Origin of the sequence: Dysgonomonas massiliensis (genome assembly GCF_900240225.1) — a bacterium.
In the GTDB taxonomy this organism is placed as follows: Bacteria; Bacteroidota; Bacteroidia; order Bacteroidales; family Dysgonomonadaceae; genus Dysgonomonas; species Dysgonomonas massiliensis.
On the sequence record NZ_OEPV01000007.1, the window covers coordinates 57,672 to 115,342 of the forward strand.

At 38.7% G+C, this 57,671-nt stretch carries 47 protein-coding genes (2 of these 47 cut by a window edge); 28 read left to right on the top strand and 19 right to left on the bottom strand.

What is annotated here, in order from left to right; genetic code table 11:
• The 7 genes from C1A06_RS08335 to C1A06_RS08365 form a co-directional block, all read right to left on the bottom strand.
• Nucleotides 1-552 carry the 5' portion of a phage tail-like protein gene (locus C1A06_RS08335; protein WP_145996368.1) on the bottom strand. 1,770 nt of this gene lie to the left of the window's left edge, so the window shows 552 of its 2,322 coding nt (coding positions 1-552); the start codon lies at nt 550-552; its stop codon lies beyond the left edge, outside the window.
• A 108-nt stretch (nt 553-660) separates the two neighbouring features.
• Nucleotides 661-1,119: a putative signal transducing protein gene (locus C1A06_RS08340; RefSeq protein ID WP_101689801.1), complete on the bottom strand. Its 459-nt coding sequence runs from the start codon at nt 1,117-1,119 to the stop codon at nt 661-663.
• 17 nt (nt 1,120-1,136) lie between these two features.
• A complete protein-coding gene (locus C1A06_RS08345) occupies nt 1,137-2,249 on the bottom strand; it encodes a glycosyltransferase (protein ID WP_101689802.1) in 1,113 nt (370 codons plus the stop codon).
• A gap of 5 nt (nt 2,250-2,254) precedes the next feature.
• Nucleotides 2,255-3,289 (bottom strand): glycosyltransferase family 9 protein, encoded by a 1,035-nt coding sequence (locus C1A06_RS08350; protein WP_101689803.1) that lies wholly within the window; start codon nt 3,287-3,289, stop codon nt 2,255-2,257.
• 6 nt (nt 3,290-3,295) lie between these two features.
• The gene (locus C1A06_RS08355) at nt 3,296-3,901 is read right to left on the bottom strand and encodes a DUF4254 domain-containing protein (protein ID WP_101689804.1); all 606 of its coding nucleotides are present in this window, start codon (nt 3,899-3,901) and stop codon (nt 3,296-3,298) included.
• Between the two features lie 33 nt (nt 3,902-3,934).
• Nucleotides 3,935-5,476, bottom strand: a complete 1,542-nt coding sequence (locus C1A06_RS08360) for a YifB family Mg chelatase-like AAA ATPase (RefSeq protein ID WP_101689805.1) — start codon at nt 5,474-5,476, stop codon at nt 3,935-3,937.
• Nucleotides 5,477-5,514: 38 nt separating this feature from the next.
• Nucleotides 5,515-6,657 (bottom strand): thioredoxin-like domain-containing protein, encoded by a 1,143-nt coding sequence (locus tag C1A06_RS08365; RefSeq protein ID WP_101689806.1) that lies wholly within the window; start codon nt 6,655-6,657, stop codon nt 5,515-5,517.
• A gap of 256 nt (nt 6,658-6,913) precedes the next feature.
• On the opposite strand from C1A06_RS08365, the gene C1A06_RS08370 reads away from it, so the two are divergent.
• From C1A06_RS08370 to C1A06_RS08410, 9 genes are all read left to right on the top strand, one after another.
• Nucleotides 6,914-9,076 (top strand): S9 family peptidase, encoded by a 2,163-nt coding sequence (locus C1A06_RS08370; RefSeq protein ID WP_101689807.1) that lies wholly within the window; start codon nt 6,914-6,916, stop codon nt 9,074-9,076.
• Nucleotides 9,077-9,106: 30 nt separating this feature from the next.
• Nucleotides 9,107-9,487 carry a tautomerase family protein gene (locus C1A06_RS08375; protein WP_101689808.1) on the top strand — a complete coding sequence of 127 codons (381 nt, stop codon included), beginning with the start codon at nt 9,107-9,109 and terminating at the stop codon, nt 9,485-9,487.
• A gap of 13 nt (nt 9,488-9,500) precedes the next feature.
• Nucleotides 9,501-9,860 (top strand): 6-carboxytetrahydropterin synthase QueD, encoded by a 360-nt coding sequence (gene queD, locus C1A06_RS08380; protein ID WP_101689809.1) that lies wholly within the window; start codon nt 9,501-9,503, stop codon nt 9,858-9,860.
• The gene (locus C1A06_RS08385) at nt 9,844-10,425 is read left to right on the top strand and encodes a 7-carboxy-7-deazaguanine synthase QueE (RefSeq protein ID WP_101689810.1); all 582 of its coding nucleotides are present in this window, start codon (nt 9,844-9,846) and stop codon (nt 10,423-10,425) included. The genes queD and C1A06_RS08385 overlap by 17 nt, the downstream gene beginning before the upstream one ends.
• The gene (locus C1A06_RS08390; RefSeq protein WP_101689811.1) at nt 10,425-11,339 is read left to right on the top strand and encodes a ribonuclease Z; all 915 of its coding nucleotides are present in this window, start codon (nt 10,425-10,427) and stop codon (nt 11,337-11,339) included. The genes C1A06_RS08385 and C1A06_RS08390 overlap by 1 nt, the downstream gene beginning before the upstream one ends.
• 80 nt (nt 11,340-11,419) lie before the next feature.
• Nucleotides 11,420-11,770: a T9SS type A sorting domain-containing protein gene (locus tag C1A06_RS08395; RefSeq protein ID WP_101689812.1), complete on the top strand. Its 351-nt coding sequence runs from the start codon at nt 11,420-11,422 to the stop codon at nt 11,768-11,770.
• 76 nt (nt 11,771-11,846) lie between these two features.
• On the top strand, nt 11,847-12,644 hold the full coding sequence (locus tag C1A06_RS08400; RefSeq protein WP_101689813.1) for a patatin-like phospholipase family protein: 798 nt from the start codon (nt 11,847-11,849) through the stop codon (nt 12,642-12,644).
• Between the two features lie 15 nt (nt 12,645-12,659).
• On the top strand, nt 12,660-14,351 hold the full coding sequence (locus C1A06_RS08405) for an alpha-amylase family protein (RefSeq protein ID WP_101689814.1): 1,692 nt from the start codon (nt 12,660-12,662) through the stop codon (nt 14,349-14,351).
• 79 nt (nt 14,352-14,430) lie between these two features.
• Entirely contained in the window at nt 14,431-15,366 is a 936-nt protein-coding gene (locus tag C1A06_RS08410) for a ribose-phosphate pyrophosphokinase (RefSeq protein ID WP_101689815.1), read from the top strand.
• Between the two features lie 56 nt (nt 15,367-15,422).
• Here the strand turns inward: C1A06_RS08410 and C1A06_RS08415 are convergent, their stop codons facing one another.
• A complete protein-coding gene (locus tag C1A06_RS08415; protein ID WP_101689816.1) occupies nt 15,423-16,004 on the bottom strand; it encodes a phosphatase PAP2 family protein in 582 nt (193 codons plus the stop codon).
• Between the two features lie 100 nt (nt 16,005-16,104).
• Between C1A06_RS08415 and C1A06_RS08420 the strand changes: the two genes are divergently transcribed.
• From C1A06_RS08420 to C1A06_RS08455, 8 genes are all read left to right on the top strand, one after another.
• A complete protein-coding gene (locus C1A06_RS08420) occupies nt 16,105-16,650 on the top strand; it encodes a YcxB family protein (protein ID WP_101689817.1) in 546 nt (181 codons plus the stop codon).
• 69 nt (nt 16,651-16,719) lie between these two features.
• The gene (gene tamL, locus C1A06_RS08425; RefSeq protein ID WP_101689818.1) at nt 16,720-19,029 is read left to right on the top strand and encodes a translocation and assembly module lipoprotein TamL; all 2,310 of its coding nucleotides are present in this window, start codon (nt 16,720-16,722) and stop codon (nt 19,027-19,029) included.
• A gap of 136 nt (nt 19,030-19,165) precedes the next feature.
• Nucleotides 19,166-20,971 carry a translational GTPase TypA gene (gene typA / locus C1A06_RS08430; RefSeq protein ID WP_101689819.1) on the top strand — a complete coding sequence of 602 codons (1,806 nt, stop codon included), beginning with the start codon at nt 19,166-19,168 and terminating at the stop codon, nt 20,969-20,971.
• Between the two features lie 144 nt (nt 20,972-21,115).
• Complete coding sequence (locus C1A06_RS08435) at nt 21,116-21,685, top strand: DUF5063 domain-containing protein (RefSeq protein ID WP_101689820.1); 570 nt, start codon at nt 21,116-21,118, stop codon at nt 21,683-21,685.
• Nucleotides 21,682-22,263 carry a 3'-5' exonuclease gene (locus C1A06_RS08440; protein WP_101689821.1) on the top strand — a complete coding sequence of 194 codons (582 nt, stop codon included), beginning with the start codon at nt 21,682-21,684 and terminating at the stop codon, nt 22,261-22,263. Before C1A06_RS08435 ends, C1A06_RS08440 begins: the two co-directional genes overlap by 4 nt.
• Before the next feature lie 136 nt (nt 22,264-22,399).
• Nucleotides 22,400-23,320, top strand: a complete 921-nt coding sequence (locus C1A06_RS08445; protein ID WP_101689822.1) for a DnaJ C-terminal domain-containing protein — start codon at nt 22,400-22,402, stop codon at nt 23,318-23,320.
• 17 nt (nt 23,321-23,337) lie between these two features.
• Nucleotides 23,338-23,628: a chaperone modulator CbpM gene (locus tag C1A06_RS08450; protein WP_101689823.1), complete on the top strand. Its 291-nt coding sequence runs from the start codon at nt 23,338-23,340 to the stop codon at nt 23,626-23,628.
• A 50-nt stretch (nt 23,629-23,678) separates the two neighbouring features.
• Nucleotides 23,679-25,271, top strand: coding sequence for a glycoside hydrolase family 31 protein (locus C1A06_RS08455; RefSeq protein WP_101689824.1), 1,593 nt, complete (start codon nt 23,679-23,681; stop codon nt 25,269-25,271).
• 65 nt (nt 25,272-25,336) lie between these two features.
• Here the strand turns inward: C1A06_RS08455 and C1A06_RS08460 are convergent, their stop codons facing one another.
• The 3 genes from C1A06_RS08460 to C1A06_RS08470 all read right to left on the bottom strand — a co-directional run bounded on the left by C1A06_RS08460 (nt 25,337) and on the right by C1A06_RS08470 (nt 30,066).
• On the bottom strand, nt 25,337-27,421 hold the full coding sequence (locus C1A06_RS08460; RefSeq protein WP_101689825.1) for an insulinase family protein: 2,085 nt from the start codon (nt 27,419-27,421) through the stop codon (nt 25,337-25,339).
• A gap of 29 nt (nt 27,422-27,450) precedes the next feature.
• Nucleotides 27,451-28,782: a M16 family metallopeptidase gene (locus tag C1A06_RS08465; protein ID WP_101689826.1), complete on the bottom strand. Its 1,332-nt coding sequence runs from the start codon at nt 28,780-28,782 to the stop codon at nt 27,451-27,453.
• Between the two features lie 150 nt (nt 28,783-28,932).
• On the bottom strand, nt 28,933-30,066 hold the full coding sequence (locus C1A06_RS08470; protein ID WP_101689827.1) for a YARHG domain-containing protein: 1,134 nt from the start codon (nt 30,064-30,066) through the stop codon (nt 28,933-28,935).
• A 291-nt stretch (nt 30,067-30,357) separates the two neighbouring features.
• Between C1A06_RS08470 and C1A06_RS08475 the strand changes: the two genes are divergently transcribed.
• The 3 genes from C1A06_RS08475 to C1A06_RS08485 all read left to right on the top strand — a co-directional run bounded on the left by C1A06_RS08475 (nt 30,358) and on the right by C1A06_RS08485 (nt 34,208).
• Nucleotides 30,358-32,982, top strand: a complete 2,625-nt coding sequence (locus tag C1A06_RS08475; protein ID WP_101689828.1) for a valine--tRNA ligase — start codon at nt 30,358-30,360, stop codon at nt 32,980-32,982.
• Nucleotides 32,983-33,080: 98 nt separating this feature from the next.
• Nucleotides 33,081-33,791 (top strand): dipeptidase PepE, encoded by a 711-nt coding sequence (pepE, locus tag C1A06_RS08480; protein ID WP_101689829.1) that lies wholly within the window; start codon nt 33,081-33,083, stop codon nt 33,789-33,791.
• A gap of 90 nt (nt 33,792-33,881) precedes the next feature.
• Entirely contained in the window at nt 33,882-34,208 is a 327-nt protein-coding gene (locus C1A06_RS08485; RefSeq protein WP_101689830.1) for a YegP family protein, read from the top strand.
• Nucleotides 34,209-34,288: 80 nt separating this feature from the next.
• Here C1A06_RS08485 and C1A06_RS08490 read toward each other — a convergent pair whose 3' ends face one another.
• From C1A06_RS08490 to C1A06_RS08505, 4 genes are all read right to left on the bottom strand, one after another.
• Nucleotides 34,289-36,268: an alpha-L-arabinofuranosidase family protein gene (locus C1A06_RS08490; RefSeq protein ID WP_101689831.1), complete on the bottom strand. Its 1,980-nt coding sequence runs from the start codon at nt 36,266-36,268 to the stop codon at nt 34,289-34,291.
• 23 nt (nt 36,269-36,291) lie between these two features.
• On the bottom strand, nt 36,292-38,241 hold the full coding sequence (locus tag C1A06_RS08495; RefSeq protein WP_101689832.1) for a glycoside hydrolase family 97 protein: 1,950 nt from the start codon (nt 38,239-38,241) through the stop codon (nt 36,292-36,294).
• Nucleotides 38,242-38,562: 321 nt separating this feature from the next.
• The gene (locus C1A06_RS08500; RefSeq protein WP_101689833.1) at nt 38,563-41,055 is read right to left on the bottom strand and encodes a glycoside hydrolase family 2 TIM barrel-domain containing protein; all 2,493 of its coding nucleotides are present in this window, start codon (nt 41,053-41,055) and stop codon (nt 38,563-38,565) included.
• A 103-nt stretch (nt 41,056-41,158) separates the two neighbouring features.
• Complete coding sequence (locus C1A06_RS08505) at nt 41,159-45,214, bottom strand: hybrid sensor histidine kinase/response regulator transcription factor (protein ID WP_101689834.1); 4,056 nt, start codon at nt 45,212-45,214, stop codon at nt 41,159-41,161.
• A 198-nt stretch (nt 45,215-45,412) separates the two neighbouring features.
• On the opposite strand from C1A06_RS08505, the gene C1A06_RS08510 reads away from it, so the two are divergent.
• The 4 genes from C1A06_RS08510 (at nt 45,413) to C1A06_RS08525 (ending at nt 50,917) form a co-directional block, all read left to right on the top strand.
• Entirely contained in the window at nt 45,413-47,329 is a 1,917-nt protein-coding gene (locus tag C1A06_RS08510) for a glycoside hydrolase family 43 protein (RefSeq protein ID WP_101689835.1), read from the top strand.
• 241 nt (nt 47,330-47,570) lie between these two features.
• A complete protein-coding gene (gene rsfS / locus C1A06_RS08515) occupies nt 47,571-47,930 on the top strand; it encodes a ribosome silencing factor (RefSeq protein ID WP_101689836.1) in 360 nt (119 codons plus the stop codon).
• Between the two features lie 55 nt (nt 47,931-47,985).
• Entirely contained in the window at nt 47,986-50,046 is a 2,061-nt protein-coding gene (gene ftsH / locus C1A06_RS08520) for an ATP-dependent zinc metalloprotease FtsH (protein ID WP_101689837.1), read from the top strand.
• Between the two features lie 25 nt (nt 50,047-50,071).
• Nucleotides 50,072-50,917 carry a phosphatidate cytidylyltransferase gene (locus C1A06_RS08525; RefSeq protein ID WP_101689949.1) on the top strand — a complete coding sequence of 282 codons (846 nt, stop codon included), beginning with the start codon at nt 50,072-50,074 and terminating at the stop codon, nt 50,915-50,917.
• Here C1A06_RS08525 and C1A06_RS08530 read toward each other — a convergent pair.
• Nucleotides 50,890-51,891 carry a PhoH family protein gene (locus C1A06_RS08530; protein ID WP_101689838.1) on the bottom strand — a complete coding sequence of 334 codons (1,002 nt, stop codon included), beginning with the start codon at nt 51,889-51,891 and terminating at the stop codon, nt 50,890-50,892. The two genes, C1A06_RS08525 and C1A06_RS08530, sit on opposite strands and share 28 nt — an antisense overlap.
• Nucleotides 51,892-52,256: 365 nt before the next feature.
• Between C1A06_RS08530 and C1A06_RS08535 the strand changes: the two genes are divergently transcribed.
• Genes C1A06_RS08535 through ubiE form a run of 4 tightly spaced genes read left to right on the top strand, consistent with a single transcriptional unit; the run spans nt 52,257 to nt 54,707 of the window.
• Nucleotides 52,257-53,207, top strand: coding sequence for a phosphoribosylaminoimidazolesuccinocarboxamide synthase (locus tag C1A06_RS08535; RefSeq protein WP_101689839.1), 951 nt, complete (start codon nt 52,257-52,259; stop codon nt 53,205-53,207).
• 5 nt (nt 53,208-53,212) lie between these two features.
• Complete coding sequence (locus tag C1A06_RS08540) at nt 53,213-53,779, top strand: ATPase (RefSeq protein ID WP_101689840.1); 567 nt, start codon at nt 53,213-53,215, stop codon at nt 53,777-53,779.
• Nucleotides 53,776-53,967, top strand: a complete 192-nt coding sequence (locus C1A06_RS08545) for a hypothetical protein (RefSeq protein WP_101689841.1) — start codon at nt 53,776-53,778, stop codon at nt 53,965-53,967. The genes C1A06_RS08540 and C1A06_RS08545 overlap by 4 nt, the downstream gene beginning before the upstream one ends.
• Nucleotides 53,967-54,707, top strand: coding sequence for a bifunctional demethylmenaquinone methyltransferase/2-methoxy-6-polyprenyl-1,4-benzoquinol methylase UbiE (gene ubiE / locus C1A06_RS08550; RefSeq protein ID WP_101689842.1), 741 nt, complete (start codon nt 53,967-53,969; stop codon nt 54,705-54,707). Before C1A06_RS08545 ends, ubiE begins: the two co-directional genes overlap by 1 nt.
• A 131-nt stretch (nt 54,708-54,838) precedes the next feature.
• Here the strand turns inward: ubiE and C1A06_RS08555 are convergent, their stop codons facing one another.
• The 3 genes from C1A06_RS08555 to C1A06_RS08565 all read right to left on the bottom strand — a co-directional run.
• Nucleotides 54,839-56,665 carry a YgiQ family radical SAM protein gene (locus C1A06_RS08555; RefSeq protein WP_101689843.1) on the bottom strand — a complete coding sequence of 609 codons (1,827 nt, stop codon included), beginning with the start codon at nt 56,663-56,665 and terminating at the stop codon, nt 54,839-54,841.
• A 103-nt stretch (nt 56,666-56,768) separates the two neighbouring features.
• Nucleotides 56,769-57,266, bottom strand: coding sequence for a hypothetical protein (locus tag C1A06_RS08560; protein ID WP_101689844.1), 498 nt, complete (start codon nt 57,264-57,266; stop codon nt 56,769-56,771).
• 99 nt (nt 57,267-57,365) lie between these two features.
• On the bottom strand, nt 57,366-57,671 hold the 3' portion of the coding sequence (locus C1A06_RS08565; RefSeq protein ID WP_101689845.1) for a bacteriophage terminase small subunit. Its footprint extends 216 nt past the window's final position; the window shows 306 of its 522 coding nt (coding positions 217-522); its start codon lies off the right edge, out of view; its stop codon occupies nt 57,366-57,368.

The window sequence follows — 57,671 nt, forward strand, 5'->3', positions numbered from 1 at the left end:
CACAGTATCTAGGTCAAATGTGATACCACTATTACTTTCTGTATATATGGAGAGCTTCTCACCTTTTGTAGATTCATCAATATCAGTCAAATGGATCGTCAAATAGTTTTCTTCACCAACAGGCTCAAATTCTTTATAATTACCTGAAACTTCTACTTCATCACAATTAAATCTAAAGAAAAAAGGACATGGCTCTCCTAGTTTTATCCATGATGAAGAATTAAACACATACACACCCCGACATAGCTTTTTTGAAAGGTCTTCATGCATATTATAAACAGTCAATCCTTCATGTACCTTCCAAGCTCCTTCAGAATCATCACTGATTATATTATCCCCCATAGTCAGCTCATTAAGACCCTTCAATAAAACCCTAGGCAACATTAATCCTTTAGTAGACGTTTTACCACCGAGATCGGATTCTGAACTGTCGAACTCTTTCAAATCGAGAAGAGCCCCTGACTTAGGTTTTAGTCCACTCCCTATCGTTACTTGACCACAGAGATTAGTACAAGTAATAAACAACAATAAATACAGATATAAAAATCTCATCACAGATGTGTTAATCAAAAGAGCACCAGCCATACTAACATATGTCTACGCACTACAGACTTTGGGTTACATCACAAATGTAATGTTATTCATTTATTTGCCAAAAATTTAGATACTTTTTTTAGAACTATAGTGAGGGCTTATTTTCCATTCACGAGAACAATCGTAGCAATAATGTACTACTCTTAAGATAGGTAATGGAAAACTCAGTATCATTATACTCAACATATAAATATACCCCGCCGTTCTCTTCTTTACAACATTCTGACTGCCACAATAAGGACATTTATCTTCAAATTGGACATTGAAATACTCAATTTGACACTTCTGCTTAGGCCATTCTTTTACTATATACCCTGCATCCTCAAGCAGTAGTAAAGTTTCTTCTGCATTTCTCGATTCAACATACAGCTTAACCCCACCAATAGCATTCGACCAAAAATTGTGAACCTGAATTGTAAACTCATCAAACAAAATAACCCTTACACCCATAGCCTCAAGATAAGCTTTAGCTAAATGAGCTTCGTGCGGATAAGTAAACGAGATAATTCTTACCCAATTATCCATCTTATTTTTGTTTTTAATTATCGTTGAAGAAAAGCACTAACAGCCTCTTCAAAACGGGCCCAAGATAAACGCTGTTTTTCTTTTCTAGTATTAGCTATGTAGTTATTAAATTTACATTGATCGTGAAAGATAGCCTTTATTGCTTCTGCAAATTTTTCCGCTTTAACATCCGAAGATACAACTCCCGTATCTGCAACACGTAATGTATCGCCTAAAGCACCAACATCGGTAGCTACCATCGGTGTTTCCATCTGATAAGAAATAGCTATTACACCACTTTGTGTGGCTGTTCGATAAGGCAATGCCAAAATATCGGCAGCCGAAAAAAAGACAGCTACATCATCATCTGCGATATATCGTTCGTGAACAAATATATTATCGCTTAGCTTAGATTCATCTATCAATTTCTGATATTTTCCGAAATCGCCATAGCTTTCTCCAGCGATTATCAATTGATAGTCTTCATCCAGATAATTCATCGATTCAATGAGTATATCCAATCCCTTGTAATCACGGATCAAACCGAAAAACAAAATGTTCTTCTTCGCCGGATCGATCTCTAATTTAGAACATGCTGATACTCTATCGATCGGTTCTCCATAATGGTCATAGATTGGATGAGGCGAAACAAGTATATCAGCATCTTTTCGAAGGAATTGCAAATCTGCTTTTACCGAATCACTCATACAGATGAATGCATCACAACGATTGAAGAAAAACTTGGCTAAAGGCTTATCCAATAGCCCTTGTTCATGCGATATTGCATTATGTACAAGAGCAACTACTTTAATATTCTTATTCAAGAGCAGACACACCGATCCATAAGCCGGAGCAATAAATGGCATCCAATAAGCAATTATCAGCACATCGGGCTGATAAGCATTTATCTTGTTAGCTGTAGTTATGTATGAAAAGGGGTTAATACTACTTAACACACGATTCTCATCGTTCGAAAGATCTGCATCTGGTACATATTGTGTCTTTCCTGGAAATAGGAAATTTGGATACATCGTAGAAAATGTGAATGCTTTCACCTCATGGTGTTTACTCAACTCAGCATATAATCTATCACTAAATTGAGCAATACCTCCTCTGTAAGGATTGAAAGGCGATAGCATTGCTATTTTCATAAGTTTTATCTTCCTAGGACCTTGTTTATTTGTACTACAACCTTTTCTTCATCTATCTGATTAAGACAAGCATAATCGCCTCGCGAACATGGTGCATCACCAAAAACAGAACATGGCCTGCAACTCAATCCTTCAACTTGAATTGCATTTTCAGGATCTTGTCTGAAACCATAGAATCCAAATGCAGGATGTGTTGCTCCCCATATCGATACTACCGGAGTATTGACTAATGATGCGAGATGCATATTTGCCGAATCCATCGAAACCATTAGATCCATTCCTCCCATCAGTATCAGTTCTCTGTCTAGCGTTAATTTACCAGCCAAATTAACGGTATTTGGATATTTGTTTGCCCATTCTTCAAGTATGTGCGTTTCGCTGCGCCCCGCACCAAATAAGTAGAGCTTCGTATTTTCCTGATTGGACAAAATCTTCACAACTTTTTCCATTTTTTCCAAAGGATATATTTTCCCTTGGTGTCGGGCAAACGGAGCAATACCTATCCATTTTACATTTTCCGATTTCAATCCCGTAAGAACTTCAATATTCTCTGTCTTCGGAACAAAATCGAGTATATTTTCGAAAGTCATCTCTGTCGGAAATCCCAGCTTTTCGAAGACCGCTAAATAGCGGTCTATCGAATGCTTCAAAGGCTGACTTACATCTTTTGTATTTATTATATACTTTTTCAGCTCCCTTTCTTTATCGATATGCTTGACTTTCTTTCCTCGTAAGAATAAAGACCAGCGAATTACTTTCGTTCGCAACACATCATGTGTATCTGCCACGTGCGTAATGCCAACTCCAACACATTTCCCTACAAGTTTCATCAAACCGAAAAAACCTTTATGTTTTCCGTTTACATCAACAGGGATAACATTTACATTGAAAGAAAGACTTTGAAAAAGTGGAGCAAAAGCCTGACGCGTCATCACAAAAATACGATCTTGAGGGTACTGCGCTGCCAACGAGGCTACCGCCGGTACTAGCATGGCCACATCTCCTAAGGCTGATAGTCTGATGACGAGTATCTTTGCCATAAATCCTTATTTTTTACCGTACAATACTGGATTGAAATTCGGATCGTTATACATTTTCATTTGTTTGTATACTTTCATGTATTTCAAACCTGATTCTATATCTACGAAAAGCTCTTCAATTGCAGTAGTCAAGTCGATCCATTGCTCTTTCAATACCGCCAATTTCTTTGCCGAGTTTTGCTTATGTTCTTCGCTCGCATCTGCACGATTAACCTCTTCCTGCATATGATATATTTTCAAAGCCAGAATAGATAAACGGTCGATAGCCCAAGCCGGACTTTCGGTGTTGATTTTTGCATCTTTCGCAGGTGTTACCTCCTTGTATTTTTCCAAGAAATAGCTATCAATCATCTCTACAAGATCTGTCCTATCCTGATTCGATTTATCGATACGTCTTTTCAGAGCTACAGCAGCTATCGGATCAATATCCGGTTCGCGGATAATATCTTCGAAATGCCATTGAACTGTATCAATCCAGTTTTTTAGATACAATATATTTTCAATTGTATTCATTTCATATGGATTGTTTATAGGCGTATCTACACTATTCGTTACATGATAATCAGCGATCGAACGCTTAAATATTGATTCACAAAGCTCAGTAAATTTCATAGTTGCAATATTTATATTTTAATTATTATTCTATTAATTATTTGCCCACGATTCACGATCCAAGTTACGATAATTAATAGCTTCAGCCAAATGTCTCGAAAGAATATTATCCGAGTCATCCAGATCGGCAATTGTACGAGCAACTTTCAAGATACGGTCGTAGGCACGAGCTGAAAGATTGAACCTATCCATTGCTCTTTTCAATAGTGACAAGCCCTCATCATCGGGCATAGCATATTTTGCCAACATCTTAGGCGACATTTGCGCATTGCAATACACACCTTCTATACCCTCAAACCGAGCAGCTTGTTTTTCACGTGCTTTGATTACACGTTCACGTATATCTCTGCTTAATTCACCCATTGCCCGATCCGAAATTTTATCGAATGGAACAGGAACAATTTCTATTTGTATATCGATACGATCTAGAAGCGGACCTGAAATTTTATTCAAATATTTCTGCACACTTCCCGGTGGACACACGCATTCTTTTGTAGGATGATTATAGTAGCCACAAGGACACGGATTCATAGATGAAACTAACATAAAGCTTGCCGGATACTCAACCGTAAACTTCGAACGCGAGATGGTAATCATCCTATCTTCTAATGGCTGACGCATTACCTCAAGAACACCTCTGCTAAACTCTGGCAACTCATCCAAAAATAGCACCCCATTATGAGCTAAACTTATTTCGCCGGGTTGTGGATAAGCACCTCCGCCTACTAAAGCGACATCAGATATTGTATGATGAGGTGACCTGAATGGGCGTTGCGACATCAGCGAGGTATCACCTCCCATCTTTCCGGCCACACTATGAATCTTTGTTGTTTCAAGCGCCTCGTGCAAAGTAAATGGAGGTAAAATTGACGGCAATCTTTTTGCCATCATCGACTTTCCTGCACCCGGAGGACCAACCATTATTGCATTATGACCTCCAGCTGCTGCAACTTCTAAAGCCCTTTTCACGCTTTCCTGACCTTTAACATCAGCAAAGTCAAGTTCAAAATTCTGTTGCGACTTATAGAATTCAGCCCTTGTATCTATCTCCACTGGCTTTATATCGCGATCACCGTTGATAAACTCAACAACATCTTTGATATTCTCAGCCGCATACACTTTCAGATTATTGACAATTGCTGCTTCTTTCCCGTTCTTTTTAGGTAGAATTATACCTTCGTAGCCTAATCCTCTTGCTTTTACCGCTATCGGAAGGACTCCTTTTATAGGCAAAAGACTACCATCGAGCGACAGTTCGCCCATTATAATATAGCGATCGAGTCTTTCAGATTTTACATCACCGGCCGCAGCCATTATCCCAATGGCTAAAGGAAGATCGTAAGCTGATCCTTCTTTACGAATATCAGCAGGAGCCATATTGATAATTATCTGTTGCCTTGGAAATTTATATCCGTTAATTTGAAGTGCCGATATTATACGTTCGTGGCTTTCTTTAACTGATGCATCGGGTAGACCGACAAGCATAAACTTTATGCCTTTCGAACAATTGACTTCAATGGTTATAATAGTAGCATCTATACCTTGAACGGCTGCTCCGAAAACTTTAACAAGCATGTTTTTCTGTATTTCCTCAGGGCCTTAAAAAGAGAATATTATTTTTTATTCTTTCCCGATAATTCATTATATACATCTTCTATGATAAATGTAGGGATGTCTCTTTTCACTATAGTACCATTCGGTGATATCAAAATATTATTAGGTAATTCTTTTATATTATAAAGTTGTAATAATTCGGAAGTCCAACCGCCTTTTTCTTCGATAAGTGTCCAATCAATTTGTTTCTTAATTTCAGCAGGAATAGGCGACTCCTCTACATCAACCAATATGCTAACAAATTCAATATTTTCCTTTTCTTTCTTCAAATTCTTATATATCTCCATCAATGGCTCGCGCTGTTCTTTCGATAACTTTGACGTTGTTGAAGCGAAGGATAGCAGAACATATTTCCCTCTTTGAGACGTTATGCTAAATGATTTATTATTCACGTCATTGCGCATAAAATACGGTGCTGAAACGCCCTCTTGCGACTTCTTCACCCGCGAGCTATAGGCCAGCAACTCTTTTGTTAAAGAGAATGTGGCGGCTTTTCCTCTCAGTAGATTAAGAGATTCATCTAAACGAGGAATAAACGACTCATCCTTAAAAAAAGCGTTAATGATAAATACACTCGATATTTTATCAGGATTAGACTTCACATACTCTGCTGCGGCATTCGACAGATCGAAGTTCAGATTTGCCAATTCAGAAATATAGTCATTCTTCTTATTTACTGACAATGTATCGCTATTGTTAGTAGTATCAACCAATTGCTCTACTACGCTCGAACGCTTCCTTAGCAAGGCTTTATTTTGTTTTCTGAAAGCGGTCAATTCATTATTCACATCGCCTCCTTGAATGTCGAAAACTTCAGCATATCTAGTATCACCATTAATTTCCACATCCCAACTCTTGTCTAGCACAAAGTACGAGTATCTCGATTTATTATTGAAATACATAGACACAATAGTCAATGTATCAATATCAAACTTTACTGTAAATTCACCACGATCATTTACCTTAATTGTGTCAACAATCAAGGTGTCATTATATTCTCGCGTCGCTAAAAAATAATTTTCTGAGATATTCTTTATTTTTCCTTTTACCCTTGCCTCATTAGCGCTATCACCTTTGCAGGAACTCACTACAAAGAGAATCGATACCACTAGGGATATATATGCAAATAGTTTCTTCAACATTTGAATTTCAATGATATAGTGTTAAATCCAACTTTAGTCCTCAGACTATAAATTTCTGGATTTTATTAAACAATACAAATATAGTGATATTTTTTAAACGTTTAAAAGATTAAATTGTTCTAAAAAAATGTAAATTTATTTTTTAACTATAGTTAACAAGGGCTAATATATGCCCAAATGGAACTTTAGCATCACTATATCAGTAAAATTATTCATTATCTTTGTGTTCTGAATATAATCAATTCCTCTCCAGAAAATGAAATCAACAAAAATACTTATTTTTATCTTTATAACGTGTATTATACCTATGGTATTGTGTAGCCAAGAAAAAAAACTAACCCATGAGGAATTAACTCCCGGAGGCAAGAATTTTCAAAATTATCGTCCTAAGCTACCCAAAGTCATTGGATGGCATGGAGAAAACTTAACATACGTATCTGGTGATACCATCTACACAGCACCTCTAAATTCGAAACAAAAATCTACGCCGTTAATAACAACCGATGAACTTAACGCAAACCTAGGTCTTGATGGAAACAACAAACTAACAAAGGGGTATTACAATACAAGATGGACTTCGCCGTCATCAGACGATCTAATCATATACAAATATCAAAAGACAATAGTATATGACAGTAAAGCAAAGAAGTCAAAAGCTTCATTCGCTACTAAGGATTTCGAAAACCAAACACTAGCTCCAAACAATTTACTTTTAGCATATACGAAAGAAAACAATCTTTTTGTACAATCATCCGAAGGAGTAGAAACCGCCATCACGAATGAATCAGACAAAGGAATCGTCTGCGGGCAGTCGGTACACCGCAACGAGTTTGGCATAAATGGTGGAATTTTTTGGTCACCTTCAAGCAACAAGATTGCATTTTACCGCATGGATGAAACAATGGTTACAGATTACCCCCTTGTAGATATATCAACACGTACAGCAGAAGCTAAGCCTATCAAATATCCGATGGCAGGTATGAAAAGCCATCATGTAACGATTGGCATTTACGACATTGCGACCAAACAGACTTCATTTCTAAAAACTGGAACTCCTAAAGAAAAATATCTAACTAACATAGCTTGGAGTCCGGATGAAAAACATATCTACTTGGCAGAGCTTAATCGCGGGCAAGACACTTGTGCCTTGAAATGCTACAATGTACTAAATGGCAAACTCGAGAAAACACTATTCACCGAGACTCATGCCAAATATGTAGAGCCACTCAATCCGGTTATGTTCTTAAAAAACAAGCCTGAACAATTCATATGGCAAAGCAAACGTGACGGATACAATCATCTTTACCTCTACAATACTAGCGGAGAGCTCATAAAGCAGTTAACCAAAGGAAATTGGGAAGTTGTAGAAATGCTGGGATTCGATAGTAAGGAAGAAAATTTATTCTACATTTCTACCGAAGCATCACCAGTCAATCATCACGCTTACAAACTAAACCTAAAAACGGGTAAACGTACCCAGCTTACCCAAGCGGAAGGCATGCATAATGTTAGTTTAAGTGCTTCGGGAAAATATATCTGTGACACATACAGTTCAGTCAATAATCCGGGCATGATTGAAATAACAGAAACAAACAAAGGAAATAGTTACAATTGGAAGACAGCTAAAAATCCATTCGAGGGAATCGAAATGCCGGAGATTACACTTGGAACGATTAAAGCAGCTGACGGCAAATCGGATTTACATTATCGCTTGCTCAAGCCTCTGAATTATGACCCATCAAAGAAATATCCAACCATAGTTTACGTGTACGGAGGGCCACACTCTCAACTGGTAGAAAACTCATGGATGGGACGCGCTTCGGGATGGGATGTTTATATGGCACGTGAAGGCTATGTAATATTTACCGTAGACAATAGAGGAACTCAGTACAGAGGAATAGATTTTGAAAATGTAACGCACCGCCAACTTGGGGTTGAAGAGACTAAAGATCAGATGAAAGGCGTTGAGTTTCTAAAATCACTCTCATTCGTCGACCAAGATCGCATAGGCGTATACGGATGGAGCTTTGGCGGGTTCATGACTCTGAATCTAATGCTCAGACACTCCGACGTATTCAAAGTCGGCGTTGCCGGAGGCCCTGTGACCGATTGGAAGTATTACGAAATAATGTATGGCGAACGCTATATGGATTCACCGAGAGAAAATCCGAAAGGATACAAAGAAACAAATATGGTGGAACGCGCAGGAGATTTGAAAGGAAGATTGCTTCTGATACATGGCGACGAAGATCCTACAGTTGTAATGCAGCACAATCTTCAATTCATTAAATCGGCAATCAAAAAAGGTACACATCCCGATCTATTCATATATCCCGGACATGGACATAATATGATAGGTCACGACCGAGTTCACTTGATGGAGCACATCACTCGATATTTTGACGATTTTCTTAAATAATGAATCCTTACTAAAAGATCATCAGAGAATATGCCAACAGTAAAAATAGAATTAGTAGAGGGACTAGAGAAGCAAACATTGATCAATATGCGAGACTCAGTTGCCGATGCAATCGTCAATTGCTTGCAAATGCCGAACGATGACAGAAACGTACGAATAATAGAATATAAAGAAGATTTCTTCATCATGAGAAAACCTTACGAAATTCTGATAGAGATATGCTTATTCTCGGGGCGTACAAAAGAAACCAAGAAAAAATTATTCAAAGAAATAGCCAATAATATAGAGAGTATAGGAATCGACAAAAACAAAATAATGATCATGCTCAATGAACAACCTGCAGGCAATTGGGGTTTAAATGGTGGTCAACCAGCCGACGAGGCTGCTCTCGATTTTAAAATAGAAATATAACAGACAAACAAACATGTATAAGATAAGTAAACAATTTGCCTTTTCGGCATCACACATACTAAATGGCCTTTCGGAGGATCATCCTTGCGCACGAATGCACGGACACAACTATGTTGTGACTGTACATCTTCGTTCCGAGACATTGAACGAAGTGGGCTTCATCCGCGACTACCGTGAATTGCAATCCGTAAAAGAATATATTGACAATCACTTGGATCACCGTCATTTGAATGACATTTTCGGATTTAATCCGACTGCCGAAAATATAGCCAAAGCATTATTCGACCAATTCAAAAAAGATATACCCGAACTATACGCTGTAGAAGTATCGGAAACACCTAAAACAACGGCCATCTATGAAATTGAACGTTAACGAAATATTCTATTCGCTACAAGGCGAAGGAGGCCGCTCGGGCGAAGCATCAATTTTTATTCGTCTCACAAAATGCAATCTGGCTTGTACATTTTGCGATACCGACTTTGCTCAAGGAAACGATATGACAGTAGAAGAAATCCTAGCCGAAATCGATCAATATCCATGCAAGTGGATAATTTGGACTGGTGGAGAACCTACTATCCAACTGAACGACGATATACTTCGTGAGTTTCAGAAAGCCGGCTACAAGCAAGCTATCGAAACCAATGGAACACGTCCAGTCCCGTCACTAATTAACTATATCACTTGCAGTCCGAAACAGAATTACGAGAAGATCAAAAAACTTATTCCGTTTGTAAACGAGATACGAATTCCCGTTGCAAAAGGAGACGAAATTCCTGATATATCAGTTTTCCCGAAAGCAAATAAATATTTCCTCAGCCCCATCTTCGATGGCAGCACTATTATCAAGGAAAATGTTGACTACTGTGTGGATATGATCAAAAAAAACACCGATTGGCAGCTAAGTCTACAAGTGCATAAACTTATAGACATACAATAATGGAACGATTCGAGGTCAATATCCTTGGTTGTGGATCGGCTACACCAACAATGCAACATTATCCGTCATCGCAAGTCATCAACGTGCGAGACAAACTTTTCATGATCGACTGCGGCGAAGGAGCACAATTACAATTTAGAAAAAGCCGTTTACGATTCAGTCGCCTCAATCGAATATTTATCAGTCACCTGCATGGCGATCATTGCTTTGGTCTGATCGGATTGATATCAACCCTTGATCTATTGGGAAGAACCGGCGACATCTACATTCACGCGCATGCCGACCTTGAAAATATTCTTCGACCTCAGATCGAATATTTCTGTCGCGACTTGGCTTTCAATGTCATTATCGAGCCGTTTTCAACCACTAAAAACGAAGTTATATTCGAAGACCGATCGGTTAAAGTCAGCACGATACCACTTAATCACAGAGTACCTTGTGCAGGTTTCCTTTTCGAAGAGCAACCTCGCGAGCCCAATCTGATAGCAGACAAGATTAAGTTTTATCAAATACCTATAAAGCAACTGAAAGATATTAAAGCTGGCGCCGATTTTGTTTGCGAAGACGGAACCGTAGTTCCCAATTCGCATCTCACACGCCCGGCACCTCCAACTCGCAAATACGCATATTGCTCAGACACCGCTTATAGCGAAGCAATCATTCCTATTATCGAAGGAGTAGATCTTCTATATCACGAAGCCACCTTCATAGAACAAGATGTAGCCCGGGCTAAGGCAACCGGTCACTCTACTACTGTGCAGGCTGCACAAATTGCAAAACTTGCGAAGGTGAAAAAATTAATGATCGGACACTTTTCAGCTAGATACACCGACAATAACGCATTGCTCAAAGAAGCACAAACCGTTTTTCCTAAAACAATACTTGCCAACGAAGGTTTATGCGAAAAATTGTAAAGCCTCTCATTTTTTTTGCTAAATTTATGATTTAATAGCATTTATAACTATATTTGCGCTTATAAATCACTGATTTCGAAATGAAAGTAAAGTACATTCTGTTATTGACAAGTCTACTTTTAGGCTGTTCTTTCTCGGCTAATGCAGCCAGAGGAAGTTCGTTGTTTGCATCAACGCCGCCTACCAAGATTATCAACAAGCAGGATTTCATGACTCTCGAAATACAAATAAATGGCAGTACATTAACTATGGAGGGTGTTCCCACCAAAGGTTATTTAGAAGTTTACAGCATCTTAGGCACAAAAGTAAAGACTATTAACTTGCAAGAATGCTTTGCAGGAGACGAATTTGGTTCATACACCCTCGATTTGGGGAAAGGTGTATATCTTCTGAAAGCGGGTAAGGTTTCACGAAAGATATTAGTTCGCTAGACGACTAACAACACATACAGATTGGAGAAACATGAGTTTCTCTTTTTTGTTTCAAAACACATTACATACCTAAAACATGTCAGAAACAACACCAGTATATAATTTAGGAATTGCACTCAGCGGAGGAGGAGCAAAAGGATTCGCACATCTGGGAGTACTTCAAGCCCTCAAAGAAGAAGGCATAACTCCCGAAATAATTGCAGGAACAAGTGCCGGAGCACTTGCCGGAGTTCTGATAGCCGATGGCTACGAGCCGGCCGATATAGTTGGCCTATTCCTAGCCCGAGCCTTTAAAGAGTTTGGTCAGATAACCATGCCCAAAGCAGGTCTGTTCAAAACAAGACCTTTTTATAAATTTCTAGAGAAATATCTTAAAGCTAGGCAATTCGACGAGTTACAGATTCCATTCGTAGCAGTAGCTACAGATATTGAGCGAGGAAAAAGTAAATCTTTTCGCGAAGGAGCATTAATTCCCATCATCATTGCATCGTGCTCGTTTCCTATTGTCTTCGAACCGGTAAGCATAGGCGACAGACATTATGTAGACGGAGGCTTGTTTAAAAACTTTCCCGTATCAGAAATACGCAAAGAATGTGAACATATTATTGGAGTCAACGTCAGTCCGATAAATATAGTAGAATACAAACGATCGATTAAATACATGATCGAAAGATCATATCACTATCTATCGGCATCAAACACACTACTCGACAGAAATTTATGCGATTATCTGATTGAGATAAAAGACTTAAATCAATACCCGATGTTTGATCTTGATCACGTAAATGATATCTTTGAGGCCGGATACAATTATACCAAGCAATACATACAAGACAATATAGACAGCTTGCAAAAAGAGCATATTTTGCTATAATTAGAAACTACAACAATGAAAACTAACAAAATACTTATCTATCAGGTGTTGCCACGCTTGTTCGGCAACGAGAATTCGAATAATAAAGAAAACGGAACAATAGAAGAAAACGGCGTCGGGAAACTGTCTGCCTTCGACAATAAGGCTTTAAAAGAAGTTCGCAAAATGGGATTCACTCATATTTGGTATACCGGCTTATTGGAGCATGCCACTAAAACCGACTATTCGAAATACGGAATCCGTCAGGATCACCCTGATGTGGTAAAAGGAAACGCCGGATCTCCATATGCAATAAAAGATTATTACGATATTTCTCCTGACCTTGCTGATCAAGTTGAAAACAGAATAGACGAGTTCAAAGCCTTAGTTGACAGAACTCACAAAAACGACTTGAAGTTGATTATGGACTTTGTTCCGAATCACGTTGCACGCCAATATCATTCGGATGCAAAACCAAAGAAAGTAAAGGACTTTGGCGAAACAGATGACAATACAAAAGCATTCCTACCGGATAATAATTTCTATTATATTCCAGGACAGAAGCTGGAACTACAATTCGATGTTCAACAAACAGGCAATGTGTATCTGGAATCTCCGGCAAAAGCAACCGGCAACGACAATTTCGGTAATCGCCCGACTATTAACGACTGGTACGAAACTGTAAAATTAAATTATGGAGTAGATTATCTTGACGGTAGAACCCATCACTTCTCGCCTATCCCGAATCTTTGGCACAAAATGCGCGACATCCTGCTCTACTGGTCAGCAATGGGAGTTGATGCTTTTCGTTGCGATATGGCCGAAATGGTTCCTGTCGAATTCTGGAGATGGGTAATTAAAGAAGTAAAAACCAAATACAAATCTGTTTTATTCATAGCCGAAATATACAAGCCTGACGAATACAGAATGTATGTCGATGCTGGATTCGACTATCTATACGACAAAGTAGGCCTTTACGATACACTGCGTGACGTAATCTGCGGATATCGTCCAACATCAGATATCACTTTCGCATGGCAACGCTTGGGAGGATTGGAAACGAAAATGCTGAACTTCCTTGAAAACCATGATGAACAACGCATTGCTTCTGACTTCTTCGCAGGAAATGCCGAAAAAGCGATTCCGGGAATAATTGTTTCTGCAACGATGAATACCAATCCGCTGATGATATACTTCGGTCAGGAACTTGGCGAAAAAGGAATGGATAAAGAAGGATTCAGCGGACGAGATGGTCGCACTACAATTTTCGACTATTGGTCTATAGAATCAATCCGAAATTGGCGAAACGGAGGAAAATTTGGCACATCTAATCTTACTAAAGAGCAAGTAGCATTACGCAAGTTTTATACAAAACTACTAGAAATATGCAACGAAGAAGAATCTATCCAGAAAGGACTATTTTACGATGTGATGTATGCCAATTACGAAAATTCGGACTTTGATTCAACGAAACTTTATGCATTCACACGTACAACGAAAAATGAAATGATTTTCGTTATCACTAATTTTTCAGATCAGGATATGGATGCATCCACTATACTTCCGCAAGAAATGTTCGAATTCTTAAAATTCAATCCTCTGAAAGTGAAAGAAGCCAAAGAGCTATTCTCGAACAAAAGTATCAGGCTAGACAAGCTATGGCCAAACAGACTGAGTACCAAACTAAAAGCGTACAGCGGAAAGATTATTAAATTTTCTCTTCGTTAAAGTCCTCATACTCCGAATAGTTTTTCTAATTTTGCACTATCATTTTTTATTAACCACCTATATCAAAAGATTATCAGCAATGGAATCAATGCCTTTTAAGATTTTCGCGGGGACAAACTCACGTTATTTAGCCGAAAAAATCTGTGCCAATCTTGGCTGTCCACTCGGAAAAATGAATGTTGAACACTTTGCCGACGGCGAATTCTCTGTCTCTTACGAAGAATCGATCAGGGGTGCCCAAGTTTTCTTGGTGCAATCTACTTTCCCAAGCTCAGACAACTTAATGGAACTTCTACTTATGATTGATGCTGCAAAAAGAGCATCTGCCAGATCAATAGTAGCTGTTATCCCTTACTTCGGATGGGCTCGTCAAGACCGCAAAGACAAACCTCGTGTATCAATTGGAGCAAAATTGATTGCCGACCTACTACAAACAGCAGGAATCAACCGTCTGATAACTATGGACCTTCATGCTGACCAAATTCAAGGATTCTTTGATGTTCCTGTCGACCACCTTTATGCTTCAGCAATCTATGTTGACTACATCAAGGGTATGGACCAATCGAATCTTGTAATTGCAACACCTGACGTAGGTGGTACAAAACGTGCTAGCTCATACGCTAAGTATTTCGAAATACCGATGGTTATTTGTTACAAACTTCGTAAAAAAGCAAACGAAATCTCGGAAATGCAAATTATCGGAGATGTACAAGGCATGGATGTTTTACTTGTTGACGATATTGTCGATACAGCCGGAACAATCACTAAAGCCGCTAATCTAATGATAGAAAACGGTGCAAGATCGGTTCGGGCAATCGCCAGCCACGCTGTGATGTCTGATCCTGCATCGGAAAGAGTAGACCAATCGGCTCTTACAGAAATGGTATTTACAGATAGTATCCCTTACTCGAAAAAATGCGAGAAAGTAACAATTATATCTGTTGCAGATGTATTTGCAAATGCTATCCGCCGAGTTTGCGACAATGGTTCAATCAGCTCATTATACGTATTATAAACATACACAACACATAATAAAAGAGCGATCGGGAATCCGATCGCTCTTTTATTATTTTATAACTGCGGCTGAAGTTTCTTTTTTCTGAAATTGTCAAATATCAAATAACCTGCCAATCCAACGAATATTCCCACAAAAAATCCGACTACCAAATCTAACGGATAATGTTTACCTACATAAATTCGGCTATAAGCTACAACAGTTGCCCAGAGTGTAATTATCATTGAATACCATCGATTACGAACCACAAGCAACGAGAAGACAGCAAGGCAAAACGAATTAGTAGTATGCCCCGAATAAAAACTATAGCTCGTATCATAGCCTTCCAAAGCTCTCACAACATCCGATAGTCCATCCGTATTGATTGGCCGCGGACGCATTATAATATATTTAACCAGATTATTTAGCCCTGCATTAAACCCAACAGTCAACGCCATAAACAGCGAAGCCCACGCTCCCATCCTACCAAATCGAAAGACAAGGAACAAAATCACAAGGATACCTACTCCATACCAAGCACCCATAGCACTGATGAAGACCATAAACGGATCGAGCCAAGTGGAATTCACTTCGTGCAATTTCAAGAAAGTATCTTGATCCCAAGCAATCAGGCGATCTAAAATAGAAAGGACATACATAGCTATTATTTTCAAATCAGAATACAAATAAAAAGCTTAAGCTTCAATAAACAAAAAAATAACTAACTTTATAAGCTTACAATCAACAAAACTAAATACGGTGCAGATTAATTATACTCTCGAAGAGAAAGATTACCTCAACTTTCAGCTATACCATGTATCGACCAATACAAACATAAAAAAACAGCGTCGGAATACACAGATTATAGTTGCCATTGCAGTATTCTTACTCGGAATATTTTTTCTCATCTTCGGCGACAAGTGGGAAGGCATATATTTTCTGATTGGAGCAATACCCGTATATTATCTTTGTGGATTTTATGCCGGCTGGCTCTATCGCTTTACGATACGGAAGCATGTAGCAAATATATACAGGAGAACCACTCCCCGACAAGCAAAGCTATCAATCTTAGACGATATAATTGAATACAGCGAACGCGGACTGACCAGTAAATACAAATTTGAAGAACTTGAATCCGTATCAAACCTACGGAAATACATTTTCTTCAAAATCAACGAAACCTCATTCATCATTCTTCCCAAACGAGAGCTTAGCGACATAAACTACGTAGTCAATCACATACGCGACTATACTCTAAAATATAAAATTCCGTTCCGCGAAAAATCGAAATGGAAATGGAGATAATTATTTTATATCAATATTGTAGCACTCAAATCGCTCGAAGATTATATCTTTGTTCCTGTTATAAGGCTTATGAAAATATTCTGTAAAATATTATTATCTGTACTTCTATCATGCATAATTGTTGCATGTAGTACAACAAAGCACATCCCTGACGGGCAATATTTGCTTGATGATGTCAGTATCAATACCGACACAAAAATAAAAGGTGGCGATGACTTAGAAACCTATATCAAACAACAGCCAAATGCGAGCATGCCTCTTTTCGGGAAGGTAGGATTAAAAATATATGGTTTATCGGGACACGACACTACAAAGTGGCTAAATCGCATGATACAAAAAGTTGGAAGCAAGCCTATTATTTACAATCCACGATTGACTAAAAGCTCAGCTTCGCAACTCGAACTAGCTGTAAAAAACTTAGGTTATCTTAATGCAAAGGTCGATACTGCCGAGATACTTAAAGACAAAAAAGCTCAGGTAAAATACAACATTAAAGCTGGCACTCCATATACGATACGTAATTATACAGCCACTATCGAAGATACGACGATAGCTCGTATTCAAAAATATCTGACAGGTAGAAGTTCTATCAAAGAAGGCGATTTATTCAATATGGATAGGCTTGATGCCGAACAGACAGAATTGAACAATTTTCTACGTAATGTAGGTTACTATAGCTTTTCGAAAGACTTTGTATATTTCAAAGCCGACACTACACTCAATTCTCACCAAGTTGATCTATATCTGAACGTATATCCTACAAAAGACAGTTTACCACACCCTAGATACAAGATCAACAACGTAACTGTAGTTTCGGGATATCGCATGAGCGAAAGTTCAGAGCGCGGCCGCCTTTTTGCAAATGCCGACACAATACAGTACAAAGGGATGTCTATTGTAAAAGGTAGAAACACATTCCTCCGCAACTCTACCATATATCGCAACATCTACTTACGAAAGGGAATGTACTACTCAGACCAACTACTATCGTGGACATATGAGAATTTCAATAGTATGGGAGCTGTACAACAAACAAACATACTTCTTACACCTGCAGCAAATGGTAATGATAGCACACATTTGCTAGATGCTACAGTTATGCTAACCCCAGCCAATCCACATTGGTTCAGAGCAAGTTTGGACGGAACAAACAAAGCAGGAGATATAGGTATAGCACCTACCCTCTCATATCAACATCAAAACCTTTTCAAGGGAGGTGAAGTATGGAGTTTCAGTCTGAAAGGTGCATATGAGTTCATTACCGGTGACAAGAGCGCAGATATGCTAAACGATAATTACTACGAATTCGGGGCTGAAACCAGTATTACGTTTCCCAAACTAATGTTCCCTTGGCTACGAAGAAAATGGAAAGAACTGCCAAGTACCTCTACGAAAGTATCGCTTAGCTTTAACAATCAAAAACGAACTCAATATACACGCCAATTCTTTACCGGTTCAATAGAATACGCTTGGGCTACAAAATACGGCCGTTTACGCCACTCATTCAATCCTTTGGACATTACTTATATAAGTATGCCTTGGTACAGCGATGAATTTGAGAAAGAATACCTCAATGACTCGACAAGTAATCAATTACTTAAAATCAGCTATGCTGACCAGTTGATTGCACGCACTAGCTACTCATTTGCATACACCATTGGCCAGCGTTTTACGAAGCTACCCAAAACGACTACACTGAGAGGTTCTTTCGAAGTTGCCGGATGGCTACCTAGACTGGTTGCCAACTCAGGGAAAGCTACGGTGAATGAATACGGAGCTAAAGAAATACTTGGTGTGATGTATTCAGAATACGTGAAAGGGAGCCTTGACTTTTCGCAGACAATACCGATCAACCAGCGCCATACTATAGCATACCATGTAGGCTTTGGAATAGCATATCCATATGGCAACTCCGAAGCGGTGCCTTTCGAGCAGAGCTTTTTTGCTGGAGGTGCAAATAGTATCAGAGGATGGAGTACCAGAGCTTTAGGACCAGGTGCATACCAAAGTAAAAATATAAATAAGAGTGACTTTGTCAACCGAATCGGAGACATCAAATTCGAAGCTAGTATCGAAAGTCGCCATAAGGTTGGTGATATGTTCGAAGTGGCTGCTTTTCTTGATGCAGGAAACATCTGGACACTCTACGAATACGAGGAACAACCAAACGGGAATTTCAAGTTTAACCGTTTCTATAAAGAGATTGCAGCTGCATACGGGATTGGACTTCGCCTTAATCTGGGATTTTTACTCATAAGATTCGATACAGGACTGCGAATATACGATCCGACCGAACAAAAAATATCGGAGCGTTTCGTTATGTTAAAGCCTCGCATGTCACGCACAGCCTTCCATTTCGGCATTGGGTACCCATTTTAGGCGACAATCATCAGAGTAACAATTGATAGTCAGTCTGTTTATATCATAAAAAATATTCATAGTTCTTGCATTTTTTTCAAGTACAGCACTATATCTGCTGAAAAAGTGCTACCTTTGCACCTCGAAATAAAAAAGTATGCAAGACATTAGAAATATTGCGATTATAGCGCACGTAGACCACGGTAAGACAACCATTGTTGATAAAATGCTAATTACCGGAAAATTATTCAGAGATAACCAGAACGTAACAGAGCTAACCCTTGATAATAATGATTTGGAACGCGAAAGAGGAATTACCATTCTCTCGAAGAACGTTTCGATAAATTACAAAGGAACAAAGATCAACATTATCGATACTCCCGGACACGCCGACTTCGGTGGAGAAGTAGAGCGCGTATTGAATATGGCTGACGGATGTTTGTTGCTAGTAGACGCCTTCGAAGGGCCAATGCCTCAAACAAGATTTGTTCTTCAGAAAGCAATACAGATTGGACTGAAACCGATAGTTGTTATCAACAAAGTAGACAAACCGAACTGTCGTCCCGAAGAAGTATACGAGATGGTATTCGATCTTATGTTCAGCCTTGATGCAACAGAAGATCAATTAGACTTCCCTGTATTCTATGGTTCAGCCAAACAAAGCTGGATGTCCAGTGACTGGAAAAACAAAACAGAAGATATTACTCCTCTACTAGATGCAATTGTTGAGTACATTCCTGCTCCTAAAGCACTGGAAGGAACACCTCAGATGCTGATCACATCACTCGACTTCTCGAAATACGTAGGTCGTATTGCTGTAGGCCGTGTACATCGCGGAGAACTTCGTGAAAACATGGACGTATCACTTTGCAAACGTGATGGAAGCATCATCAAAACAAAAATCAAAGAATTAAATACATTCGAAGGCCTTGGTCGCACAAAAGTATCATCAGTTCAATGCGGTGATATCTGTGCACTAATCGGCATCGAAGGGTTTGAAATCGGGGATTCGATAGCTGATATCGAAAATCCGGAGCCACTTGATCCAATTGCTATTGACGAACCAACAATGTCAATGCTATTTACGATCAACAACTCACCATTCTTCGGACAAGAGGGAAAATACGTAACATCGCGTCACATACACGATCGTCTGGTTCAAGAGCTGGATAAAAACCTTGCTCTACGTGTAGAGACAACAGACAATGCAGACTCTTGGGTTGTGTATGGTCGTGGAATCCTTCACTTATCAGTACTTATCGAGACTATGCGTCGCGAAGGATACGAGTTGCAAGTAGGTCAGCCACGTGTTATCGTCAAAGAAATTGACGGAGTGAAATGTGAGCCGGTTGAACAACTAACAATCAACGTTCCTGAGGAATCTTCAAGTAAAATCATCGACTTAGTTACTCGCCGTCGAGGAGAGTTAACAATGATGGAAAATAAAAACGGACGTACGTTCCTTGAATTCACAATCCCTTCACGAGGAATTATCGGTATAAACAATCTTGCTCTTACCCTATCATCAGGTGAAGCAATCATTGCACACCGTTTCCTTGAGTTCCAACCGTGGAAAGGGGATATCGAAAAACGTAATAATGGATCGATTATAGCTAGTGAAAGCGGAAATGCATATGCATATGCTATCGATAAACTTCAAGATAGAGGACGTTTCTTCCTCGAACCTCAGACAGATATTTACATGGGGCAAATCGTAGGAGAACATTCGAAAGAAGGAGACTTGGTAGTAAATCTTACTAAATCGAAAAAACTGACAAACGTACGTGCATCGGGTACCGACGACAAAGTAAAACTAGCTCCGCCAATCATCTTCAGCCTCGAAGATGCTCTAGAATATATAAAAGAAGACGAATACGTAGAGGTTACCCCTAAATCGATCAGACTTCGTAAAATTTATCTTGACGAGAATGATCGCAAACGATTAACTAAAAACAAGATCTAAGTTTATTCAATAATATTTAGTAAAACCCGATTACATTTAACTATGAATCGGGTTTTTTACTAACTTCGTAGTTATATCTGTCAAACAAAAAATCCAATATATAGTTTATATCTATATTTGCATAAGCACAACATAAAACGAAATATGAACGAAAGTCTAAAAAAAATAGTATTCTCGAAAGACACAGTCGAATTTACAACTGTTGCTGTTCAATATTGCCTTTTACTTGAAACGCTAGAAGATACTTCGAAAGAAGATTTGACGGACAAGCTCACCAAGATGCTACCATTGCTATATCTGAAAGCAACAATGATTCCCGAAACGGAGATGGTTGAAGAAGACGAACAACCTGAAGTTACTGTCACCGAGGAAGATTACAATTATATGCTTGCTAAGCTTAGCAATATCTTCAAAGAAGATGATACTTATCTGGAAGTATTTCTCGAAGACATGAAATACAGCGAGACTCCTATTGCAGCAAGTATTGCAGAAGACTTAACCGATATATATCAGGATTTGAAAAACTATATCACTATTTTCGAACGCGGAATCGTTGAGAATATGAACGATGCATTATTCATCTGCAACGAGAACTACAAATCGTACTGGGGACAGAAACTAGTCAATGTCCTTAGAGCGCTCCATTCTGTTAAATATTCATCGTCTGAAGATGATTACACAAGCGACGATGTTGAAAATGATTTTGACTTATGACAAGTTCTATATCGAAAGAAGAAATCAGTCAACTTCCTCTCGAGGAGTTTGATGGGCGCATCCTTGTGATACAAACCGAATCGGATGCAGAAAAAGCTTGTGCCTACCTCAGAACTTTCGACGTATTGGGATTCGATACCGAAACCCGCCCTGTTTTTCAGAAAGGAAAAACTCATAAAATTGCACTAATTCAGCTAGCAACTCCCGAAAACAGCTGTTTCCTTTTCCGTACCAACCATATCGGAATACCTGACTGTTTGGCATCCATCCTGACAGACGAAAAGATAATTAAAGTAGGAGTATCCATACACGACGACTTCCAAGCTATCCGCAAACGCCGTATAATCAAGCCTAAAGCATTTATTGACCTGCAGACGACCGTGAGGAAATTCGGGATCCAAGACGTTAGCCTGCAACGTATCTATGGCATACTTTTTGGGAAACGTATAAGCAAAGGACAAAGACTTTCTAACTGGGAAGCTGATATCCTGAGCGAAGCACAAAAGAAATATGCTGCTCTGGATGCATGGGCCTGCCTGAAAATATATGGGCATCTGAAAGAGATAGACAAAGCATGATTCTGAAAAGGAATCTTAGCTACCGAAACACAAATTTGCCGATTATATTTCTTAAATTTACAGACAAAGCCCCACAGCTTAGCCTCGGAACCTTATGTCCAATAACGAATCATGAATTTATAAAAACTTTATATATATGGCATTCATAGACTACTACAGTATATTAGGTGTACAAAAAAATGCCTCGGCCGACGATATCAAAAAAGCTTATCGGAAATTGGCTCGGAAATATCATCCTGACATCAATCCGAACGACGAAGAAGCTAAACGTAAATTTCAGCAGATAAACGAGGCTAACGAGGTGTTGAGCAACGCCGAAAACAGAAAGAAATACGATGAATACGGCGAGAACTGGAAACATGCCGAGGAATTCGAAAAAGCGCGTCAACAACAAGCTCAGAATGGAGGATTTGCCGATTATTCAAATTTCGGTGGATTTGGAGGCGGTGGCACAAGCTATAGCTTCTCGGGCGATGATGGTGACTTCTCCGACTTCTTCGAATCATTATTTGGACATAGAACAGGCAGATCTTCGGGACAACGAAAGGGATACAGAGGACAAGATTACACAAGTGAAATACATATTTCGCTCCGCGATGCCGCAACAACCCACAAGCGCACATTAACTTTCAATGGAAAGAATCTACGTATAACCATTCCTGCTGGCGTAGCCAACGGGCAAGTTATCAAATTAGCCGGACAAGGCGGTGAAGGCTCCAATGGTGGTCCTAATGGCGATTTGTTCATCACATTTGTAATCAGTGAAGATCCCCAATTCAAACGTGTGGGAGACGATCTTTACACTAATGTCACTATCGATCTCTATAAAGCCGTTTTGGGAGGAGAAGAAACAGTAGATACTTTCGATGGAAAAGTGAAACTGAAAATTGCCGAAGGTACTCAAAATGGGACTAAAGTACGATTGAAAGGGAAAGGATTTCCGATCTATAAAAAAGATGGACAATATGGCGATCTGTATGTAACATACAATATCCAGATTCCAACAAATCTAACTAGCGAGCAGAAAGAATTATTCCGCAAATTAGCTAATCAATAACTTAAAATTCGAAAAAGATGGATACTGAATTAATTATAGTAAGCGAATATTGCTCACAGAACCGCATTGAACCGGAATTCCTATTCAGCCTCGAAGAAGTGGGGTTAGTTGATTTCATCAAACGAAACGATGAATATTATTTATACATATCGCAGCTAGGCGACTTAGACCGTTACGTGCGCTGGCATTACGAATTATCGATCAATGCAGAAGGCATAGATGTGATACAGAATCTGATGAACCGAATAAATGAGATGCAAGGTGAAATCAGCCGACTGAAAGAAATAATAAGGCTACTTGAAGAATAAACCAGATTTGAGCAAGATAAAAAGATAAATTTACCACCAAAATCAATACAATGAAAATAAGAATTCTAACAACATTACTATTAGTTTTATTCATCAATAACCTATTTAGCCAAAAGCAATATAGCGTAAATATAAACTCCTTGCCAGACGAGAAATGGTGGGGAGCTTTTGTTGGGTTGGGGCACGAGATGCCATACAAATCAAACACACGTATTTACGACTTAAGCAAAGAAAACTTTAACAATCAGTTGATACCTCTTTTTGTCTCGAACATGGGACGATATGTTTGGTGCGACAAACCTTTTAGCTTTCAATTCTCAGAAGATACTTTAAAGATATTTTCGGACTACGAATCCAACATTGAGGCAATAAATGCTGGAGCAACTCTCCGTGAAGCATATCTAGCAGCCAGTCAAAAACATTTTCCTCCTTCAGGAAAAGTTCCAGAAGAAGTTTTTTTCTCAAAACCTCAGTACAACACCTGGATAGAACTCATGTACGACCAGAACCAAAAAGATATCATAAAGTATGCAAAGAATGTCATTGACCATAATTTCCCGACAGGAATATTTATGATTGACGATAATTGGCAAAAATACTATGGAAATTTCGAATTTAAGCCCGAGACTTTCCCTGATCCTAAGGCTATGACAGACAGCCTGCATGCCATGGGATTTGATGTCATGTTGTGGATATGTCCATATGTTTCGCCGGATAGTAGAGAATACAGAGAACTGGCAAAGAATGATCTGCTAGTTAAAAATAAAGAGGGAGAAATAGCAATTATAGATTGGTGGAATGGATACAGTGCTTGTTTTGATATGACGAATCCTAAGACCGTAGAATATGTTGAACAGCAACTTGTAAAACTCCAAAAAGAATACGGTATCGATGGCTACAAATTTGACGGAGCAGATGTTGCTTATATGAAAGGAGATTATATATTCTATGACAATGAGGCGACAGCTAACGAATTCTGCGAAGCATGGGCTGCCTTTGGGATGAAATTCCCTTTCAATGAGCTACGCACATCATGGAAACTAGGGGGAACCGAAATCGTACAACGATTGGGTGACAAAGGATACTCATGGGGAGCTGCAGCTTCTCTTATCCCACAGATGACAACAGCCGGTCTCCTTGGACACGCATACACATGCCCCGATATGATAGGCGGCGGATCATTCAGCGCTTTTTTGAATATCGACTCCGACAAATTTGATCAAGAACTAATCGTAAGGTCAGCTCAAATACATGCTCTTATGCCAATGATGCAATTTTCGGTTGCCCCATGGCGAATTTTAAATAAAGAAAATTTGAAAATTGTGTCCGAAGCAGCACATCTGCATCAGCATTTTTCCAAATATATTCTCGACTTTGCCAAAATTGCAGCAACAACAGGAGAACCAATTATCCGTAGTATGGAATATAGTTTTCCGCATCAAGGTTATTCAGAATGTAGTGATCAGTTCATGCTAGGAGACAAATACCTAGTTGCACCGATGATAACATCAGGAAATAGCCGTCAGGTAATGCTTCCTAAAGGCAAATGGAAAGACGATTTGGGTAAAATACATAATGGAGGTAAAACTATCTCTATTGATGTACCATTATCAAGAACACCTTATTTCGAGAAAATAAAATAATCGGGATACCACAATAAAAAGCACCGCTATCGTAGCGGTGCTTTTTATTGTAATGAATTAATTTATTATTTAAATATTGCTTCGTCTATTGGTTTGTTTATTTCAACGCTTGTTAAAGTAGTTGACGTTGCCATATTCATTACAGTTTGTTTCATTTCAAATGCTACTTTCAGCCCATCAACAACTCTATAGTCATTGATTTCAGTTATCTGCTGAATTTGCCCTTGAGGACCTTCAACTGTAGCAGCTGTTTTGACTTTCAAGCCTGATTCTACGTCATAATATTCTGTCATTGATACTTTTCCTTTGTTAACTTTCAGCACATAAGCATCCTTTCCGTTAACAGGCTCAATACCTTCAACACTTAACTCATAACCATTCTTGATATAGTTTCTCTCAGGACAAAAACCTGCATTATTTTTTATTTCATCCACTTCATCACCTTCAGTATATTCTTTATCTCCTTGCATACCCGAAAGCTTCAACACATTACCATCGTAAATTATTTTTTGAATTACCATATCACCCATCGTGATATGAGTAGCTACACTATTTGGTTTTTTGAAAGCGACAAGCATATTCACATTCTGACCCATCATGCTCATCTGTCCTTCAGTTTTATAAGTCTCTACTTTTTCAACAGCATCTTTTCCTCCAATTGCTTCAACATAGTTTGCAATAACCTCTTCGGCTGTTACATCTGCCGATTTAGCTTTAGGTGCTTCAGTCGGATTTCCATCAATATCATAATAACTCACAACACCATCAGCCGCAAATTTCTTTAGTCCTTCAGCGTACGATTTATCTCCAACCACAACGATGAAAGCATTATCTGGCTTCAGATATTTCTTTGCTGCCGCTTGAATATCTGCTGTTGTTACTGCTTCAAGACGTTTCAAGTAGTTTTTGTAGTAATCTTTAGGCAAATTATACTTATCAATATTAACGGCATAACCTGCAATAACAGATGGTTCGCTTACCGAACGGCCAAAACTTCCAGCCAAGGCTGCTTTCGCATCTTTTAATTCTTTCTCTCCGATTGGCTTATTTATCATTTGGTCCATTTCGTAGAAAATCTGAAAGATTGCACTATCAGTAGCTGCAGCTTTTACCGAACCTGCACCACGGCCCGAGCTTAGCCCGAATGAACCGACCAATTCACCACTGCTGATACTGCTATAAACTCCGTAAGTATAACTATGAGTTTCTCTCAGATTTTTAAACAGACGGCTAGCCGAACCACCTCCATAAGTATAGTTTAACAACGATACGACTGCTGCATCTGGAGCTCCGGGTTTATAATCCAAAGGATAAGCTATATTGATTGCCGACTGAGGTGCACCATCCTTAGTCACCATAGCAACTTTTGAAGAAGCAGGCAACTGAGGTATTGTATATTTTGCAACCGGAACATCTTTCTTAGCCCATTTTCCAAAATATTTTTCTGCATTAGCCTTAGCTTCTTTCAGAGTGATGTCTCCTACTATAACAAGACGAGACACGTTTGGAGCAAAATAAGTTTTATAATAATTTTCTAGATCGGCTAAAGTTACATTCTCTACTGATTTCACAGTTTGAACCTCACCTGCAGGAAATCCTTTACCATATACTAGTACACTTGAAACTCTTTCGTTGATAGAACTCGGATCATCTGCAACCATAGAAAGTCCACTCTTAAGTTTATCTCTCTGCAAATCCAATTCTTCTTGATCAAATTTAGGATTGAAGATCATATCCGACATCAGTTCCAGCATTTTCGCATCATATTTTTTTAATCCACTGGCATAAGCCCCTGACGCCCCTGCTGTGATGTGTGCACCGATAAGGTCTATATCTTTATTTAGTTGTTCCTTAGATCTGTTTGTTGTAGCAGTACCCATAACCGAGCTAAACAGATCTCTTGAACCAGCCTTTTCTCCTTCCAATGCAGGTTTTACATCCAAACTAAGCGAGTAATAAACAACCGGAGCACGATTATCCTCTACAACAAAAACTTTCAGTCCATTAGCCAAAGTAAAAGTCTGAGCATCTTTAAAATCAATTTCTTTGGCAGGAGCAGCCTTCGGCTGAATACTTCTATCTAGTTTCTGTGCATTGACTGTAAATACACAAACTAAAAGTAACGATAGTATATATAATGTTTTTTTCATTGTTATTCTTTATTAATTATAGTTTGGTATTATTTTTTCATCGATTCTGGCAGATAGTACAGAATAGCTCTGTTGTCTTTGTGTAGATATTTTTTTGCTACATCACGCAAGTCTTCTCTTGTGATATTACTATAATTATCCAATAGTTTATTGATGCGGCTTGCATCCTTGAAATAAGTATAACTGTCAGCAAAAATCTCAGCTTTATTTGAGATTGAAATCAATCCATTTGCTACTCCGTATTCAATAGAAGCCATTGCCATCTGGAATTCTTCTTCCGAAACCAATTCGTTTATAACTTTATCTATTTCGGCAGTCATCGCATTTTCAACTTCCTCGGCACTGCCTCCTGCATTAGCGAAACCAATAGCATATGTCAATCCAGGATGCTCCTGTATATAAGGAAACATTGCAGTTTCAAGAGCAAGTCCTTTGTCTGTAATATTTGTTTTGAAACGTGAGCTCTTACCTCCCTGAAGTATGCTGCAAAGGATCTCTAAGGCATAAGCATCTTTTGTTCCCAGTGCCGGAGAATGATACCCCATAAATACAGCAGGAAGCTGAACCTTATCGTAAATTACTTTTCTTACTTCTTTTTTATCAAGAGGCTCAACGATCGTAGGACGATATATTTCGCGTGTTCCGCGAGGAATATCTCCGAAATACTTTTGTATCCATTCTTTAGCTTGTGCTTCTTCGAAATCTCCAGTCAGGATAAGCACCGCATTATTCGGTACATAATATGTTTTATAGAAGTTATTAATATCGTCGAATGTAGCATTTCTGATATGTTCGGGATTACCTATTGTTTGCCAACGATAAGGATGAGTAGTAAAAGCCAATTCGCCCATTTGTTCCATCCAAGTACCATAAGGTCTGCTATCGTAAGATTGCTTACGCTCCTCGATAACTACTCCTTTTTGAGTATTTACTCCAGTAGTATCGATCTTTGCATGAAGCATTCGTTCCGACTCCATCCACAATGCCAGTTCTAACTGATTAGACGGCATCATCTGAAAATAATATGTACGGTCTTGTGTTGTATTAGCATTCAATGTACCGCCATTAGCCTGAATGATGTTCATGTATTCGCCACGACCAATATTTTCAGAACCTTCGAACATCAAATGCTCGAAAAAGTGAGCAAAACCTGTTTTATCAGGTGATTCATTTTTTGCACCTACATGATACATCAATGCCACCATTACATTTGGCGATGTGTGATCCTGATGGAGGATTACATGTAATCCGTTATCCATATCATACTCGGTGTATTCAATTTTTGCTTGTGCCTGCGCATTAATAGTTCCAGCAAAAAGAAAAACTGTAGCAAGCGTTAACAGTGTTAATAATTTTTTCATAAACAATTCTTTTTTGTCCCTTATATTGATATTATGATGAAAAAAGTTGGGTTTCAATTTATCATCTTGTACAAATCCATTTCATGGTTAGTCGCCATAAGCGGCCGAAAAATCACAGCACAACTAAAAAAAGTGATTTTTCAGATGAAATTAATCACTCCATGCTTTTACCCAATTCTGCTCCCTCTCGCTCAAACAAGATATTTCAGTAGTAACATATTCTTGATTTGGAAAATACCAAACCTGCTTTTCAAAATACGTTTGAAGATCATTATTTTTGAAAATATATCCACGTATAGCAAATGGTAGGTTACGAAGTACTTTTCGCGATAAAGAATCAGCTGGTTTGATAGCCTCTTCTAGATATTCATTACCTATTAAGTTCATCGGGTTCAGTATCGAATCTGAATTGAGATCGAAAGAGTCACAAAACATTTCAATCCTAGGGCTGTAGAAATACAATTCACCTTGAGTTTTAAAATTTTTCTTCTGAAAAATCAGCTTACCTCTTTTTATATAAAACTGAGAGTATTTAGTACTTCTATAATATACTTCTTCATCGGCACGAGACGAAGAAGTACTCTTCCCTAGTCCTACCAGCAACCAATCATTAGAACTACCAAAAAATGTTTGAGGTATTTGCAATAATTCGTCGTCTCCCATATCAATTATCAATGTAAAATCATCTATTTGCCTGTTTCCCCATCGCATAGCAGCGGTAAGGACATAATCGAACGAATAGTTATCAATTACTGAAGATGACAACTCACATGTATATGTATGCTTAATAATATTTTTGCCAGGTTTGAAATATGCATTGAAGTGATAGACATATATACCCTCTGAATATTGGTCGTAAACTTCTTCTGCAATCTCTTTATCCGACATCTCTCGAAATGCTCCATCTGTGAAATACAAACTATCACTAGCTAGATGAATTTTGTATGGTAAAACCCTATCGTTCATCTCAACTGTAAAATCTGTCATATACGGATGATGTCCTTTAATAGGCTCGAAATTCACATCTCCACTCGGACTCATAGCTTCAAATCCGACAATCAATTTCTTGGCTTCATCCGGATTATTAAATTCATAGTAGACTGACACATCTACCTTTTGGTTATCTTTTTTATTACGAGTAATAGTCAGGATTTCTTTCGTTATAGAAATACGCGTTTCAACAAGAGGCTTCAGCGTATTCCCACTCACACAATAACTACCATCATTCGCTATTGTACATATCGCAATTAAAAGTATTATAATGAAAATAGGTACTCTTCTCATACAATGGGTATTAATTTAGCAATATTACCAAACTTTATCTATACTTGAAAGTTTAAAGTCTTAAAAATTAAGCAGTAATACAAAAAACAGAAAAGATAAAAATGTGTATACGAGTGTCACTTTTTAACAAAATACAAACTGATTATCAATCATATAAAACTTTACAGACAAATCAAAATCCGAACAAAAAGGGACAAGACTGCTTTTTCAGTTTGATTTATAAATAGTTTATAAACAATTTCGTAATTTTGTCGATCTTTAGAATATTAATATACTATTATTTTTGTTAGCATGGAATTAGCAAGTAAGTACAATCCGTCCGAGATAGAGGACAAATGGTATCAGTATTGGGAGGGAAATAAATTGTTCCACTCCGAACCCGACAATCGCGAGCCATACACTGTCGTCATCCCGCCGCCAAACGTAACCGGAGTACTTCATATGGGGCACATGTTGAACAATAGTATTCAGGATATCCTTGTTCGCCGCGCCCGCATGATGGGTAAAAATGCTTGTTGGGTACCGGGTACCGACCACGCATCTATCGCTACTGAGGCGAAGGTTGTAAACAGACTAGCATCGCAAGGAATCAAAAAGACAGACCTGACTCGCGAAAAATTCCTTGAACATGCTTGGGATTGGACTAACGAGCATGGCGATATAATCTTAAAACAGCTTCGTAAACTAGGAGCTTCGTGCGACTGGGATCGTACAGCTTTCACTCTTGACGAGAAACGCTCGGAGAGTGTAATCAAGGTTTTTGTTGATCTATACAATAAAGGGCTTATCTACCGTGGTGTTCGTATGGTAAACTGGGATCCGAGTGCAAAAACGGCAATTTCGGATGAAGAAGTTATCCACAAAGAAGAACATGGTAAACTATATTACCTTCGTTACAAAATCGAAGGAGAAGACGGATATGCAGTAATTGCAACTACTCGTCCGGAAACAATCTTCGGCGACGTTGCTGTATGTATCAACCCGAATGATGAAAAAACAGCACATCTGAAAGGCAAAAAAGTAATCGTTCCGATTGCAAACCGTGTTGTGCCTATCATCGAAGATGACTATGTAGATATGGAATTTGGTACAGGATGCTTGAAAGTAACACCTGCACACGATGTGAATGACTACATGCTTGGTGAAAAATACAACTTAGAAGCTATCGATATTTTCAACGATAACGGAACTTTGAACGAACACGGCCTGGTCTACGCCGGCATGGATCGTTTCGATGTTCGAAAGAAAATAGAGAAAGACTTGGAAGCTGCGGGATTGATGGAAAAGACCGAAGCTTATACCAATAAGGTTGGATATTCGGAGCGTACAAATGTTCCTATCGAGCCAAAACTGTCTATGCAATGGTTCCTTAAGATGGAAGGACTTGCAAAACCTGCACTTGAAGCTGTAGAAAACGACACTATCAAATTCTATCCGGCACGTTACAAAAACACATACCGTTACTGGATGGAAAATATAAAAGACTGGAATATCAGTCGTCAGTTGTGGTGGGGACATCGTATTCCGGCATACTTCCTTCCTGAAGGAGGTTTCGTCGTTGGCGAAACAGCCGAAAAAGCATTGGAAGAAGCTCGTAAGAAAAATCCAGATTATACACTTGAAGATCTTCGTCAAGATGAAGACTGTCTCGATACTTGGTTCTCTTCGTGGTTGTGGCCTATTTCGGTTTTCGACGGAATCAACAATCCTGAAAACGACGAAATAAAATACTACTACCCTACCAGCGATCTAGTAACCGGTCCGGACATTATTTTCTTCTGGGTAGCACGTATGATCATGGCTGGATATGAATACCGCAACGAAGAGTGTTTCAAAAACGTATACTTTACAGGTATCGTCCGCGACAAACAAGGCCGTAAGATGTCGAAACAATTGGGTAACTCACCCGATCCGCTCGATCTTATCGCTCAATACGGAGCCGATGCCGTTCGTATGGGATTGTTACTTACTGCTCCGGCTGGTAACGATATACCTTTCGACGAAGCATTATGCGAGCAAGGACGTAACTTCAATAACAAGATATGGAATGCCTTCCGCTTGGTTAAAGGCTGGGAAGTAGATGCAACTATCGAACAACCCGAAGCTGCCGCAATGGCAATTCAGTGGTTCGACAATATTCTTTCGAGAACGATAGCTGAAGTTGATGATTTGTTCGGCAAATTCCGTCTTTCGGAAGCGCTAATGGCAGTTTACAAACTATTCTGGGACGAATTCTCGTCTTGGTATCTGGAGATGGTAAAACCGGCTTATCAGAAGCCTATCGATAAGAAGACCTACGATGCGACTCTAGGATTCTTCGATTCGCTATTGCGTCTGCTACATCCATTCATGCCATTCATTACAGAAGAATTGTGGCAAGCTTTGGCTGATCGTAAAGAAGGTGAAAGCATCATGATTGCCGACATGCCTGCTGCCAAGAATATTGACGAACAATTGCTTAAAGATTTCGATATGATTAAAGATATCGTATCACATATCCGCACAGTTCGTCTACAAAAGAATATTCCGAACAAAGAAGAATTAAACCTTCAATTCAAAGGAGAAGGAACCGACTTCAATCAGGCATTCAATCCGGTTATCTTGAAAATGGGAAATCTGATTGGTATTACTCAAGTCGAAAATGCAGAAGCTACAGCCTCGACATTCCTTGCCGGAACTACAGAATTCTCTATTCCGTTAGGGAATAATATCGATATTGAAGCAGAATTAGAGAAATTAAACAGTGAATTGAAATATCTTGAAGGATTTTTAATATCAGTACAGAAGAAATTGAGCAATGAGAAATTCGTGGCTAACGCAAAGACTGAAATCGTTGATAATGAACGTAAAAAACAAGCTGACGCCGAAAGTAAAATAGCGACAATCAAAGAAAATATTGCCAATTTAACAAAATAAGCTGCAACCGTTGAGGACGAAAGGATGTAATAAGGTTTTGCCAAATTGCATCCTTTTTGTATCTTTCGAGAAGTATAACTAATTTAACCGAACTAACTATGAAAAGATTATTACTCATCAGCAACTCGACAAACCCTGGAGAAGAATATTTATCTTATCCTCGGCAAGCTATTAAAGATTTCTTAGGAGGTATAACATCCAATATTATCTTTATACCATATGCAGGCGTAACATTCTCACGCGACGAGTACGAAGAGAAAGTAAATCGCAGTTTAAATCAAGTAGGTATTACAGTTAAAGGCATTCATCGTTTCGAAGAAGACATTGAAGCTGTTAAAAAAGCTGACGCTATCATAATTGGAGGCGGTAATACATGGAGTTTGGTTCGCAGCTTACGCGAACATGAGCTAATGGGTGTAATTCGCCAAAAAATAGAAAATGGGACTCCTTATATTGGATGGAGTGCAGGATCTAACGTAGCATGTCCTACATTACGTACAACAAACGATATGCCTATCGTTGATCCGAAAGGATTCGACACGATCAATCTTATTCCATTCCAAATCAATCCGCACTATACTGATTATCATCCGGCTGGTCATGGAGGTGAGACTCGTGATGATCGCATCAATGAATTCTGTTGTGTAAATCCTAGTATGCCGGTTGTAGGTCTGCGCGAAGGCACAATGTTATTAGTAGAAGGAGACAAGATGACTCTTAAAGGAGATAAAAACATGAAGCTATTCAAAGGTGGAGAAGAACCTAAAGAATACGCTCCAGGAGATGATTTGAGCTTCTTGCTTAAATAAACTGATTGGCATTAAATTTTAACACAATTCTAAAATCAAATAATAAACTAAAAGCGTTTATATTAAAACACTAATTTAAAAGTTTGCACTATGGGAAAATTCGAAGTAAAAGTAAGAAAGGATAACCAATTTCAGTTCAACTTGAAAGCAAGTAATGGACAAACTATCTTAACAAGTGAAGCTTATACTACGAAAGCTGCTTGTATGAACGGTATTGAGTCTGTAAAGAAAAATGCTCCTGAAGATAAAAGATATGAAAAATTAACTGCTAAAAATGGCAAACCATATTTCAATCTGAAAGCAACGAACGGACAAGTTATCGGAACAAGTGAGATGTACGAAAGCGAAGCTTCTAGAGACAACGGTATCGAATCTGTTAAAAAGAATGCTCCTGATGCATCAGTAGTTGAAATTTAATTCGCCAAGAATCAAATAAAAAGGGGTAATAAGATTTTCTTATTACCCCTTTAATTTTCAGGAATTTATTATCTGTATAATCACATTTTGATCTTATATACTCCGAATGACTGAGCATCAGCTTTGATTGTCAGAACATTTCCTTCAATAGTAGCCGTAGTTTTCTCCGGAACCAAGTTAGACGGATTGTCCAAAGTATTAATCTGCTTCAGATCATTACTCTTTATTTGCACGCAATCGCCTACCGAGAATACTGTATTCTTTTTGGCTCCAGTGATAGTCACTTTTACTTCTACTCCGCTTTTATTTACATTGGCAACTTTTACAATATAACAGTCCTCGTTTTTATCGTAGACAGCAGAAGCGTAAATTTTGCCTTGTCCTGTTATCGTTGTCTTATCCTTACTCCAAAGAAGAGAAGCTGTATTTGTCCCTGCATTGTGAGCATATAGCTGCTGAACATAATAGTTAGGCGTTTTCATCATTCTCAGGTTATCGAACCAGATCATATCAGGATTCCATTGCCATCCGTCAACATGAGCAAACAATGGCGCATAAGTACACATATGAACGATATCTGCATTACGCTCAAGACCGGTCATAAACGCAGCTTCAGTCAAAGCCGAAAGGAAGTTATTTTGCTTACCAGTAGAATGATCATGAGATGCATATTCGCCTGCAAAAACAGCCGGACGTTTGCGGTCGTAATTATCATAGCGCGCCGCATTGTTCAAGAACCACTCTGGTTCTTTATAGTAATGCTCGTCTACTAAATCCACTTTCAGACGTTTCATCTCTGGCCACAAGTATTCGAATTGCTCTCCATCAGCAGAAGGGCCGGAACTTCCTATCAACTTAATTTCTGGATGCTTATCTCGCAATTCTTTCACGAATACCGCAAGACGTTCCGGATATTCTTTTCCCCATTGCTCATTACCGATACCAACATACTTCAAATTGAATGGCTCGGGATGCCCCATCTCTGCTCGCACTTTACCCCATTTAGATGTAACCGGACCATTTGCAAACTCAATCAAATCAAGAGCATCTTGAATATAATCCTCCAATTCTCCAACCGGAATATGACAATGTTCACCATCGTTCTGATATTGACAAGCTAAGCCACAATTCAGAACCGGTAGAGGCTCTGCTCCCATATCTTCTGACAAAAGGAAGTACTCATAAAAACCCAAGCCGTAGCTTTGATAATAATCCGGATAGAAACGATGTGTAAAAGTATAGTGCCAACGGTTTTCGTTCAAAGGTCTGTTTTCAACAGGACCAACACTTTTTTTCCAATCGTAACGTGTATCAATATCTGTTCCTTCAACAATACAACCACCAGGGAAACGGAATACTCCCGGTTTAATATCTGCCAAGGCTTGAGCTAAATCTTTTCTTAAACCATTCTCGCGTCCTTTATATGTATCCGTAGGGAACAATGAAACATGCTCCATTGCTATCGTCCCTTTAGATCTAAGGAATATACGTAAACGGCCTTTACTTTCTGTATCCTCAGCCGGAATAACTACTTCGTACTTTTTCCAATCTGTAGAGTTAATAACAACATCTTTGCTACCTATTCTGTCATTTTTGGAATTGATGAATTCTACTCTGATTTTTTGATCATCGTTAGAATTTACTTTCTTAGCCCATACTGAGAAACGATAAGTCTCACCTTTTTTGAAGCCCATGCCTCTGAATCCTTCATTCTCTATTCCCGTATGCTTGTGAGCATGTCCTGGATCAGAAAGAATCAGATAATTTGGATTTCTTTCGAATGGTGAATTTTCATTTACAACTTGGACATTACCAAAAGTATACCATCCCATCAAGTTCTGAGGAAAATCGAACGAACGATTCTTTACCATTTCCGCATAGAGGCCTCCATCAGCAGCAAAGTTGATATCCTCGAAGAAAAGCCCGTACATAGTTGAATGGATAGGTGCACCTTTCTTCTTTATATCAAGCGAAAACTCGTATGATTGCTGGGCAAATGATTGCTGACCGAAAAACAATAGTGCAGCAAGTCCCAAAGCTTTAGTAAAATTAATCTTCATGATTTTATATCTATATACAGTTATTAATATTTTTCATTTGTCAATATGACTGCGCCTTCTGGTTGAATTTCAAGTGTAATAACTCCGTTAGCTTTTATTTTCTCCGATTTGAACTGTGGTTCACGTTTCTTATTATCAAAGAACTTGTTGACCTCCATTCCAGCAAATATATCGGCTGTTACAGTAAGTTTAATCGCTTCTTTTTTTGCATTCACTGCAACCAAATACCACTTGTCGGCATGACGACGAGCCAGCACACAATACTGCCCAGGATAACCATCAATATAACGAACCTCATCCCATGTTGTTGGAACTTTCTTCATAAAATCGATTTCAAAAGAAGGCACATCTGTCAGATTATTAGGGGCAATAGCAAACATCTGTACCGGATTTTGGAATAATACAGCTGTAGCCAATTGGAAAATATCAGTAGTCTTGCGAACGCGTCCTCCATCATTAGTACGATTGTGACGTTTATTCAAAAGTACCGGACCGAACTCCATAGAACCTACCGAATTACGGATGAAAGGATGCAGTGCTGCATTAAATGCTTCTGCATCATTAGCTTCTTGCGTAAAGATTAAGTTTTCTGAAGCTAACACTGCCTCGCTGCCCACATAGTTTGGATACATTTTCTCCCAACCGCGAGGCAAAGTACATCCGTGGAAAATAATCATCAATCCATATTCGTTAGCATCTACAAGGATATCTTCGTACAACTTCATCGTTTCCTGCTTATCACCAGCGAAGAAGTCCACTTTCAGACCTTTGATACCATTTTCTTTAAGCCACTTCATTTCTCTCTTACGGGCAACAGAATTACTCATACATTGCTTCGCTCCTTGAGGGGCATCGTTCCAATAACCGTTTGAGTTATACCAAAGGAAAACATCTACACCCTTGCTTTGCGCATATTTAAATAAAGATGGCATGCGTTCACGACCAATTTGTTTATCCCACAAACCATCAATCAATACATATTCGTATCCCATTTCTGCTGCAAGATCAATGTATTTGATCTGATCGTCATAATTTACACTATTGTCTTGCCACATAATCCAACTCCAAGTCGAACGTCCATGTTTGTAATCTTGAGATGGCTCATACAATGGTTCAACAACATCGAATGCGATTGTCGTTTCTACTATTGGCTTCAGATTATCACCAACTGTGATCGTACGCCAAGGTGTTTGACCTGGCAATGCCAAACCTGGAGTAGAGCTTCCTAAGCCATTATTCTCCCCTTCCATTGGGAATTCGATCTTATATAGTCCATCAGCAGTTCCATCACCAAGGCGCGATCCGCAATAAAGACTGCTAACTCCAGTTTCGGAAACTAAAACCCAACCATCATTACCTATATGGAAAAGAGAAGGGAATGTATAGCCTCTGCCATATTTCGAACGAGTACCTATCGGTTCATCTGCAGTATACTCTTCCTCATAACTTGGCTTTGTACGCATCCATCCAATCATAGGATCAGACTGTGGTGTAATGAATGTCGTTGTCTGCTGAGGAAAATTGAATCCGGTTGCCTCGCTTTCGATAACACAACATGCTGTTTCGCCATATTGAGGCATTTCATATCTGAAAGCTACGTCATTATTGCTCACATAGAAAACAATGCTGAATTCCTTTTTATCCTTATTTGTTAGCTTATAGGCTCCTACATTCGCTTCGGTATTTATCTCGCTCTTTTTAGTAGTCTTTAATGTGTAGTTCTTTGACTCTTTCGACTCTTTATAAGACACATAATTAAGATTCTCACTAAAGTCTCCAATATTTGTAACAAAACCCAGAGGAGAATCTTCGAGCATAACTTTATCCTTATATGTCACAGAATAAACCGGCTTACCCGCTTTTATCTCAAGATTAACTTTTAAGTTTGAGTCGGGGCTTGTTATTATCTGGGTCTGCGAACTAAGCGCTAATGATGTAAATAATACTAGAAGTAATAAAGTAAGTTTTTTCATGTTATAATTTTTCGATGTTATACAGCAATATCCGGATGACAATATTTGTTTAATATTAATTTATTCAAAGATAACAATAAGTGTAAATTCATACACTTATTAAAATATGCTTTAAAACATACGTTATTGTACTATTAAATTTGATTTGATCCACACCCCATAGCAGCTATCTGAATCCATTCAAAACAGGAACCTACATCGAGATTGGAGCAAAGCTTTAAATTTAGATTAATAAGGAAACACTCTTTAAAATAGAGAATGTACAGAGCAGCAGGATACCACTCTGTACATAAAAATAGAATTTATAGACCTAGTGAAATATTATTTCACTTTGATAGAAGTCTCAACATCCTTAAGCCATGGCGAAGTAAACTTCACTTTAATTTCACCCTCAGCTCCCGTAGATTGGATATAAGCTAAGATATGGCCGTGGAATACACGTTGTTTATTATCTGTATAATCTGTCATATCTTCGTTGTTGCTTGCCTCAAGACCTAGAAGTTTTGCAGGACCAGCAATATGGCATGTCACTTCATTATCTGCAAGCATTACTGGCTGACCATCTTCGTCAACCACTTGAATTACAACTTGAGCCAAGCCATCTTTTGTAATTTCGGCATCAGTGCGAGCAACCTTTAATGCATATGGTTGTTTTGAAGAATTGATAGAGTAACGAGATACTTCTTTGTTTTCTTTATCTAGACCAACAACCTCTAGCTTACCAGCTTTGTAAGGTATATCCCAGAAAATAATACCAGTATTATCATCATATTCTTTAACAGCACCCACTTCCTTGCCGTTTAGCATCAATTTTGCTTTAGCTGCATTTGTATAACATACAACGCGGATTGATTGTCCTTCTTGGTAGTTCCAGATTGACCAAGCATCCATTGAAGGAACTTTTTCTTCGTAGTTCTTATCATTAGAAGCATCCAACTGAGACCATACGTCTTTCATCTGGCTCTTAGCTCCTTTTCCAGGAGTAGGATAAGTACCCAGATAAGCCATCGGCTTGCTTGACCACAGAGCTTGACGATAGTAACCACGAGGCTTGATAAATCCACCAAAGTCTAGCAATCCTGAATAGAATCCACGTGAAGGCCAGCGTCCTGATTCACCTAAATAGTCGATACCAGTCCACAAGAATTGTCCGAAGATATATTCTTTGTCACGTACATGTTTCCAGTCCTTTAGTTCATGACGATTCTCGCTACCATAGATAACACGATTAGGATACTTTTTATGATCCGACTCATACATACTTTCAGTATAATTATAACCTGCGATATCTATAGCACCCGGATATTCTGTTTCGTTTGACATAGCTACACCAGCCAATCCTGCTGTAGTAGGACGAGATTTATCAAATTCTTTAACAACTTTCACCAAGCGTTTTGCAATATATCCCAAACGCATAGCATCTGGAGCGTCTTTTTTGTAACCTCCGAATATTGGTTGAGTAAATCCTGTAGAAGAACCACCATCAAGTACTGGATGCGAATATGGATCGTTCGGATAGTCCACTTCATTACCTACACTCCAAGCAAAGATCGATATATGATTGCGATCACGACGTACCATATCGGCTAAGTCTCTTTCGCCCCACTCTTCGAAGAAATCGAATGTTCCCTGAAATCCAGGTGTACCTACATTCCAACCTTCTATCCATTTACGTTTAGGGAATTCCCACTCGTCGAATGCTTCGTTCATAACTAGCAATCCTATTTCGTCACACAGATGATATAGATCCGGTGCCTGAGGATTATGACTTGTTCTGATTGCATTTACTCCAAGTTCTTTTAGCGTAAGTAATCTTCTTTTCCATACTTCACGAGGAACGGCAGAACCTAGCACACCTGCATCGTGATGCAAACAAACTCCTTTTACTTTCATCCACTCTCCGTTCAAAGCAAATCCTTTGTTCGGATCGAATGTATATGTTCTGAAACCTGTACGAGTAGTTGTTTTATCTATTTCTTTACCATTTTGCAATACAGTAGTTTTCAACTCATAAAGAGCTGGATTATCCAAGCTCCAAAGTTGAGGCTTGTTTACTTTCATTGCAATTGATACTTTATTATTTGCTTTGGAACCAACTTTCAACGCCTTAACATTTGTAGCAACTTTTTTACCAGCTGCATCAAATAGTTCATTCTTCACGCTCAATGTTGCATCTTTAGCTTCGCTATTTGTCACGTCAACTTCTACGTTTAGCACATAGTCGTTTTTCACTTTTTCGGGGTATGCATATACTCCCCACTCTGCTATATGGATAGGATTAGCATAAACCATCCATACATCACGATAAACTCCCGAACCAGTATACCAACGCGAGTCTGCCGATTGACTATGATCGACACGAACAGCAATAACGTTTTCTTCTCCGTATTTCACATATGGAGTTGCATCATACATGAATGACACATAACCATTAGGACGCTTACCCAACAATTGGCCGTTGATATAAACCTCGCTACGATTATATACTCCTTCGAAGTACAAATAAACTTTTTGACCGTCTTTATCCTGCGGAACATTAATAGTTTTGCGGTACCAACCTATTCCTCCTGGCAAGTATCCCGTACAGCTAGCCAACGAAGGACTATACTGACCTCTGACACTCCAGTCGTGAGGTACATCTACCGATTGCCAACGACTATCGTTTAGCGAGACAGATTGTCCATCTTTAATGTCTCCTAAACTAAACTTCCAATCTTTACCGATTTTTTCTGGCTGTCCAAATGATACTTGAGAATAGCTCTTCACAGATACTAAACTAAGTATTAGCCCCAAACAAAGTAGTTTTAAATTCATGATATTTAATTATGATTTTTCATGAACAAAAATAGGGGATAAAAAAACAAATAGAGGCTTACAAATTATTCATAAAGGGTTGAAAAATCCGTCATATAGCTCTTTATTTACCTTTCATGATACTTTTCAAATAATCAGAGGGCGTTAAACCGAATTCCTCCTTAAAACATTGACGGAAATAAGTATTACTATTGAAGCCTACCATATACGAAACTTCGGAAATCGTATATTTCCCACTCAACAACAATTTTTCGGCGCTACGAATCCTCACCTTACGAATAAACTCGTTAACCGATATTCCGGCCAAAGCTTTTATTTTTCGATAGAGTGTAGAGTGGCTCATATTTACACTTTCGGCGATGAAAGCTACATCTACCTTATCCGACTCAAGATTTTCTTCGATTATAGATGTCACCTTTTCCATAAATTCTTCATCCAACTTATTCAGTGACTCTATTACAATCGAGCCTTTATCTACAGCATTAGAATTTATCTGTTCAGCTAATCTTCGACGTTGCTCCAACAAGTTTACAATACGACTCTGCAAAAGATTCGCACTAAAAGGCTTAGTTAAATACGAATCCACGCCGATGTCATAGCCTTCAGTTCTATCTTGTATAGAATCTTTTGCGGTTAACAGTACAATCGGAATATGGCTAGTTCTGACATCATGCTTCAACTTACGGCTCATCTCCAAGCCATCCATCTCAGGCATCATAATATCGCTCACTATTAAATCGGGAATACGAGCAAAAGCCTCTTTCAAACCTTCTTTACCATTTTTAGCCGTAAACACATTATACAGAGGAGAAAGCGAACTTTGAATATACTCCAGGATATCGACATCATCCTCAACAACAAGCACTACTGGCTTATTGTCCGAAATTTCGATCTCTGCATTTTCTTTCACCTCCGATTCTAACTTTTCAGGATCTAGGTGTAATGCACCTTCATATGTATTATCTTTTCTGAAACGCGCAACAAAGGAAGTTCCTACGTTAACCTTACTGTTTACAAATATTTCTCCCTGATGCAGATCGATCAGATTTTTTATCAAAGCCAGACCGATACCCGTACCCGAAACTTTACCATCTATTTCAGCCTGATAATAACGCTCAAAGATCTTACCTAAAGACTCCTCAGGAATACCTCGCCCTGTATCTCTAACTTCTATCTCCACAAAATCGAGATCATTCTCTTTCACTACACGAAGAATAAGATCAATATCTCCCTTTTGTGTATACTTCATCGCATTCGAAAGTAAATTCTCCAGAATAGTCGTAATCACATCCGTATCATAATACATATCAAGCGTTTCGCATTCAATCTGTATATTCACATTCACTCTTTTATTTACATTCAGCTCTTTATACTTAAGCCCAGTCTCATGTACTAAGCTCACAATATCTCCTTTACTAACTGCTAGTTTCTTATTTTGAGTCTCAGTTTTACGGAATTCCAATATCTGATTTATCAGATTCAGCAATCGCATCGCACTTCTGTGAACCAGATTTATTTTGAATGCTTGCTTTTCAGGTATAGCTACATCATTCTGCAAATCCTCAAGAGGACCCAATATCAGAGTTAATGGCGTTCGCAATTCATGAGTTATATTCGTAAAAAAACGCAATCGCTCTTCGTTAAGTGTTTGTTTTTGAATATTATCTCTCTTCTCTATAAGCAGATACGTCTCCAAGTCCATTTTTTTCTTATAAAAACGGAATATAAAGAATACAATCAGAGCAGCAATTACAGCATAAATAGTCAAAGCCCACCAAGTCAACCACATTGGAGGAGCAATATTGATTGTCATCACAACAAAATCTTCTGACCAATCCTGATTTTTCAATTTCGACTTTAAATGCAGCTCGTATTTTCCGGGAGGAATATTTCTGAACTTAATCGAATTATCCCCTTGACTTTCATACCATATATTATCTAGACCACGAAGCATATACGTATAATCTACCACTTCGCTCAATGCATAATCTAAAGTATTGAAAGATATATTAAATGAATTTTGCGTATAATCAAGATTTATATTTGAAGAGACCGGTATATCTGTCTCAACATTCGCAATATTAGCCTTACTTGAAAAGACCGAGAAGCTGGTAACCACAGGAGCAGGCAACGCATGTCCTCCACTTATAGTTTTAGGATCAAAAAAGCACAATCCATTCTGAGAACCGAAATAGATACGACCTTGTGAATCTTTAGTTACCGATCCACTCATAAACTCGCCCAGAGGTAATCCATCACGACGATCATAATTATAAAATTTCATATCAGCAACATCCAAACGGCTTATACCTTCACTCGAACTGAGCCATATATTTCCTGACTCATCTTCCGTTATTGCACGTACATAAATATCAATATATCCATTCTGAGAATTATATACTCGGAAATCGGACAAAGAATCACGACCTTTTTCAAAAGCGACCAGACCTTCACCCGTTGCTATCCAAATCTTATTTTGTCTATCCTGATATATATAATCTACCGAATTAGACGGAAATCCATTACGTGTCTGAAAATTACGGATCAAACGAAATTCTTTATCATAAACCGATAGACCACCTCCGAAGAAACCTACCCAAACAAACTCATTCTGATCAACCAATACACATCGAACCAAGCCATTCGACAAATCAGAATTCTCTCTTGTATACAAAATACCATCTCCTTTCGAGATATTTCTCTTATACAAGCCACCAGAAGAGGCAATCCACATATTCCCATTTCTATCCTCGTGAAAGCCGCGTATATCTATATTAGAGTTATCTATCAAAAAACTAGAAATCAATCGTTGCTGAGAATCAAAAACATTCACACCTCCAGTAAAGGTTCCTAACCAAATATTATTCTTCGAATCACGTATTGCCGTCAATACAGCATCATCCGTAAGAGAACTATTTTTTCGATCTAAGACTTTTTGGCGTTTGCCATTTTCAAAAACATTCACACCGCCGCCGTCTGTCCCAACCCAAATACGATCTTGGCTATCTACTGTAATACCCCATGCTACATGGTTATTCAGTGTATAATCTCCGGTTTGAACTGGCGAATAATCCCAAATTTTAAATACTGAAGGATAATGGCTCATAAAGTTAACGCCGCCACCATAAGTTGCAATCCATACATTATGATATGAATCTTGAAAAACAGTTCGCGATGTCGGATTTGACAATCCACGTTCATCATCACTGTATGCGATATTCGAAAACTCAACTTTCTCGGGAGTCAGGAACATTATTTTTCTAAAATCCAAAATACTGATCCCTCCCTTTTCGGTACTTATCCAAAGCTTTCCATCATGCATCTGTTCTATACCGAATACATAATTACTTGCTAATGACATTTTATTTGACGGATCATTCCTGAACACTTTAAAGTTCTCCTGATCTCTATCATAAAGAGCCAATCCGTTGTTTGTCCCTATCCAAACATTATTATTCTCATCAAAACAAATACTTCTCACCTCGTTTCCGGGCAAACTCGTTTTATCGCTCGGATTATTCTTGAAATTTTTCAACGTTTTGTCTTTCAATGAATAGATCGTCAATCCATCAGCCACATGACCTATAAACAGCAATCCGCTTTTATCTTCTCTTACCACCCATATATTATCGCTTGGGAACCCGGGCAATGTACTTTTATTGAAATGCTTAAACGTTTTTGTTCGTTTATCAAAGTATTCGACCCCTTTATAATAACTGGACAACCACAAATTACCATCTCTCGAGTTTGTTATATCGGTAATATCATTTGTTATGATGCTTAGCGTATCCCCTTGAACATGTCTGTAATGAGTAAATCGTCCGGTCTTATAGTCGAACATATTCAAACCCTCACGTTGTGTTGCTACCCAAATTACATCATCATGTTTATCAGCATAAACTTTATTTAATTCGTTTCCACTGATAGACGCAGTCTTATCATTCTCATTTTTTTTATACACGCGGAATTTCGAGCCATCGAATCGACACAAGCCAGACTCGGTAGCAAACCACAAAAAACCTTTTTTGTCTTGAGTTATACTCACAACATAGTTATTCGAAAGACCATTTTCGATACCTAGCCTTTTGATGTCATAGTCCTGAGATATTGATACAATCGTTGTGCAAAAAAGGAGCGAAATTAACAGAGCTATTCTCATGTTTTTTAATATAAATATTAACCCATTCAAAGGTAATAATTTTCAAATACAGATATACTAAACTTTTAACGTCTGACTGATTTGCGACATATTAATGACTTATTTATACACATCGATAATATATCTTATCTATATCTTTGTTCTGTTAATACTAAATCAATTGTACAAGTAGCAATATATTAACTACATCAAAATATCATGCAAAAAAAATTACTACTTTCATTACTGGTTCTTATCGGCTTTGCTTGTACGGCAAAAGCTCAGAATTACGTGAATGGTCCTACCGAAAAGGACTTTGTTGGGTACTTATTCACTTATTTCAAAGGAAACGATGTAAAAGACGAGGCGATATGCTATGCCATCAGCCGCGACGGATACAACTATTTGACAGTAAACAACAACACTCCAATTATTGATTCAAAAGAGATCAGTTCTACCGGAGGTGTACGTGATCCACATATCATAAGATGCGAAGATGGTAAAACGTTTTACATGGTGGTGACAGACATGACCTCATCAAAAGGTTGGGATTCTAACCGCGCAATGGTTTTACTCAAATCTACTGATCTGGTAAACTGGACCTCATCGGTTGTGAATATTCAGACAAAATACAAAAACCAAGAAAATCTAAAACGGGTTTGGGCTCCTCAAACAATATTCGATCCATATGCCAATAAATATATGATATACTGGTCGATGCAACACGGCGATGGACCAGACATCATCTACTACGCATATGCGAATGCTGATTTTACAGATCTTGAAGGAGAGCCTAAAGTTCTGTTCAACCCTAAAAATGGCAAATCTTGTATAGATGGGGATATCATTAACAAAAATGGATTGTTTTATATGTTCTATAAAACCGAAGGACATGGCAATGGCATCCGTTTAGCTATTACAGACTGCTTAACATCAGGCAAATGGATAGAGCAACCAGGCTACAAACAGCAGACAAGAGATGCTGTAGAAGGATCTAGCCTATTTAAACTAATCAACAGCGACACATACATCCTGATGTATGATGTATACATGAAAGGAAAATATCAATTCTGCGAAAGCAAGGACTTGGACGTATTCAAAGTTATAGATCAAGAAATCAGCATGAATTTTCATCCTCGTCATGGATCAATAATACCCGTTACTGCAAAAGAATTGAAGGCTATTACAAACAAATGGGGAGTTCCTGCTGGATTTGAAATGCCAACAGCCAACAATCCTGTGATAGAAGGATATTATGCCGATCCTGATATTTTATACTCAAACAAAGACAATAAATATTATCTATACCCAACCAGCGATGGATTCGAAGGATGGGGAGGATATTACTTCAAAACATTCTCTTCAGAAAATCTTGTTGACTGGACTGATGAAGGCGTGATCATCGATTTGAAAAAGGATGTAAAATGGGCAAATGGAAATGCTTGGGCACCAACTATCATCGAGAAAAAGGTAAAAGGCAAATATCAATACTATTACTATTTCAGCGGTGGACAAGATGGTGGCGAAAAGAAAATAGGTGTTGCCGTATCGGATGATCCAAAAGGACCTTTCGTAGATTCAGGGAAACCACTTATCGACTTCAAACCTGAGGGAGTAAAAGGCGGACAGCAAATAGACCCTGATGTATTTACTGATCCTAAATCAGGAAAAAGCTATATCTATTGGGGCAATAGCTATATGGCTGTAGCAGAACTCAACAAAGACATGGTGTCTATCAAAAAGAATACAGTTAAAGTAATGACTCCAGATAAAACATTTCGCGAAGCAATTACTGTATTCTATCGCAATGGCTTGTATTACTTCTTATGGTCAGAAGACGACACCGGAAGCGTTAACTACAAAGTACGTTATGCTACATCAAAATCGCCACTAGGCCCGTTAACTATCCCTGCTGACAATATCGTTATTATGAAAGACGAAGCACGTGAAATTTACGGTACTGGGCACAACTCTGTTCTACAGATACCGGGCAAAGACGAATGGTATATTGTATATCACAGAATTTCAAGTACAGACATCAAGAAAGCATACCCAGGAACATATCGTGAAGTATGTTTTGACAAGATGGAATTTAATGCCGATGGTACAATAAAACGAGTAATACCTAGCAACTAATAGAATTAAAATAGGCTTAAGAACGAATAGCGTCAGCGCACAAAACAGATTGCGTCTGACGCTATTTTATTTTCTCGCAACTGATCTTTTTCCGAACTTCAGTTGTTATAAGTATAAAAGGCCCGCACATCAGTCATAAAACACAGATTATCATGCAGTCTTTAGAATTATTAATAACTAAGTTCAAAAAAAGGAACTATATTTGTAGATTAATTTAACAAAAGAATACTCTTACAACTGAATGAAAGAAGCCAAATTACTAGTAAACAGCATAGTTGCTGCATGTCAAGAGAAAAAAGCTAAGGATATCACTATCATCGATATGACAGAACTACCTGGTTCTATATGCCAATATTTCGTAATCTGTAACGGATCATCACCCACACAAGTATCCGCTATTTCGGAAGAAATCATTGATTTTGTAAAGAAAAGAGCAAACGATCGCCCAATAACAACTGACGGGCTTAGTGAGTCTCGTTGGGTAGGAATTGACTATGGTACGGTTATTGTTCACGTATTCATACCAGAATTACGAGATTTCTACAACATCGAAAATCTTTGGGCTGATGCTAAACAAGAGCAGATTCCCGATATCGAATAACGATAGGCATCTCTACCAGTTATTAATCTAATTTAAATCTTCCTTCCGGAAAATTATGGACAATTACAACAAAGGAAAAAAACCTTCGAACAATAAAATGCCGTTCTCGAAAACGCCATTCAACCTCAATTGGCTATACTTATTGGTTATAGCTAGTATTATAGGGGTATTTCTTTTCTCAGAAAGAGAAAGTAAGACTTCGAAAGAGGTTATATGGTCTGATTTCCAAAGTCATGTAATCAACAACGATGTTGATAAAATCATAATCGATGGAAATGCCAGAACACTGCGAGCTGTGGTTAAACCTGATTCGTTGAAGAACGTTTTCAAAGAGAATACACCATCTACCAAATCTGGAGAGGTTTCTATTTATGTGAAAATCCCATCAGTAGATGCTTTTGAGAAATTTTACAGCGAAGCTGAGAAAGAACATAAACTAACGATAAAAGTAGAATATCTTCCTACCGATGGCACTTCATTCCTGCAAATCATCTTAAGTGTATTACCATTTGCCTTACTGATAGGACTTTGGATATTCATGATGCGCCGCATGTCTGGAGGTGGCTCCGGAGGTAGTGGAGGCGTATTCAGTGTCGGCAAATCGAAAGCCCAGCTCTACGATAAAGGCTCTGATCTGCATGTTACTTTCAAAGACGTAGCCGGATTATCAGAAGCAAAAGAAGAAATTCAAGAAATTGTAGAATTCCTGAAAAGTCCATCACGATATACCGAAATTGGAGGTAAAATACCTAAAGGGGCACTTCTTGTAGGCCCTCCGGGAACAGGTAAAACATTATTAGCCAAAGCTGTTGCCGGCGAAGCTGATGTTCCATTCTTCTCTCTTTCGGGTTCTGACTTCGTCGAAATGTTTGTCGGCGTAGGAGCATCTCGAGTTAGAGACCTATTCAAACAAGCGAAAGAAAAATCACCATGTATCATTTTCATCGACGAGATTGATGCAATAGGTCGTGCTCGTGGAAAAAATGCGAACTTCGGCTCGAATGATGAGCGTGAAAACACACTGAATCAGCTATTAACTGAAATGGATGGATTTGGAACAAACAGTGGTATCATCATGCTAGCAGCAACCAACCGTGCCGACATTCTGGACAAAGCGTTACTTCGTGCAGGACGTTTCGACCGCCAGATATACGTTGATCTTCCCGATGTAAACGATCGCCGCGAAATATTCAAAGTTCACCTTCGTCCGATCAAAATGGACGATTCTGTAGATATTGAGTTCCTTGCTCGTCAAACTCCGGGATTTTCTGGAGCTGACATAGCTAATGTTTGTAACGAAGCAGCTTTGATTGCTGCCCGTAAAAACAAGCATATCGTTCAACAAGAAGACTTCTTAAATGCAGTTGACCGTATTGTTGGCGGATTGGAAAAGAAAAGCAAAGTAACGACTCGCAAAGAACGTCAGACAATAGCCATTCACGAAGCTGGGCACGCAACTCTAAGCTGGTTCCTAGAGCATGCTAATCCACTGGTGAAGGTGACTATTGTTCCTCGCGGAAAAGCATTAGGTGCAGCGTGGTATCTACCGGAAGAACGTCAGATAACAACCAAAGAACAAATGCTTGATGAGATGTGTGCGCTGCTTGGAGGTCGTGCCGCAGAAGAAGTGTTCGTAGGACAAATTTCTTCTGGAGCTGTTAATGATCTTGAACGTGTAACCAAACAAGCATATGCCATGGTTTCATACATGGGCATGAGCGACAATTTACCAAACCTATCATATTACGATTCAACTGGTGACGGCTACGGTTTCACCAAGCCATATAGCGACAATACTGCTTTGCTGATTGACAAGGAAGTTCAATCGATGATCAGCGAACAATATGAACGCGCTAAGCAATTACTTCGCGAACATGCTGACGGACACAATGCACTTGCCGATAAGCTTATGACCGAAGAAGTTATCTTCGCTGAAGACTTAAAGAAAATCTTCGGAGAGCGTCAATGGACATCTCGCGCTGACGAACTCATGAAAGAGGAATATGGAGATGCAGAAGCAGCTAAATCTTCTGAAACATTACCTCCACCTATTCCACCAGTAGGAGCGGAAACAGACCAGTCTGAAATTGAAGGACAAGAAGAACAACGATATTAAAAATAGAAAAGCTGTGGGAGCAAAAATGCAGAATCTGGTAGTCCGAGCATTAGCTGGCGCCGTATTTGTTAGTATTCTTATCGGAGCACTATTATTTGGCCAATATAGCTTCGCTATAGTCTTCGGCTTAATTACCGCATTGACTCTATACGAATTTTATGGTTTGCTTCAGAATGCAGCTAAAATATCTCTACCTCGCACATTAAATATAGTGGGCGGGGTATTGCTTTTTGCTGGTGTTTATTTGTATTCATCCGCCACAAATCTAAAAGAAGCGCCCATTCTACTCTCTTGCCTTATACCATATGGTATATATCTATTAGTCCTTTTCATCAGCGAGCTTTATTCTAAACGGACTAATCCATTACAATCATTAGCATATTCTATTCTAGGACAAGTATATATAGCTGTTCCTTTTGCTATGGCTAATTTATTAGCCTTTAGCGTAGGTCATTTATCGCATTACAGATACATATTTATCCTTGCTGTATTCATTCTTATTTGGGTGAACGACACTTTCGCCTACCTAACGGGGATGACACTAGGCAAACATCGACTATTCGAGCGCATATCTCCTAAGAAATCATGGGAAGGATTCTTCGGTGGACTCGTATTTGCTATAATAGCTTCGCTCATTCTAGCTCACTTCTACACAGAACTATCAACTGCAAAATGGATAGGATTTGCTGTAGTGGTAGTTATATTCGGCACATTCGGTGATTTGACTGAGTCACTAATGAAAAGAACCCTCGATGTCAAGGATTCGGGTAATATGATTCCCGGACACGGAGGGTTATTAGATCGCTTTGATAGCACAATAATGGCTATACCTGCTGTAGTTATCTATTTAGAGCTTGTTTCTATTTTCTGATTCTCTTCTTTTTTTGCTGCAGCTATTTTCTGCACACGCTTATCTTCTTTTTCGTAAGCTTCAACAATACGCTGCACTAATTTGTGACGAACAATATCTCCTTTATCGAATTCGACATGAGCTATGCCTTTAACTCCCTTGAGTACACGCATTGCATGCTTCAACCCTGACATTTGCTGCGGAGGAAGGTCAATCTGCGTAATATCACCCGTAACAATCATCTTAGCATTCATTCCTAGACGAGTCAGGAACATCTTGATCTGATGAGTCGTCGTATTTTGGGCTTCATCCAAAATAATTACAGCATCGCCCAAGGTACGTCCACGCATAAAAGCTAGTGGTGCAATCTGAATTACCTTATTATCAATATAATCTTTCAGTTTAGCGGCAGGGATCATATCTTCGAGCGCATCATACAAAGGCTGTAAGTACGGATCTATCTTATCTTTCATATCCCCAGGCAGAAAACCCAATTTTTCACCAGCTTCAACAGCAGGGCGGCTAAGGATTATCTTACGTACCTCTTTATTCTTAAGAGCCTTGACAGCAAGCGCAATTGCGGTATATGTCTTTCCTGAGCCTGCTGGTCCTAGAGCAAACAACAAGTCGTTCTTTTCATAAGACTCAACTAATATTTTCTGATTCGCAGTACGAGCATAAATAGGTTTTCCATTTACTCCATATATAATCAGATTCTCTATTTTATCAGCTACATTCGGCGATTTGCCCTTCACTATATCTATTATAGCCTCATCTGTCAGCATATTACGCTCTGCACAAAATTTTTCAAGAGCTGTAACTTTATCTTCGAATATGGCAACATCTTCAGCGTTACCCTTTGCTTTTATGGCATTCCCCCTAGCAACAATATTCAAGCGAGGGAAAAGAGTTTTTATCAGTTGTAGATTTGAATTATTAATCCCGAAGAACACTACAGGATCTATATTTTCTAAAATTATTATACGTTCTATCATTCAATAAATTATCAACAATAAATCTTTTAATATAAAATTGTCGGGTAAAATGCAATGGCTTTATTGGTTTCCAAAGATAGGAAATATTCATTGGCTTACTTCTTTCATTGTATTATTTTTCTCCTTATTCCAAAGATCCCTTCTTAATGTATTGATAAAGATCACAACAATATATCCAACTGATTAACAATCCGGATAAGAAACTTTAACCATTGTTAAATAAGTGTATCTAACTGATTTTTAAAAGTCTTTCGTAATTAACAAACAGCGATGCACACAATATCAGAAACTGTGCATTGTCATACTAGAACTTTGTTGTATCTTTGATGTCTGTATTCACAGATTTTAGACTATAAAACAACGTGATGAAAAATACTTTAGTTAAAACCGACTTCAATTTCCCGATGCAGGAAAGCGTGTATCACGGAAAAGTGAGAGACGTATACTTCTTAGAAAACGACCTGCTGGTTATGATTGCCACAGATCGTATATCAGCTTTCGACGTTATCCTTCCTCAAGGAATCCCGTACAAAGGGCAAGTATTAAACCAAATTGCAGCCAAATTTCTGGATGCAACTGCCGACATTCTCCCTAACTGGAAGATAGCTACACCGGATCCTATGGTCACTATTGGATATAAATGTCAACCATACAAAGTGGAGATGGTAATCCGCGGTTACCTTACTGGTAGTGCTTGGCGCGACTACAAAGCAGGAGCTCGCACATTGTGCGGTATTCAGCTTCCTGAAGGCATGGTTGAAAATCAGAAGTTTCCAACTCCAATCATTACCCCAACTACTAAGGCTGATGAAGGACACGACGAGAACATCTCGAAAGAGGAAATCATTGCCCAAGGTCTGGTAAGCAGAGAAGAGTATGAGCAACTGGAGAAGTATACTTATGCACTATTCCAACGTGGAACTGAGATCGCTGCTCAGAAAGGACTGATCCTTGTTGACACGAAATACGAGTTCGGCAACCGTAACGGACAAATCTTCCTGATAGATGAAATCCACACTCCGGATTCTTCTCGCTATTTCTATGCCGACACTTACGAAGAACTATTCAAAGCAGGTGCCGAGCAACGTCAACTATCGAAAGAGTTTGTTCGTAAATGGCTTATGGAAAATGGATTCCAAGGCAAAGAAGGACAAACAGTTCCTGAAATGACAGAAAAATACTGCGAAAGTGTATCGCAAAGATATATCGAGTTATACGAAAAAATCGTTGGAGAAAAGTTCGTAAAAGCAGATATCAACGACTTGTTAAGTCGCATTGAAAGTAACATTACTGACTATTTAGCAAAGGGTAAATAATCAGCATGCCGAATCTTTACATAATATCAGGGTGTAATGGAGCCGGAAAAACTACGGCTTCATATACCATGTTACCCGAAATCATCAAATGTAAAGAGTTCATCAATGCAGACGAAATAGCAAAAGGACTCTCGCCGTTTCAGCCGGAAAAAGTAGCGATAGAAGCTGGAAGAATCATGCTGACACGCATGAAGGATATGCTGAACCAGAAAGAGGATTTTGCCATAGAAACAACCTTGGCTACAAAATCTTATGCTAGCTTCATAAAAGAAGCACAAGCAAAAGGTTTTTATGTAACGCTTATTTACTTCTGGCTGAACTCGCCGGAACTGGCAATCAAGCGTGTACAGGAAAGAGTCAAAGGCGGCGGACACAATGTGTCGCAAGAGGTAATCAGACGGCGATATAAAGCTGGGAAAAAAAATCTGTTTGAGCTTTATACACCGATAACCGACTTTTGGATGGTCATCGACAATTCGGTCAACCCTTTTCAGTTGATAGTCGAAGGCATGAAAGAGAAAATAGTCTGTATACACAACGAAGATACTTATAACAAAATTAGAAACTTATGACGCGACGTGAAATTGTGCTTAGAAATAAGCTACTAAAAGGCATGCACTTGTCTTACAACCGTCTGATAGAAGAAAAGCAGAAGGAAAATGCTGCTTTGTACTTCTCCGAAGAAGGAAAGATCGTTAAAGTAAAAGCGCGGAACATCAAGAAAATAGAACCTAATAACATTCCGACTACTGATAAATAATGGCTCAATCCGGAACTGAAAATATACTCCCTTACGATAGTCCAGAAGATAAGGGTACGCAAGTAGAGAAAATGTTTGACTCTATTGCCGAAAATTACGACAAGCTTAACCATACCTTATCAATGGGAATTGATAAAGGCTGGAGAAAAAAAGGAATCAACACTTTACAAAAGAATAATCCCCAGACAATACTTGACATTGCCACCGGAACGGGCGACTTAGCTATACAAGCTTGTTTGCAGATGAATCCGGAATCAATTATCGGAGTCGACATTTCGGAAGGCATGATGGAAGTCGGTCGTAAAAAAGTTGAGTCTGCGGGTCTATCAAACAAAATAACCTTTGAACGTCAGGACTGTATGGCTCTGACTTACGAGGACAACAAGTTCGATGCTGCAATGGTAGCTTTCGGAGTTCGTAACTTTGCCAATCTTGAGCAAGGTCTACGAGAAATATACCGAGTGCTGAAACCTGGTGGGGAATTGATGATACTGGAACTTACTACTCCGAAAAATTTCCCTATCAAGCAAGGATACTGGCTTTACTCACGCCTTTTCATCCCGACTGTAGGTCGTTTGATATCTAAAGATCAGTCGGCATATACATATCTGCCGAAAACAATCGAAGCCTTTATACAAGGTAAAGACATGACAAACGCATTGCTGAGAAGCGGATTCTCGGAAGCTCGTTACAAAAGTCTCACATTCGGAATATGTACAATGTATATCGCAAAGAAATAAACGAATAAAACTCATAATAACATCAAAACGGCAAAATAATTTTGCCGTTTTTTTCGTATAACAACATATCAAAGAACTTGAAACTACTTTTTTTCAACGGAGCAAAAGCTTGCTATCCACTCTATAGATAATTATTTGTTCTTTTCGAAGAGTTTTTTTAACAAGTCTTCCCGTTTCAATTTCTTCAGCGTACTGGTTATCTGTTTACGATACTGCGGATCGTACCAGAAGAAGAATTGACGTTGAGCCAATTTTTGCTCCTTAGTGCGCGGTGTATAAACCTTATCGAGCGTATATGGATGATAACCCGTATAGTATATTTCCGTAGCAACAGTCATCGGCGAAGGTGTAAAATCCTGTACTTGCTCCAGCTTGAAATTAATATTCTTCATTGCGATAGCCAATTCAGCCATATCAAGTTCGGTACAACCCGGATGCGACGATATAAAATACGGAATCAACTGCTGACGGAGATCATATTGTCTGTTGATCTTATCGAAAGTCTTTTTGAACGCATAAAACTGCTCGAAGCTAGGTTTACGCATATATCCGAGAACTCGGTCTGATGTATGTTCAGGAGCAATTTTCAATCGACCCGATACGTGATTGCGAATCAGTTCTTCGGTATATTGACGCGAAGCTTTATTCAGAGCCTCATCTTTATTTTCATGAAGCATCATATCGTAACGAATACCACTGCCCACAAATGACTTTTTCACTTCAGGCAAAGCATCTACAGCTTTATAGATATCCAGTAACGGACGATGATCGACATTCAGATTCTTACATATCTTAGGATGCAAACATGACGGACGGCGACATTTTGCACAAACCGATTCGTCCAAGCCCTTCATCTTATACATATTGGCCGATGGTCCTCCTAAGTCACTGATATATCCCTTGAAATCGGGCATTTTTACCAATTCGCGTACTTCTTTCATGATCGACTCTTTCGAGCGCGAAGCAATAAACTTACCTTGATGCGCCGATATGGTACAGAAAGCACAGCCACCAAAACAGCCACGATGCAGATTTACCGAGAATTTGATCATCTCGAATGCCGGAATTGTTTTCCCTTTATATTTAGGATGTGGCAAACGTGTATATGGAAGATCAAACGAAGCATCGATTTCTTTTTCACTCATCGGTGGATAAGGCGGATTGATAACAACCGTATTCGCCCCACAATCCTGAATGATACGCGAAGCTTTGATCATATTCGATTGTTCTTCTACAACCTTGAAATTCTTCGCTTGCTTCAGTTTGTCTTTCAAGCATTCCTCGTGCGAGAATAGAACAATATCTTTATCTTCAGCAACAAAACTTTTCTTATCGGCAAGATATACAGTCTGAGGAATATCGGTCATCTGCTCGAAAGTTTTACCCGATTTCAGATCTGATACTATTCTTTGCAGAGGTTGCTCGCCCATCCCATAAACCAACAAATCTGCTTTAGCATCACTCACAATCGAAGGAAGCAATTTATCTTCCCAATAATCGTAATGCGTTACACGACGCAACGAGGCTTCGATTCCACCCAACAGGATTGGTGTATCTGAAAATAATTCACGAAGTATATTTGTATAAACTACAGACGGTCTATCTGGGCGCATATCTGCCTTTCCATCGGGAGTGTAAGCATCGTTTGAACGAAGTCTTTTGTTAGCCGTATAATGATTAATCATCGAGTCCATGGCTCCGGCAGTTACACCAAAGAACATACGAGGCTTGCCCAGTTTCTTAAAATCGCGAAGATCGTCACGCCAGTTGGGTTGCGGTACAATAGCCACGCGTAGCCCCTCTGCCTCGAGCAATCGCCCTATAACAGCTGCTCCGAACGATGGATGATCAATATAAGCATCGCCCGAGAAAAGGATTACATCCAAATAATCCCACCCGCGCAACTCGACTTCTTTCTTGGTAGTCGGCAACCAGTCTGTCAATCTGTATTCTTTCATATTCGGGTGCAAAGGTATGCTTTTTACTTAGAATTTGCGCTTACACATCCGCCTTATATTAAATGAATTATCATAAAAAAAGTAACACTCTACTACAAATATTTTACAGATTATATCCTATCAGGGTTAAATAAAAAGGCCTGCTTTCTTCATACTCAATTATCTGATTAACAATATTCTCTTTCTCATCATCAGTTATTTCATAATTCAAATTGGCTTCATCTATTCGCAACAAATTAGATAAAAACCTTTCACTACTACTTGCACATTTACAAGACATAAAAGACTCATGATCGACTATATTTACACTACCATCCTTCTTAGACAGCACTAAACAATCCCCTTCGTTACTTCCAAAGCATATATAATCATCATTTTCCTCCAAGTCTTCACTATTAAGTAAATGAACACCAGCAATGTCAAAATCATTAACATCATAGTTCGAAATAAAATCTAGCAATAAATCTCCTCGCTCAGTAAAGACACCCTCTACTTTTTGCGGAGGATAGTATATTTTCTTAAAAATCATTTCTAATTCTTCTTCGATGTCTCTGGGCATTAAAGAATTCAATTTCTGAACAAAAGCATCCAATTTATTCATAGGTAAAACTATTTACACTTATTCTATTGCGAACAAATATGATTATTTGCTCAAGTTAATAATAATTATACACCTAGTAGCTAGTATACATATAAAAGGCTAAGATATCTTCTCACACGCCCTTTCCAACTGCTCATAGAACCGAGCTAAGATAAAAGCTTCTACACTATTCTTTGGCAAAACCAATCCTTTACCAACATTCTCGGCCGAAAAAGGAACTACTTTATTTTGAATATCTTTCTTCTGTTTTTTCTCTTCTACACGCTGAACCATATTATTCAACGAAGTAATACTTGGCTCTTTACGTTTCGATTTCACAACTTTCTTTTTCAACACCAATTCATTTTCATCATACGACGACGGTTCGTAAGTATATGTAGTCTCCTCGACAGTATAACCTTCAAT

Excerpts from the sequence above, each read along its gene's own strand:
- C1A06_RS08470 (WP_101689827.1), bottom strand. The coding sequence starts at position 30,066 with ATGAGAAGAGTACCTATTTTCATTATAATACTTTTAATTGCGATATGT.
- typA (WP_101689819.1), top strand. The coding sequence starts at position 19,166 with ATGCAAGACATTAGAAATATTGCGATTATAGCGCACGTAGACCACGGT.
- C1A06_RS08460 (WP_101689825.1), bottom strand. The coding sequence starts at position 27,421 with ATGAAAAAAACATTATATATACTATCGTTACTTTTAGTTTGTGTATTT.
- C1A06_RS08440 (WP_101689821.1), top strand. The coding sequence starts at position 21,682 with ATGACAAGTTCTATATCGAAAGAAGAAATCAGTCAACTTCCTCTCGAG.
- rsfS (WP_101689836.1), top strand. The coding sequence starts at position 47,571 with ATGAAAGAAGCCAAATTACTAGTAAACAGCATAGTTGCTGCATGTCAA.
- C1A06_RS08405 (WP_101689814.1), top strand. The coding sequence starts at position 12,660 with ATGAAAACTAACAAAATACTTATCTATCAGGTGTTGCCACGCTTGTTC.
- C1A06_RS08390 (WP_101689811.1), top strand. The coding sequence starts at position 10,425 with ATGGAACGATTCGAGGTCAATATCCTTGGTTGTGGATCGGCTACACCA.
- C1A06_RS08465 (WP_101689826.1), bottom strand. The coding sequence starts at position 28,782 with ATGAAAAAATTATTAACACTGTTAACGCTTGCTACAGTTTTTCTTTTT.
- C1A06_RS08540 (WP_101689840.1), top strand. The coding sequence starts at position 53,213 with ATGCCGAATCTTTACATAATATCAGGGTGTAATGGAGCCGGAAAAACT.
- C1A06_RS08535 (WP_101689839.1), top strand. The coding sequence starts at position 52,257 with ATGAAAAATACTTTAGTTAAAACCGACTTCAATTTCCCGATGCAGGAA.
- C1A06_RS08410 (WP_101689815.1), top strand. The coding sequence starts at position 14,431 with ATGGAATCAATGCCTTTTAAGATTTTCGCGGGGACAAACTCACGTTAT.
- pepE (WP_101689829.1), top strand. The coding sequence starts at position 33,081 with ATGAAAAGATTATTACTCATCAGCAACTCGACAAACCCTGGAGAAGAA.
- C1A06_RS08355 (WP_101689804.1), bottom strand. The coding sequence starts at position 3,901 with ATGAAATTTACTGAGCTTTGTGAATCAATATTTAAGCGTTCGATCGCT.
- C1A06_RS08530 (WP_101689838.1), bottom strand. The coding sequence starts at position 51,891 with ATGATAGAACGTATAATAATTTTAGAAAATATAGATCCTGTAGTGTTC.
- ubiE (WP_101689842.1), top strand. The coding sequence starts at position 53,967 with ATGGCTCAATCCGGAACTGAAAATATACTCCCTTACGATAGTCCAGAA.
- C1A06_RS08560 (WP_101689844.1), bottom strand. The coding sequence starts at position 57,266 with ATGAATAAATTGGATGCTTTTGTTCAGAAATTGAATTCTTTAATGCCC.
- C1A06_RS08445 (WP_101689822.1), top strand. The coding sequence starts at position 22,400 with ATGGCATTCATAGACTACTACAGTATATTAGGTGTACAAAAAAATGCC.
- C1A06_RS08350 (WP_101689803.1), bottom strand. The coding sequence starts at position 3,289 with ATGGCAAAGATACTCGTCATCAGACTATCAGCCTTAGGAGATGTGGCC.
- C1A06_RS08545 (WP_101689841.1), top strand. The coding sequence starts at position 53,776 with ATGACGCGACGTGAAATTGTGCTTAGAAATAAGCTACTAAAAGGCATG.
- C1A06_RS08525 (WP_101689949.1), top strand. The coding sequence starts at position 50,072 with ATGCAGAATCTGGTAGTCCGAGCATTAGCTGGCGCCGTATTTGTTAGT.
- C1A06_RS08415 (WP_101689816.1), bottom strand. The coding sequence starts at position 16,004 with ATGTATGTCCTTTCTATTTTAGATCGCCTGATTGCTTGGGATCAAGAT.
- C1A06_RS08450 (WP_101689823.1), top strand. The coding sequence starts at position 23,338 with ATGGATACTGAATTAATTATAGTAAGCGAATATTGCTCACAGAACCGC.
- C1A06_RS08495 (WP_101689832.1), bottom strand. The coding sequence starts at position 38,241 with ATGAAAAAACTTACTTTATTACTTCTAGTATTATTTACATCATTAGCG.
- ftsH (WP_101689837.1), top strand. The coding sequence starts at position 47,986 with ATGGACAATTACAACAAAGGAAAAAAACCTTCGAACAATAAAATGCCG.
- C1A06_RS08455 (WP_101689824.1), top strand. The coding sequence starts at position 23,679 with ATGAAAATAAGAATTCTAACAACATTACTATTAGTTTTATTCATCAAT.
- C1A06_RS08475 (WP_101689828.1), top strand. The coding sequence starts at position 30,358 with ATGGAATTAGCAAGTAAGTACAATCCGTCCGAGATAGAGGACAAATGG.
- C1A06_RS08385 (WP_101689810.1), top strand. The coding sequence starts at position 9,844 with ATGAAATTGAACGTTAACGAAATATTCTATTCGCTACAAGGCGAAGGA.
- C1A06_RS08395 (WP_101689812.1), top strand. The coding sequence starts at position 11,420 with ATGAAAGTAAAGTACATTCTGTTATTGACAAGTCTACTTTTAGGCTGT.
- C1A06_RS08360 (WP_101689805.1), bottom strand. The coding sequence starts at position 5,476 with ATGCTTGTTAAAGTTTTCGGAGCAGCCGTTCAAGGTATAGATGCTACT.
- tamL (WP_101689818.1), top strand. The coding sequence starts at position 16,720 with ATGAAAATATTCTGTAAAATATTATTATCTGTACTTCTATCATGCATA.
- C1A06_RS08485 (WP_101689830.1), top strand. The coding sequence starts at position 33,882 with ATGGGAAAATTCGAAGTAAAAGTAAGAAAGGATAACCAATTTCAGTTC.
- C1A06_RS08345 (WP_101689802.1), bottom strand. The coding sequence starts at position 2,249 with ATGAAAATAGCAATGCTATCGCCTTTCAATCCTTACAGAGGAGGTATT.
- queD (WP_101689809.1), top strand. The coding sequence starts at position 9,501 with ATGTATAAGATAAGTAAACAATTTGCCTTTTCGGCATCACACATACTA.
- C1A06_RS08555 (WP_101689843.1), bottom strand. The coding sequence starts at position 56,665 with ATGAAAGAATACAGATTGACAGACTGGTTGCCGACTACCAAGAAAGAA.
- C1A06_RS08370 (WP_101689807.1), top strand. The coding sequence starts at position 6,914 with ATGAAATCAACAAAAATACTTATTTTTATCTTTATAACGTGTATTATA.
- C1A06_RS08510 (WP_101689835.1), top strand. The coding sequence starts at position 45,413 with ATGCAAAAAAAATTACTACTTTCATTACTGGTTCTTATCGGCTTTGCT.
- C1A06_RS08435 (WP_101689820.1), top strand. The coding sequence starts at position 21,116 with ATGAACGAAAGTCTAAAAAAAATAGTATTCTCGAAAGACACAGTCGAA.
- C1A06_RS08505 (WP_101689834.1), bottom strand. The coding sequence starts at position 45,214 with ATGAGAATAGCTCTGTTAATTTCGCTCCTTTTTTGCACAACGATTGTA.
- C1A06_RS08340 (WP_101689801.1), bottom strand. The coding sequence starts at position 1,119 with ATGGATAATTGGGTAAGAATTATCTCGTTTACTTATCCGCACGAAGCT.
- C1A06_RS08400 (WP_101689813.1), top strand. The coding sequence starts at position 11,847 with ATGTCAGAAACAACACCAGTATATAATTTAGGAATTGCACTCAGCGGA.
- C1A06_RS08490 (WP_101689831.1), bottom strand. The coding sequence starts at position 36,268 with ATGAAGATTAATTTTACTAAAGCTTTGGGACTTGCTGCACTATTGTTT.
- C1A06_RS08365 (WP_101689806.1), bottom strand. The coding sequence starts at position 6,657 with ATGTTGAAGAAACTATTTGCATATATATCCCTAGTGGTATCGATTCTC.
- C1A06_RS08500 (WP_101689833.1), bottom strand. The coding sequence starts at position 41,055 with ATGAATTTAAAACTACTTTGTTTGGGGCTAATACTTAGTTTAGTATCT.
- C1A06_RS08375 (WP_101689808.1), top strand. The coding sequence starts at position 9,107 with ATGCCAACAGTAAAAATAGAATTAGTAGAGGGACTAGAGAAGCAAACA.